Raw genomic sequence first — 40,859 nt, 5'->3', positions numbered from 1 at the left:
TGGTGATCCATCCCGTCGCCTCTCGACGCCGGTAGCACCGTGGCAGACCACCAGACCTCCCAGGGTAAGACGCGCGACCTTCCCGCTTATGCCTGTCGGATTTACGTCATGGCGTTCCGTGCAAGTATTGGGCTTTGGTGAGTGTAGCCACCTCACCCCGCCATGCCGCCTCGTATCCGCTTCCTGTTCGTCAGGCCAGCGTTTTGCCTCGGGCTGCCTTCAGATTCCCCCTCGCGAGGGACACCCTTGCCGTCGGCTAGCACTTCCCCTTGCCGGGCGTGCAGGGGACTTTCACCCCCAAGTCATCCTGAGGCACCACCCCCAGGAACAGCGCCTGTCAAGGCGCTGCGCGCCATGCCTGGCGCACGACACAAAAAAACCGGCCGCAGCCGGTTTTTTTATGGCGCCTGCCGGCTTACGCCGCCAGTGCCTTAATACGCTTGTTCAAACGGCTCTTCAGGCGAGCTGCTTTCTTCTTAGACAGCACATCTTTGTCTGCAATACGGTCAACGACCGGCTGCATTGCCTTGAACTCTTCCATTGCCTTGGCGTGGTCGCCGGTGCCGATCGCTTTCACTACACGCTTGATGTAGGTGCGAACCATGCTGCGCTGGCTGGATTTCAGGACGCGACGGTTCTCGGCCTGGCGGGCGCGCTTGCGAGCTTGCTTGCTGTTCGCCACAGGGTATCTCCTTGGAGAATAAAGGTTGCCGATAAAACGGCAACGAAATTAAATATGTATTCGTCGGCTGCGCTGTCACAGCACAACGTTTCCGCAACAATCCGTTTCCAAAGCAACTTGTTTCCAAAACAATCCATTTTCGAAACAACTAATTGTTTTGGCTGGATTATCACCCTACCAAAATGTGGAAGAGGCAGTCTAAATAAGCTGCCCATTCACGGGACTTGTCTGAGAGGATGGCATAGTCTATCACGCGTTAGGTGTGCTTGCTAGCAGCACATTGACATGCACAACGTATAACACAGAATGAAATACCCGCAATTTCATGTTGAGAGCGTTTCTACTTCAAACCCAACAATCTGGCGCTGTTCGCGGGAGAACTCAACGCCCACCAAGTGAATTGGCTTGCCCGAGGCACGGTACTTGTCGGCGTAGCCTTTGGCTTTAATCTGCTCAAGTGCACTACCTTCTGGCAACTGCTCCACCACCTTAAACTCGAACAGGTAAAGATGCCCGGCGAAATCCACCGTCATATCCACTTTGCCGAAATGGCTGGCGTCTTCCACCGTAACGCTTAATCCAAGAGCGGCAAAATGGCTATAAAACACACTGGCATAATGCCCTTCATACTGGGCGATGGGATTGTTGCGATACCAGTCGTGGGGTAGCCCGGCGTAAAGAGCTTTAAGATGAGCCTCCAGACCTGCCAAGTCATGCGCACGCAGATGCGTAAACAATGTTTTGCGTTCACGCGGTGCATTTTCAACGCCTAATATCGGCAATAACGCTTGGTTTAGGCTGGTTTCTACCTCTTGATTCGGAAAACCTAGGGTATATAACCGATACCCAAGCATGGGCTCTTCGACCTGCTTAACGGTCAAATATCCCGTTTGAAACAGCAGCGCCTCAGTGGCGATGTGATCAACATCAAAACGACCCAGCAATTCAGACTCGGTTTCCAACTGATCTAATGACGGCGTAAAGACGCCTCGCTGTCTTAAAATTTCGACTAAAAATGTCGGCGTGGCGCTCTCAAACCAATAAGGACCAAACTGACGCTTTTGAAACAGCAGCAATACATCAAAGGGATTATAAACGGCGGTGACTTCCTGGCTGCCCCAACGGTAGCCGTTATACCAATGCTTAATTTGAGCACGATCCAACCCCGGCAGCTCAGGCGCAAATACACTATCAACATCCTCATCGGTATAGCCACAAATCGACGCGTAAGGCGCATCTAAAGTAATGTCGTTGAGATTATTCAGCCCTGAGAAAAGACTAACCTTGCTGAACTTTGAAACACCGGTAAGCAATACAAAGCTCAAGTATGGATCCGCATCTTTAAGAACGCTGTAAAGGTTTTTAAGCCCTTCACGCAGTTCGCGGGCTCTTTCCGGCACCAGAATATTATCGAGAATCGGCTTATCGTATTCATCAATCAGCACTACCGTACGCTGACCAAACGTCTGATGAGCGCGGCGAATCAGATCCGAAAAGTCATTAGCAATGAGCTCGGGCCGCTCGCTGATAATGCCTAAGCGCTCTCGGTACTGAGCAAGCTGATAGCGGATATGAGTATCCAGATCTTCACGACTAGCCAAATGCCCATCGGCAAAGCTAATACGAATCACCGGATGCTTGGTTTGCCAATCCCATTTATCGTGAATATACAGCCCTTCAAACAGCGCTTTGCGGCCTTCAAACAGGCAGCGCAGGGTATCCAGCAGCAGGCTTTTACCAAAACGGCGTGGACGGGAAAGGAAAAAGTACTTCCCTTCTTTCGTTAAGCGATGAACATCAGCTGTTTTATCAACGTAGTAGTAACCCCCTTCACGGATATCTGAGAAGGTCTGAACGCCAATAGGAAGTTTGAGCCGATTTTCAGTGGGCATAGTAACCTCGGGAAGCCGATGAGCTTAACGCAAGCCTAACACGAACAGTACACTTCCCATCTCTAGTGGGCCTTAGTTCATGCATAGCTTGTCTATCTGAAAACAAGCTACGGCATCTAAGGCACTGCCTGCCCGGTTGGAGCTAAAATTTTGCGTAAGAAGTGCCGCGTTCGCTCATCTTTGGGCGCTGTGAACAGCTCTTCGGGCGGGGCTTGCTCGACAATACCGCCGTCATCCATAAATACCACTTGATCAGCTACGTCTCGGGCGAACTGCATTTCGTGGGTAACAACGATCATCGTCTGGCGCTCTTCCGCCAATTGCTTCATCAGACTCAGCACTTCCTCTACCCACTGAGGATCTAACGAAGAAGTCGGCTCATCAAATAGAATCACATCAGCATTCGCGGCCATCGCGCGGCCGATTCCCACCCGCTGCTGCTGGCCGCCTGACAGTGAGGCCGGGTAAGCATCGGCTTTATCCGCCAGGCCAATGCGCTCCAGAATTTCCCTCGCCCTCGCATGGGCCTTAGCTTTGGGCAGCTTATCCACCACGATCATGCCCTCACTGATATTCTCCAGCGCAGTTTTGTTGGCGAATAGGCCGTAATTCTGAAACACAAAGGCAGTGCGGCGGCGCAGCGCCAGAATATCCGCCCGGCTGGCATGCTGGGTATCGACACTTAAATCACCTACCGTTAAGCGCCCCGCATCTGGGCGCTCTAAAAAGTTAATGCAGCGTAGCAGCGTCGATTTACCGGTGCCTGAAGGGCCAATGATAACGATGATTTCACCTTGAGAAAGGCACAAATCGATATCTTTAAACACCGTATGACCACTGAAACGCTTGGTAATGCCTTGCAGCGAAATCATCGTTGGTAGGCCTTGTTCAGGTAAATTTCCAGCCGACGCTGCCCCCAGGAGAGGACTTCCACTATCGCCCAGTAAATCAGCGCGACTAGCAGGAATGCCTCTAAATAAAGGAAGCTGCCCGCGGCCTCTTTTTGGGTAGCCCCCATAAGCTCAGTCACCCCTAGCGTAAAGGCCAGCGAGGTCGCCTTGATCATATCGATGAAGTAGTTCATCAGCGTCGGCGTTGCCACACGGGTAGCCTGGGGCAGAATAATACGGCGCATTAATTGCGACTGAGTCATACCGATGGAGAGCGCGGCCTCGGTCTGGCTGCGGTCAATCCCCACAATGGCTGCACGAATGGACTCGGCCATGTAGGCAGAAAAGTGCAACGTTAATCCCAGCACCGCAGCGGTAACGCCGGTAATAGAGATCAATGCGCTGATCAGTTGCGGCAAGCCGTAGTAGAAAAGAAACAGCTGAACCAGCAGCGGCGTGCCTCGGAAAAACGAGATAAACAGCAGCGAAAAGCCGTTTAAAAATGGCACCCGTGAGACGCGAATCACTGCCAGCAGGCACGCCAATATCAGCGCAAAGACCATGGCAATCGTCGCCATTTCCAGCGTAAGCGGCAAATAGCTCAGCAGAACCGGCAACAGCCCCCACATATATTCAAGGTTAAGCATGGTTATTCAACATGGTCATTCAGATTAGTCATCCAACATAGCCATTTGACACAGCCATTCAAACTAGCCATTAACAAACGCCACATCGCGTATAAGCAAACGGCCGTGGCAATGCCACGGCCGCGTGAAACAGGCGAACTCAGCGGTTACGGTTGAGTGATATCGGTATTAAACCACTTTTCGGATATCTCGCGCAGCTCTCCACTATCACGAAGTTCAGCAAGGGCTGCATCAATGCGATCCCGCTGCTCGCGCCCTGCCTCATCATCACGAAACGGCAGCGCATTCGCAATGGTCGAGAACGGCTGACCAGCCAGTTCCAAGGGTAGGCCTTTCTCTTTAATAACCTGGGTAGCACTCACACGATCCATGACAAACGCCTCGACACGACCTAGCGCCACATCTTGCTCAATGTTGGACTCATAGGTGCGAATATCGATTTCATCGGCGTTCGGCTGTTCACGTAGCAACTGCTCGTAGTTCGAGCCCAGGTTAACTGCGACACTCTTGCCGGTTAAATCTTCCACGCCTTGAATAGAATCATTGCCCGCCCGCACCACGACCTGAGCGCCGTCATAAACGTAAGGCGAAGTGAACACATACTTCGCTTCACGCTCTGGGGTGATCGTAATCTGGTTAGCAATGGTGTCAATACGCCCAGACTCCAGCATACCCGCTAAGCCCGAGAAGCTCGCCGTAACGAATTCAATGTCATCACCGGTGATCTCACCCACGGCGTTCATGACATCAACTTCAAAGCCTTTAAGCTCGTCTTGCTCAACGAAGGTAAATGGAAAATAACCACCGGACATACCGACTCGAAGTGTGTCGGCGTGCGCTGTGGCGGCAAACAACCCGCTGGCAACGCTCAACGAAACCACGGCCAGGGTGAGATTAAGCTTACGGGGTAGTTGCATGAATCTGTTTCCTCGTTGGTCGGTAGTACGCCACTATGAATAGCCACACAAATAATCATGAGGCATTGATGGCAGCTATTTTACTCCTACGAAAAAAGCATACAAAAGAATATTAAAATTATTTTTTATACTTTTATTGAATATACCGTCACAAAGGGCTGTATGGCTACTTTTGCCGGATTGCCAGGAACGTTTTAGGGGTAGCCATTTGGCGCTCGGCATCCAGTACGCTGCCGCCTAACGCCGCCAGCTCCTGTGTAAACGCCACCAGCTTCTCCAACTGCACCTTATCAAACCCGCGCCTGCGCTTGGGCTTTTTGAGGATCACGCTAACGCCCCCAATTAAGTACTCATCTTGCAGGAAGGCCTCTGGGGATGGCATTACTCCAGGCGGGTAGGCATTGGCAATCCGCAATGGATTTTGTGGGGTAACACCTGGTGCGCTGTAAACCTGGAACGCAGCATCGTAGTGAGCTTCCCACTTTTGTAGGCTAGAGAGCAGTTTTTTGTTGAGTGCAATATCCGGCTGGTCAAACATCACAAACAGTACATGAGAGCCCTCTTCTTCTACCGCTACAGGTGCCACCTCCTCTACGCTATCTTCACCCTCGGGTAACGTAGAGGAGGTATTCACCTGTTTGGCAACAGCAGCAGAAGGCTCAGCGGCGATCTCATTGCCCCCATCGGCTGGCACTGCCTGGCCAAGCCTTAGCCACTCTCCCCCTCGCCACATTCCTCCTTCCAGCACGCCTCTGCCGCTCAGCAGGAAATACATACAAACAACCAGGCTGTTGAAACTCAACCAACCTGCAGCAATCGCTAAGGTTACCGCTAGTTTATGCGGATCCATGGGGTGTCTTCCCGCCCAATGACGAACGTAAAATTTGGGCACCCGCAAGCCGATGAGTGCCAAGATAACGATTCATTATCGAGCAAACGCCGGGAAGATCAATTTTAGCGGGCTAAGTAATTAGTGGCAGAGGCCGTAGAAGCAGCAATGACCCCATCGACAAACCAATTAATCCAGCAGCGAAAGAACGCTTTGGGGATTCTGATTGGCCTGAGCGAGCATTGAAGTACCAGCTTGCTGTAAAATCTGTGTGCGCATCATATTAGATGTCTCTACGGCATAATCCGCATCCTCGATTCGCGACTTAGCAGCCCCCAAACTCACTTGCTCCTGGCTCAAGGTGCCAATGGCAGATTCAAAGCGGTTGTTGAGTGCCCCGTACTGACTGCGATAGCCATCAACTTGCCCCATTGCCTGCTCAAGCTTCTGCATTGCTTCCAAGGCCTTCTCTATAGGATCCAGTGCTACCCCTTCAAGCCCCAATGATTGAGTATCAGACGGCGTTGGAGCGATCGTGATGGAATCCATTTCCTGACCAACCCCAGCACTGACCACTATGTTGGTAGGAGTGCTAACGGGAGTTGATACTGGCTCGGGGTCGTCATACTCAATTGGCATGTCATCCCAGGTAGCTCTGGCATTAAATGAACCTTGACCTACCACGAAAACAATCAGGTTTTCGGTGACTTTATCGAAAGTTACGCGCTCCAGCATATTTTCCGACAGGTTGCCGTTGTTAAACTCGGTACCGTCATCATCAGCCGATGCCTCATCAAGCCGATCACCGTCGCCGCTATAAGTAATTTTCATGTCATTATAATCAAGTTCAACAGGCGGCGAGTTTAGGTCATAGCTTCCCGCCGCATCTTGTAGCAGGCTAGCATCGTAACTGGCCCCAGATTCAAACCCATTTTGAGACGTGAGTAGTGAAGCATTAAGATCAGTAGCGTCCCGGGACTGCCAAACATGGTCAGGATGAGCCCCATCAATAGGCGTCCCTATTAGATGCTTCCCATCTTGCGTGAAGATCTGAATGTCATCATCTAAACCAAAAGAGTCGATCTCCAACGTGACATTAGTGGCCCCCTCAGGTATGTAAGCCAATGACACTGTACCGGAGGTAAAACCCTTAAAACCAGGTTCAAGAAGCTCAGTAATATGAGATGCATCACCTAGCTTAACCGGCAAGGGGCGCGGTTCAGCGGGAGCGAGTGGTGTCTTCCCAAACGCCTCTGTACTGAAGGCCAGTCGGTCGATTTCCTCTGCGAGCTGCTGATACTCGGCATTGACCGAGGAGCGATCAGCATCAGAAAGGGTGCCATTGGCGGATTGAATGGCCAGCTCACGAGCTCGTTGCAAAATATGATTGATACTATCAAGACCACCTTCAGCAGTTTGCATCAGCGAAATGCCATCATTGATGCCTCGGGTTAGGGTTTTACCCGCCTGAAGGTTGGTTTCCATACGATTAGCTATAGCCTGCCCAGCAGCGTCGTCCTTCGCCCCATTGATACGCAACCCTGACGACAGGCGCTCAATAGCGGTCTCCATGGAAGACTGCGAGCGCTTAAGCTGGTTCTGCCCACTCAAAGAGAGTTGATTCGTATTAATAACTGCCATTCAGGGCATCCTTGTACACAATTCGTTGCAATATGTAACGGCAGGAGCGATAGGAACTTTAGGATTCTCTGGAGTAGATACCCAAAGTCAGCGAACCTCCGTCATTTTACTCAGCTAACCTAGGGTTATGAAGAACTTAACACAAAAAAACTTGCTACCGAAAAACAGACCACTTCATATGAAGGCACATTAGCACAGCACGCAGAACAGCTTGCACCGCACGCTCAGCCGATGAAGTGCAGACCTTATGCCCTCATGGCTTGGCTGAACAGCATCTAATAATAGATGCTCACCCTCGTCCAGCCTGTTAATGCTCAGCATAGGCCTAAACATAAGGTCTTTTCATCTATTTGCCATCAAAGGGCTTATGGCAATATGTTCGCAAATATCACTATGCTTGATGAAGCCAAATGACCAGCAATGATGACAATGTGGTCGATTTGCAAAGTGTGCAGACATTCATTTAGCTAACGGCGCATTCCTCTCGAACAGGCTAAAAAATAGATGCCCTCTGCAAAAGGTTGCTACGGATAGCATTTGCCAGAGTTTAAGAGACCTAAAAAGTTGCCGATATATTTATACAACGGCATTGAGCAGGGAGCGACCGCGCATGAAAGGCATCATTTTGGCAGGAGGAAGCGGCTCTCGCCTTTACCCCATTACGATGGGTGTTTCAAAGCAATTGCTGCCTATATACGATAAGCCGATGATCTATTATCCGCTCTCAGCTCTTATGCTAGGGGGCATACGTGATATATTAATTATCACCACACCTAGTGATCAAGCGAGCTTTCAGAGCCTACTCGGAGATGGCAGCCGCTTTGGTATTAACCTCAGTTATGCAGTACAGCCCACCCCAGACGGATTAGCACAGGCATTTATCATCGGAGCAGCGTTTATCGGTGGCGACAATGTCTGCCTCGTGCTCGGCGACAACATCTTCTATGGACAAGGTTTTACGCCCAAGCTTCGTCAAGCGGCGGATCGTAGTAGTGGCGCAACTGTGTTTGGCTACCAAGTAAAAGACCCTGAACGTTTCGGAGTCGTGGAATTTGATTCCAGAAAACGTGCCATCAGTATCGAAGAAAAGCCTATAAAACCTCGCTCTAACTACGCTGTTACGGGCCTCTATTTCTATGATAATGATGTCATCGACATTGCTAGGAAGGTGAAGCCTTCTAAGCGTGGCGAGCTTGAAATTACCAGTATTAACCAAGCATATCTGGAACGGGGCGACCTACATGTCGAGATCCTTGGCCGGGGCTTTGCTTGGCTGGATACAGGCACCCATGAAAGCTTACTTGAGGCAGCCCAGTTCGTAGAAACCATCGAGAAACGCCAAGGCTATAAGATCGCCTGCCTTGAAGAGATTGCTTTTAACCAGGGTTGGCTAAGCGCTTCACATATGGAGATGCAAGGCAGATATCTTAGCAAAAGTAGCTATGGTCAATATTTGCTCTCCCTAACCAAGGAGGTTGCTACATGAGCCTAATACAATGGGTTGACTTTCAAAGCCTTGGAGACCATAGAGGCCAGTTGGTTGCGCTAGAGATAGGGTATGAACAAGCGGTACCTTTTGATATCAAGCGTGTCTACTACATATACCATACGGCCCCTGGTGTAAGCCGAGGGTTTCATGCACATAAAAAACTAAAACAAGTGGCAATCTGTATTTCAGGAAGCTGTCGCATGGTATTAGACGATGGCAAAGTACGGGAATCAGTTGAAATGAACGTGCCAACCCGTGGGCTGCTGATTGATAGTTTAATGTGGCGGGAAATGCATGATTTTAGCGATGACTGTGTGCTTATAGTTCTGGCCAGCGAACACTATGATGAGAGTGACTATATAAGAGAATACAATGCATTCAGAGAGTTGATTAAAAATGAAACTTAGCTCTTTTTTTCCAGAAAAAATGGTTAGAAATGATACAGAAATTTCTTATACTAACTACGTAACAACTAGTATTGAAAACTCTGTTGTATTTGCACTTGATAGAAAAAACTTTGACAAGGCCATCAACAACAGTGCTGTCTCTGCAATTATAACTAATGAAGAACACGCCAATTTGGAAAAAAATCAAAAGGGACTTGTTATTTCCAAGTCCCCCAAAAAAGATTTTTTTAAAATACACAACTATATTTTTAACACTAAAATAAAAAACCAATGGAAACATTCAGTATCAAAAAAAACAAAAATCAGCAATAAAGCCATTATAGAGAATGGAGTGATAATAGAGTCTGGAGTAGAAATAGAAGATTTTGCATTAATTAAAGAAGGCTCTATATTAAGAAAAGGCGTTTTCGTCGGCTCGCACGCAGTAGTAGGTGCTCGCGGTTTACATGATACATTTATTGATGACGAAAGGGTTTGGGTCTGTGATTCTGGAGGAGTGCTTTTGGAAGAGGGAGTTCAGATATTGTCTCACGCAACCATACAAAAACCATATTTTCACGAGATGACTATAATTGGTAAAAACACAATTATAAGCTTACATGCCAACATTGGTCATGGCTGTCAATTAGGAAAAAACTCAATGGTTGCAGGGCATGCTCAGCTTGCTGGCTATGTTAAAACTGGAAATAATGTTTGGATAGGGCCTTCCTCTAGCATTGCGCACAATGTTGAAATTGGAGATAGCGCAGAAATTTTAATTGGTAGCAATGTAATATCTAATGTCAAGTATGGACAAAAAATCTCAGGAAGCTTTGCTATAAATCATAGCGAAAACATGAAAAGCCACTCAAAAAGCTTAAGAAAAACAAGGGTGAAAACAAAATGAACACTATAGAACTTAACTTAAGCTTCAAAGAAAAAAGAAACTATTTAAACGGGGCTGATTTTTACTTCGCAATTGAAAAAACCATTAACATCATAGATAAAGGTTGGCTAAAAAAACTGACATTTAAAAATTTTGCTTACAACAAATGCATAATAAATTTCGAAAAACCCGATATTAATAAAAAAATTGTAGCAATAGGTATTTGGCAGTCACCTAATGAAACATCCTACAAAATATGGGTAACAGAAACGTCCCTTGCTGTTCTTGATAGAATTTCTTTCAAAGAAGAGGAAATTATTAAAAATTCAGAAACAACTCAGAACAGGATAAGACTGAATAAAAAAAATAAATATTCGACTATTGAAAATATCGTATCTTTAACAAAAGAATTAAACTATCAAATTTCTCCAAAAATTGCTGGCAAATGGGTTTTTGGACAGATAGACTTATTAAAAAAGCTACCAAGCAACTACAAAGAAATTACAATAATCCATACTGGAGGAAGGAATAGTAGTTTCAGCAGAAATCAAATAATTATTGAAGATTTAACTTATGGCGAAATTAGATTCATAGTGGGGAAACCATGATCGGAATAAAAGCAATATCAAGTTACATACCTGAAAATAAAGTCGACAATATTGAGCAAGCTTTAGCATTTAGCGAGTCGTCAGAATTTATAATAAACAAGATTGGCGCACTATACCTTCCTCGTATGGGGGAAAGCGAAGATACATCAGATATAGCTACTAAAGCTGTACTAAATCTTATTAGAGATAGCGAACTTTCTCTCGATAAGATAGATGTTATTGCCGTAGTAACTCAAAATGGAGATGGGGCTGGGTTACCGCATACATCAGCAATTGTACAGTCTAAACTTGGTTTAAAAGAAAACATTGCAGCATTTGATATCTCTCTAGGCTGCTCAGGTTATGTTTATGGTCTTAGCATTGTAAAAGGGCTAATGGAGCAAGCAGATTTAAAGAATGGTATTCTCATAACAGCAGATCCATATTCAAAAATAATAGACCGATCAGACCGCACCACATCTTTATTGTTTGGCGATGCAGCAACCGCAACGTGGATGGGAGAAGATGCCATTTGGAATCTACAAAAACCTTTGTTTTCAACAGATGGTATTGGAGCTAGCAACTTAACAATTGTAAATAACAGCTTAAGCATGAATGGAAGGCAGGTTTTTAACTTTGCATCGAAACAAGTTCCCAAACAAATAAAGGAATGCTTAATTAAAAACAAATTAGATGAAATCGAAATAGATCTTTATTGTATACATCAAGGTAGCAAAGCGATCGTAGAAGCTATAGCAAAGCGTTTTCCAAATTCTAAAGAAAAATTCATATCAGACATTAACGAGACTGGAAACACAGTATCTTCCTCAATCCCGCTTTTACTAGAAAAAAAAATAAAAGATGATTCTTTAAAACATATTCTTGTATCAGGGTTTGGAGTTGGCTTATCATGGTCAAGTAACATCATTTCACGTGAGGTTTAACATGATTACTAGCGAAAAATTAATTGACATCCTAATCAACTCTGGCGCTGAAGTTGATAGGAGTGATATAAGTACTGATAAAAGTTTTGAAGAACTGGGCCTTGATAGCCTTGATATCTTTAATTTTTTTACAGAAATTGATGCTGAGCTTGGCATCGACGTACCTGATAAAGATTTTGAATCACTTCAATCAATCGAGGATGTAAGCAAGTATCTCACAAGCAAGGGCTTATAAAATAAATGTTGCTTTTAGCTTAAAACCTAAAAGCAACAACATCTTTATTTATAATAAAATCTAGCTGACAAAATATTCAGCAACTTTTCTGATAACATTAAAATACAATCAAATTAAAATTGGCTAAAGTTATGATACCTTTTTTAGATCTAAAAAAAATTAACTCCAAGTACCAAACTGAGTTATCTGATGCTGCAAATAGGGTTATAAAATCAGGCCTATACATTGGCGGCCCAGAGATTGAAGCATTCGAGAGTGAATTTTCTACCTATTGTGGTACTAAATATTGCATTAGTGTGGGAAATGGTTTGGATGCTTTAAGCTTAACATTAAGAGCATGGATTGAATTAGGATATATTAAGCATGGCGACGAAGTTATTGTTCCTGCAAATACGTATATAGCCAGTATTCTCGCTGTAACGGAGAACAACTTAAAGCCTATTTTAGTAGAGCCCGACGAAAAGACATTCAACTTATGTCCTATAAATATAGCAGCTGCATTAACAGAAAAAACAAAGTTAATTCTAGCTGTACATCTATATGGATTAATGGCTCCGATGCCAGCTATTATGGATATCGCAAAAAAAAATAATTTATTAGTACTTGAAGATGCGGCACAAGCGCATGGCGCGAGTATTGGTGGCCGCAAATCTGGTAACTGGGGAGATGCAGCAGGATTCAGTTTTTATCCTGGTAAAAATTTAGGTGCATTGGGAGATGCTGGGGCTATCACGACAAATGATGAAAACCTTGCACACGTTGTACGAGCTTTAAGTAACTATGGCAGTTTTAAAAAATATGAGCACTTTTATCAAGGAGTAAATAGTAGACTTGATGAAATACAAGCTGCATTTTTACGCATAAAATTAGCTCATTTAGATATTGAAACTAACATTAGACGCCAAATAGCCAAAGTATATCTAAATGAAATTAATAATGATAAGATCATTCTCCCTGCCTCATTTTATTTAACCAACGATAAAGATTCAGAAGAACATGTTTTTCACCTATTCACCGTTCTTTCTGAAAAACGAGAAAAACTACAAGAACATTTAAAGCAACATGGAATTAATACATTGATACACTACCCTATTCCCCCGCATAAACAGAAGGCTTTAAGCAGTTACTATCATCAAAAAAAACCTATCACAGAGAAAATACATGAGCAGATAATTAGTTTACCCCTTAACTCCTCACTCTCGGAAGATTCGGTTAAAAAAATAGCAAGCACATGCAATAGCTACAAGTAAAATCAACCACCTTCAGAAGAAGGTTCACGTAAAAATAAAAAAATAGCAAGCCATTTTAACGACTTGCTATTCAAAAAAAGAAAGATAACGGATTACAAATAAATCATTAGCTAGATATAAATAATTGTGCTTTCGTAATACACTCAGCCCATTGAGAAGCAATTAGATTTTCATTACAAAACTGTAAAATGTATTCTTTTTGCTTTTTTGCCAATAGCGCTACATTCGATTCATCAAAAGTACCTGATTCAAAAAAACTATAATCATAATAAAATTCTTTTTTATCTAGCCTATCGTAAAAAGGAGTAAAGTCAGTGATACAAAGGCTATTAGAGCACATTGCATCAAGTGCTCTTTTAGGCAAAGAGTCTGGGTAACTCGGTGTTAAGTTAATTATATATTTTGATTTGTGCATAAACTGAACAGCATCAGTGTAATTCATTTTTTCATAAAAAAAACACTTGTCTTTTCCTTTAAAACTCCATTCGTCCTTGCTTCCACCAATTATAAAGAAAGGTATTTCATTTCTGATGCATTCTGATGAAATTTTACTAATTTCTTTTTCTCTATAATAATTTCTAAAAACCTTATCTACTAGATCACAATAGAGCAAAGCCAAATCTGAAACTTTCAATCTTTCAGACCTTGGACTGTAAAATGCATTAACCTTACGACCTTCGATCATTTCGTGTATCAAGGCTAGCTCATTAACATTTAGCCTTTTCTCTTTTCCAACTCTTTCAGTTAATTCTTTTATACTTTTATCAACATTAGGGTATAATTTTCCTACAAAAACTGCTCTTTTCTCTTTATTTTCGAACTTAATGTTATCAACTGCAGGTATTTTTAGCGGCAATTTTATTTTATACAGCTTTTCAGCGCTTGAAACAGTTTCAAACTCCTCCAAAAGCAATTCAGAAGACGATCCTACCACCAATTTTTTTGGCGCTTTTCTACATCTCTGCAACATGAAGTCAGCATAAGCATGATCATCAACTGTACAGAAAGGTATTTTTTCATAAAGATCAAAAATATTAATTTCTTTTTTAAGATAAGGAGGACTAGCTATAGTCATATTATAATAAGAATGTCCTGTAAATATGACATCATTTTTACTAGCAGACACTATCTCACTAACAATATCCTTTGAATTATCGACCACTTTCATATTTAGTTTTGTTTTTCCTTGACCTAACTTTACTCCTTTCTTAAAAAGTTCCACACCATAAATAAGTGGATACTGGAAATACACAAAATTGCCATTAACAACTTCTTCTTCGGCATTTGAAAAATTAGTGTCAGTGCTCTCTTTTTCTTCATGCATCAAAAAGCCTGAGACCATAGGGTTAATATTGGAATCTTTAGCTGACAAAATATAAGCTGACTCAGCTTGTTTTTTCCATTTGTTTTTAGCATGCTGTACACCACGATAGTAGTCGTGACGTAAAATACATCCAGGAATATAAATATGTCTAGACTGATCACTTCCACTTGACATCATTCGAACGTAGAACTCTGCACCTCCATGCCCAAATAAAATATAATCACCCCATCCACTCATTTTGTAAAACAAATTAGTTCTATACGAGCAATTACCCTCAAGACAATTTATTACTACCAAGGGTTTATCGCCTAAGTGGTAATGACTCGGAGGCGGCTCATTAGGGTTTTTGGGTAAATAACTTCCTCTGACTGCATCCAAAACATACTTACTGTGCACATCTGCATGAGCAGAGAGCATCCCCTCTTCAGGTAAGCCGTCATCATCGACAAAAATTAAAATATCGCCATTTGCAAAAACAGAACCTATGTTGCGAGCTAAGTATGCGCCTGAATTACCTTTAAGCTCAATATACACGTCAACGAGAGCTGCCATGCCGCGAGCATCACTGCTCTTATCGCCGTTATTAACAAAAACGATCTCTCCATCGACACCACACTGACGTCTTAACTCGACGACATTTTCGTAAGTTTCCTTTTTATATTTATTGCATATAACCACCACTGTAAATTTTTTACCTTGCGAAGGTTGCCTGTGATCTTGGATTCTTACTAACCAAAATGAATACAGCGCCCCCTTATCCATCCAGCCAATAGCCTCTAGCCTTTCTTCTAATAAAACTAAATTTTCACTACCAGAAATTACAGCATTACTATTAAGCAAAACATTAGTTAGTAAATAAAAAATCGGTATACTATCTTTCTTTTTCGAAAACTCTCCATGTATCTTACCTACCGCCTTTTGCACAAAAGGCTTATCATTAACCCGGCGTAACTGTTCTGCAAGCTCTACCACTTTAATGGCATAACTTTGAGTTAGTTCAAAAATAGCCAAGTGATTTAACACTTCCGAAAGCTGCTTTTTCAAAAGTTCTAAATCAACCTGATATGAAGACTCACTCGGGGTTGTGGTCTCGGCTGCAGGGATATAGGTAGGCGTTGGGGTTGCATTGGTTGGCTTGCGCTGAGGCGCTAGAAAATCTTTATCACTCGTATCTTGTGTTACCAGTGATGTAGGAGCTTTCGGCAAAATCTCCTGCGCTTCCAAAAACTCCAGCGCCTTCTCCTGACTAACTTCAGCAATCAACTCAAAAGCAACATCATGCGCTGCAAAGACGGCACTCAGCACAAAAGCGAGTTTCGTTTTATTTTCATCACTCAGAGCCGCCATGCGGTCGTGGGATGGAAGAAATAGCACGTCAGCGCTTTCCTGCTCCGTAGCGCAAGGAGAGCGAGCGTTAAGCTCATCGGGCAAATGACTGTAGTGACGAGTATTATGGAAACGATAGAAGCGAAAGTCGTTTCGGCTGGCCCAGTGTTGTAGTTCAGCAAAGCTAGGCTGTTTCTCATGAGTGAGCTGGAAAGGCACTCGCACCTGAATCAGCATTGTGCTCGCCAGTGCCTTTTTACCACTCTCCAGCACGGCCATTGCATCACTTAACTCATCAAGAATCAGCCAATCGAGGTTGCCCAAGCCCTCAATGCTGTCTAAAGCAATGGAACTAATAGGTAGTTCAGCCAAAGGTTTTGCGCCCAATTGGTGCCGTTTAGGTAACTTTTCAGCCGGTAGCGGTGTCAGCGTACTCGTCATTTCTGGTGCTACGCAGGCGTGCAGCGTTGCAGCGTGGCCATCACCTAGTAGGGCATGCTGGAATATCTGAATAGTGTCGCTGCCTTCGTACTGCTTAGCATCTTCAACTTCACTAGCAGGGTCAAAAGCAACAATGCCAAATGCGTTCGTCGCTGCCATTTGCTCAGCAAGGCCACTTTTGATCAAGCTGGCACGATTATCTAACACAATGACTTTACCTTTGAACTGCCAAGTAAACTCATCTTTTAAGTGCAGACTTGGAGCTGGCTGCGATTCGCTGTTCAGAGCAGCCGGTTTAACGCCAACTAACTGCTGTAGAGAGTTATCGACCTTGAATTCAGGCTTAGTTGCCTGGCTGGCCAAACGCTGACGGTGGCGTTTTTTCTGAGTAATGGTGAAATCTTTGTTACCAGCGCGTAAATTTACCAACGGCGTTAGCGCAGCTAGCAGCCGCTCGGTGGCTCGCTCAAGGCTGTGCTTTTCTTTTCCTACTTGCCAAGCGCGGTCAACATACTCTTGGTAAAGCACCTCGTCATCAAAGAAGCTGATGACAGCATCCGCTAAAGGTTGGAGCTCAGCGTCGCTTAGCAAGTGCTGGTAAGGTTCTTTATAGCAGGCCTCTGGGAAGTCGAAGGTGATACCAGCATTGCCTATCATTTCAGGCATGCCACCTCGATTGGTGATTAGTGCCGGAATACCGTTAAGCATCGCCTCGGCCAACATGCGTCCAGAACTTTCCCACCATAGGCTAGGAGCGACCACCATACGAGCTCTGCTATAGGGGGCGCGCATATCACTGGTGTTTGGGGTGACTACAACATTGCTTAACGAGCTGCGCTGCGCTCCCATCCGACGGGTCACTTCCTGTAGTACCGCTGGCCAGTCAGCCCGAGCTTCTACCACTTCAAGCTCAATATCGGGTCTTTCTCGCTCTAGCTTTTCCGCCAGTTGCACAAATATGCTGGCTCCTTTTTGCCAACTAGGGTTAACAAATAGCATACGCTTGCGGTCATGATGATCGGCGACAAATTTTTCCGGGGCGATGAATTTGCCCACAGGCTTTGCCATATAGCCAACCTCTTTACGGTACATATCCGCTGTGGCTTGGCTATCAGACAGGATTAAATCCACATCACGGCACCAATTAGGTGCTTTATAATGACCATTCGCCAGATAGAAAGCAACGGGGATTCCACGGTCCCGGGCCTCATTAGCAATAAGCATTTCGAGGGTCTGGCCGCCAAAGTACCACACTAAATCTGGCTTAAAAGAATCCAGCATATAGAGGTACTGGCTGTACCAGAGTCCCTCTTCATGGGATGTAAAATGGCTTCGGTTATGGCTGAAGCTAACCACTAACTGGTGCGTCAGCAGGCCATCATCAGCTTTAATTAGTTGATGAAGGTGGTGACTTAGATCTGGAAACTGTTCTTTGAGCCTTCCCATTCCTTTAGGGTTATCGAACACAGTCGCACCCAACACCTGGACGTCATAGCCACGAGCTGCCAATTGCAGCAACATTTGGCGCACTGTCATGCTGGCACCGCTAGACGTATCCATCAGGCAGAAAGGGTTGGCCCAAAGGATGCGGGGCTTGCGTTTTTGGGTCTGAGTAACGGATGAGGTGGTGCTTTTAACCATGAAGCGGCTCGCATAGAAAAGGGGCAATTTAGCTAGCTTACCGTGCGGCTGCAGTGAGCAAAGGCGCGAATGCACCTGTATTTAAGCAGGTGTTCACTCAATCAGTGAGCACAAAGAATGAAGCAAACAAAAAACGGGGCCAAATGGCCCCGTTATTAATGTCTTTAACACTGCTACCGGCTAAGGTATTAGCCCAACAGAGACAGTACAGACTGTGGCGTCTGGTTTGCCTGTGCCAGCATGGAAGTACCGGCCTGCTGGAGAATGTTTGCACGTGTCATGTTAGACACTTCCACCGCGTAGTCAGCGTCTTCGATACGTGAACGAGCTTCAGAAAGGTTGGTAGACGTTGTCGCTAGGTTATCAATTACAGAGTCGAAACGGTTAAGCGTAGCACCCAGTGTGGCGCGGTTAGTATCCAGTGTTTCAGTTGCCGCATCAACAGAATCTACCAGGCTTTGGAATTCACCGTGAACAACACCACCGCTCGCTCCCGCAGTAATAGCAAATGTGGAACCAGTGATACCGCCACCAGAGAAGCCAAGACCAGCAACGGTAGCGTCAAGCCTTTCTACAGTAATAACGTCTTCAAGTTCAGTATTTGAGCCAACTTGAATATTAAGAGTAGCACTAGCGCCACTTGCAACGTTCAGCAGGTTAGTACCGTTGAAGTTGTTGCTGCCAGCTACACGATCAATTTCAGCTAGACGCTCGTTAATCTCAGTAACGATGGCATCGCGATCTGCCTCGGCATTGGTGTCGTTGGCACCCTGAACCGCTAGCTCACGAATACGCTGCAGGTTGTCGTTGATTTGGTCAAGGCCGCCTTCCATGGTCTGTACCAAGGAGATACCGTCGCTCGCGTTACGGCTAGCCTGATCCATGCCTTTGATCTGGGCAGTCATTTTGTTGGCGATGGCTTGACCGGCCGCATCGTCAGAAGCGCTGTTGATACGCAGGCCAGAGGACAGACGCTCTTGCGCTTTGGCCAGCATTGACTGTGAATTGGACAGGTTGTTCTGGCCGATCAGGGCAGTAATGTTAGTGTTGATTACAGACATGTGAGTGCTCCTCAAAGATTAACTGGCCTTGTGGCCCGCTTAGCGGCGCTTGCGTCGCCGTTATTATAATTAACGGCAGCCCCACCAACTTCTTTAGAAAAAATTGCTCTTTTTTATGTAATTTACTGTAACTTTCCAGATATTTTCTCAACCACCTTTACAACTACTTTCTTAATTACTTTTTCTGCATGCTACCCAGCATATCAAACTGCTGAGAGAGGTAGCTGCTCATTGAGTTCATTTGGGCAATCAAGCCATCCAACTGCCCAAACTGCTTGCGGTAACGCTCTGTGCTGCGCTCGATACTGGCCTCCATACGCAGCTTGCGCACATCCAGGCTATCAACCCGCTGCTCAGCGCTAGTCACCGAGCTTTGAATAATGCCATCTTCTGCAGTGATGGCTTCAAGCGTTGCATTTAACCGCCCTGCAAAGCCGCCCTCTTTGGTGTCACCTGCAAAAAAGGCAGATAGACCCTCAGGGTTGCTAGCGACGGCATCGTCCAGCTTATCTTCATCAACCTTAAGCCGTCCCTTCTCATCGATGGAAATCCCAATTTGAGAAAGGCGTGAAATATCGCCTGTTCCGAGGTTGTCTGTGATATCCCGACGCAGGCGGTCTTCAATGGTACGCACAGTGCGATCACCCACCAGTTCGCCTGATGTTTCGCCTTCTCCGTTGTAGGCGGTCATTCTGCCAACGGTGGATTTCATTTCGTTGTAGTTTTTAACAAACTCGTCAATGGCCCCTCTCAGCGATTTTTCATCACGCTCAATGACTAGCGTAACGGGGTCACCAGACACCGCCGTGAGATCAAGCGTTACGCCTTGAATTGCCTCTTCAACCCGGTTGGTTTTACTGGTGATAGCAATGCCATTAACATTTAGCTCAGCGTTCTGACCTGAACGCTGGGTGGCTGCATCCATGGTCAGCGATGCCAAGCCTGAGAAGCCCTCCAGTGAAGCATCTTGGCCCGTCTCCTTTGAACTCAGCGCTAAACGGTATCCAGTGCCGTCATTAACGATAGAAGCTGTAACGCCAGCCTCTTTGTCCGCGTTAATTTGGTCACGGACATCCGCCAGCGTACTGCCTGCTGAAATAGTCACGTCGTAGCTTGTTTGGGTACCGCCAGCACCAAATTCAAGCGTCAGCGTCGCCTCAGCGGCTGTTAGCTCTTGATCTAGCGCTACGCTATTGGAAGCAGCGCTGCCTGCGCGGGCCAGTTGGGTAACGGTGACTTCATAGCGGCCCGCATTGGCGGTTTCACCTGCGGTCGCCAATACGCCGTCGCCCGTCACGGTGCTTTTTTGCTGCTTAAACGTAGAGGCTTCATTCAATGCAGCAATAGAGGTTTGCACTCGATCCATCGCTGACTCAAGGCGCCCATAAGCAGAAATCTTGGTTTGCTGAGCACTTTTCTGTTGTAAAATGGGTACAAGCTTTTGTTTTTCGGCCGCTTTAAGCTGTTCAACCAAACCATTCAGATCCAGTCCAGAACCTACACCGAGTGCTGTAATCGATGCCATGTGTCTCATTCCTTATAAGAAGTAGAGAGAAGTATCTGAATATTTTATCGGCTGCGGAGAAACAAACTTTAGAGGTAGCGCCTTTTTTTAGCTTTTTTTAAGGCATTGCAAAGAAAAATGCCCAGCACATAGTGCTGGGCATTTGGTAAGCCATTAATTTAGATAGCTTATCTACTTAACTCTGGTTTTGCTGCCCCAATGCTGCAAACTGCTGGGTCAGATAGGCGCTGGTTTGGTTCATTTGCGCCACCATACTGTCCATTGCTTGAAACTGCGTGCGATAGCGCTCAACGGTTTGCTCAATTCGGCTTTCCGTTGTTGCATAACGCTCTTTTAACGAATCAACACGCCCTTCAGATGAACTAACAGCGCTTTCAAGACGACCACCTGTACCAACCAAGCTTTCAAGCGATGAAGCAATTTGCCCTGCCATACCGCCCTCCTTGCTATCGCCTGCAAAAAAGCTGGCGAGCTGGTCAGGTTGGTTGGCCACAATGCTATCTAATCGATCCTCATCAACCTCCAGCTTGCCGTCTACTTGAAGCGAAATACCGACATCCGATAACACGCTAAAGCCATCGCCGCCGACAACACTGCTAATTGTTTGACGAAGCTCTCTTTCAACCGCCCGAGTTGCGGCATCAGCATTCAGCCCCGCCGCTTGGCCCGTCTCTTCGTCAAAGGCTGTCAAGCTGGTAATGGTATCTTTGAGCGTATTGAAGTCGTCAACAAAAGCGGTGACTTGCTCGCGAATAGCTTCGCTATCCTGCTCCACGCTTACTGTGCTCGTCGCGCCAGCCTCTGCAAGATTCAAGGTAACACCTTGGATTGCACCTTCCACTTGATTGGTGGGGCTAACGATATCGATTCCATTGACGTTAAACGCCGCGTCCTGGCCTGCCTGAACTACCTGTGCATCAGAAGTGGTGACGTCACCAGCAAGAATGTTTGAAAAATTGGTGCTTTCAATACTAGCGTCCGCACCGGTATCCGTGGCATTAACAGAAAGCCGATAACCTTCGCCATCATTGATAATTGAGGCGCTTAAGCGACCATCGCTCTGTTGATTAATGGCATCGCGCATGTCTTCCAGCGTACTGCCATCTGCAATGGTAATGGGATCCATAGCCCCGTCAGCAAGAGTAAAGGTTAATGACTGCTCCCCAGTCACTATGCTTTCATCTGCTGTTTCCAGGCGCTCGGTCACCAGACTGCTGGCCGTTGCTAAACGGTCAACCTGCACTTCGTACTGGCCAGGCTGGGCCTCATTGCTGCTGACAGCGCCAACGGCACTGCCTTCGACACTGGTTGTCAGGCTCTCGAATGTCGACCCATCATTGAGGGCTTTGGCAGAGCTTTGAAACTGCTCAAGCGCGCTTTGCAACTTACCATAAGCAGATATTTTCGTATCTTCAGACTGAATCTGCTGCGCAATGGGCTCAAGCTTTGCTTGTTCTGCCGTTTTTAATTGTTCCAGCAAGCCGTTCAGATCCAAGCCGGAACCAATGCCTAGTGATGTAATAGCAGCCATAAAACCAATGCCTTTTTTGAATACATGTTGCTACGCTTGCTACTCCCAATGATCATTTATCTGCGGAGTCCTACGTAACACTGTTTTTAATACACTTACCTTAAAACCTCGACCAGGTGAAGAATAACTTAAATATTTCCCTTATCTTTTCGCATTAATACGTTAACTAAAGTAACACAACGTAATAGACACACTCATTAATCAGAAAAATGACGTTAATAAGTCCATCTTTTAGCTGGTATTCCTAACTGCTCTTTCGCCCTACCCCGATGTAACGCAAACCAGCTTCTTCAACGGCGCTTGGTGTGTACAAATTACGCCCGTCAATGATGACTTTCTCAGCCAGCTGGTCGGCTAACCAGACGAAATCGACGCTGCGGAACTCTTTCCACTCGGTGCAAATAACCAGGGCATCAGCGCCTTTGACCGCCTGAATGCGGTCGCCCGCCAACATTAGATCATCACGCTCGCCATAGATACGCCGACACTCCGCTATCGCTTCCGGGTCAAACGCCTGCACCGTGGCGCCTGCTTGCCAAAGCGCTTCCATCAACGCGCGACTTGGGGCTTCACGCATATCGTCGGTATTGGGCTTAAAGGCCAGGCCCCACACGGCGATGGTCTTACCGCTTAGATTGCCTAGGCTATCTTGCAGTTTTGTGAACAGGGTTTGCTTTTGGCGTAAATTAACCGCCTCAACGGCGCTAAGCAGCTCTGGGGTATAACCTAACTGGCGCGCAGCGCGCTCTAGTGCCTGAACGTCTTTGGGAAAACAGGAGCCACCGTAGCCACAGCCAGGGTAGATAAAGTGGTAGCCGATGCGTGGGTCGCTGCCAATCCCCCGCCGTACGTCCTCCACGTCCACTTCGAGCCGTTCGGCAAGATTGGCGATCTCGTTCATAAAGCTGATTTTGGTGGCGAGCATGGCATTGGCAGCGTATTTGGTCAGCTCGGCAGCCCGCACGCTCATAAACATCAGTTTTTCGTGGTTGCGATTGTAGGGGGCGTAGCACTCTTGCATATGCGCTTTCACGCGTTCGCTTTCTGTGCCGACGATAATCCGCGCGCCGCGGGTAAAGTCTTCAATCGCGGCCCCTTCTTTCATAAACTCTGGGTTCGAACAGACATCAAACTCGAGTGAGGCGCCGCGCTGTTTGAGTGCATCACTGATAATGGCGTGGACTTTCTCGGCGGTGCCCACAGGCACGGTGGATTTATCAATCACCAGCTTGTAGCTATCCATATGCTGACCGATAGTACGCGCCACTTCTAGCACATAGCGTAGGTCGGCACTGCCATCTTCATCGGGGGGCGTTCCCACGGCGATAAACAATAATTCGCCATCCGCTACCGCTTGAGCTGCATCGGTGGTAAAGCGTAACCGGCCCGCCGAGACGTTGTGGGCAACGATGGTGCTTAGCCCAGGCTCAAAAATCGGCACTTCTCCGCCATTAAGCTGTTCAATCCGCTCAGCGTTAACATCCATACAGGTGACTTGATGGCCGACATCGGCTAAACAAGCGCCTGCAACAAGACCGACATAACCGGTTCCGAATACACTGATATGCATGACTTATTAACTCGCTAAAATACGTGATTAACTCACAAAAATACATAATTGCGAGCGTATCACATCGGCTTAGCGTTGATGAGCTCGATAGTGGGAGATTCGTTCTGAATTATAGACCTTGGTCTAACATCCACCTTGGTTTATAATGCACTGCAACACGCCCGATTTGGTGCTGACCGCTGGAGAACATGCAATGACTCCCGAGCCTACGAAAGAACACTCTGCCCCATCGTCACAGGGGCTGTCGACTACCGCGAACGTCCAGCGCAGCCTTCGTCAGTGCTTATCTATTGCCGCTGAGCTGCTCTACGATAACGGCCATGTACTTGAAACCATTACCCTGCCCCAGCGCGGTTTAGCCCGCCGTGAATTGCTCACCCTGAGTGCTGCAGCGCCCACCTGGGCAACCTGCCAGAAAGTAATGGAAGCCAGTGAAGCCGCCACCTTCAATGAGTATGGCCGCTTTGTGTTGACTCGCCTTGGTCGCGATATAATGTTTGATATGTTCGGCCAAGGGGCAGCTGACTGCGCCTAACGTCTCCAGTTGCCAAGCATTGCTATTCAAAAGAGCCAGTCAAAACAGTTGATCAAAGCAAGCTCATAAAAAAACCGCCCGCAAGCAAGCGCTTCGGGCGGTTTTTCTTGGCGTTTTTTTGAAGCCAGTGCCTAGATGTTAGCGCAGGCCGAGCATCGAAAGAATGAACAGCACAACCACGATAAGGCCGATAATGTAGATAATATTACGCATAGGGCGCTCCTTGCTTATTGCGTTTTAGGGAAATCAAAGGCTTGCTTGCCTTATGAGTCAACACTCCCATCCTAGCAGGCTTTTTCAGTTTTTGCGTAATGTCGTGGCAATTCTCTGTTAGAACGTGGCGGTCTTTGTGCTGTGGAACCTCTTCTACTTCTAAACCTCGAACCTTTGCCACTTATATCGAAGGTGTTGCGATGCGCGCTACTGCTTTGTTTGTTTCGTTTGCTGCTATTTCGATGTTACCCACCGCCTATGCCGCAGCGAATGAGCCTTCTGCAAATGCACTCCAGACGCTTGACCAACAAACTCGCCAACTAAACCGCGTACACAGCGTGGTAGTGGCCTACGATGGTGAGATTATCCACGAGCTGCAGCAGGGCGGGCCGGGAGTGGCATCACCTGCGAACATTAAATCGCTGTCTAAAACCGTGCTGGCTGCCGTTACCGGCGCGGCGATTGAAGCGGGGATTGTCGAGTCTGCTGAGCAGCCCATGGTGGAGCTATTTGGCGATCACCTGCCGAGCGGCACCGGCCCGCGCGTTAATGACATTACCGTGGCGCATCTACTTGCCTTACAGGCTGGGCTAGAGCGCACATCTGGCGGCAATTACGGCGCCTGGGTGGCCAGCGCCAACTGGGTGAACGATGCTATTACGCGTCCTTTTGTGGATGAACCCGGCGGTCGAATGCTCTACTCCACCGGCACCAGCCATTTGCTTTCCGCTGCGCTCACCTACGCCAGCGGCGAGACGACACACGCCCTTGCCCAGCGCTTATTGGGGAAACCGCTCAATATCACTATTCAACCTTGGTTGCGCGACCCGCAAGGCATCTATTTTGGCGGCAATGATATGCAGCTTTCACCTCGAGCGCTGATTGAAGTGGGCGAGCTGTATCGTAATGACGGCATCGTATTTGATGAAGCAGGAAATGGCGAGCGGGTTCTGCCGGAAGGCTGGGTGGAGGAGTCATGGCAGCCGCGCGGCACATCGCGCTGGACAGGCGACGGGTACGGCTACGGATGGTTTATTACTCAACTGGCAGGGGAAGATGCTTTCTACGGGCGGGGCTACGGCGGCCAGGCGCTGTTCGTTATTCCCGAGCGAGATCTAACCGTGGTGATCACCTCAGACCCGAACCCACCCTCGCCCGGCGGGCAGTTCCAGCAGCAGTTGAACAGCTTGGTAGAAGGTTTGTTAACCGCAAATGATGAGTAGCGCAGCCGGAGCGCGGCTGCGCTAACGCTTACTCGCCTTTGTGGCCAAGGCTCATCAAATAGAGCGCAGCCGCCAGCGCCAACACTGAAATGGCTAAATAGATCGCCTCCAACGGTGTGGCAAAGCGGATATCCACCACTGCGCGGAAGAACTCAATAATCACCGCCAAAATCACTACTCGGGCGATTTTGTCTTTTAGCTGGTCAAGCGAAGCAACGTTAAAGGGGTGATGCGGGAAACGCGCTTCGGCTTGATCAATCCTCGAGACAAACAGCCGGTAGATGCCCAGGCCGAAAATCAGCAGTACGATCGCAATCAGATAGATATCCACCGCGATAATAATGTCGGGCACTAAACTCTCGTGGATATTCGGGGTGCCTCCAATCAAGTAGTAGCGCAACACGTCGGCCACGACGGTTAAAATATCCACGGTGCCAACAATAAACAGTATCAATGAACCCAGCAGGCTTGGCACCACCGCAAGCATGACCAAAAAACGCGAGTTCCACAGCGCTGTTTCGATTCGCCGCTCCCAAGCCCCTTGCTGTTGCGGTGATTTAGGTGGCGTGGGCGGTGAGGCATCTGGCATGGCAAGGTTCCTTTTTAGATCAGGTTCATCACGATTAAAACGCACGTGGCGGCAAACAGCGCAAAGCCTAGCAGCAGCGCAACCCCATCGCGAGCGACCAAGCCAAGGCCAAGCAGGGAAAGTGCTACCCCGGCGCCGTTGGCCGAAAAGGGAATAAACTCCATCGGTGGCATGGCGAGGGCGATTAACAGGCAAACAACCGCAGTGACACGAATACCGATATAGCCGGTTAGCCACGGTAAGCGTACCCGCAGCAAACCATCTATCCAGCGGGCGGGCTTTTTCATCCACTTGATGCCCTTGTCGAACTTCTGCCGGGAAAGAGAGCGCTTGAGTAACCATCCAGGCAACCAGAACGACTCACATCCCGCCAGTAGCTGTACCGAAACAAGCAGCACCAGCACGGCCATCAGCGTCGGCATGCCAGGTATATCGCCGATGATCGGTGCCAGCGTAATTAACCCAGCGACCAGTAGCAGTGGCCCAAACGAGCGTCGCCCCACGGCCTGCACAACATTATCAACGCTAACCCGTGAAGCATCCTGCTCCATCTGCTCTATCGAGCTAATTAAATCCATTAAACTCGCGTCTTCGTTGCGGTTATGCATCGTGGTTATTGCGCTCCTCTACTTGCAGTTTGGTGCGGATAAAGTCGCTATGGCTAACATATAGCAAGTCCGCCAGGCGGCGAATACGATGCTCCTCCAGAGGGTCGACATTGCCGTCGGCCCAGGCCAACTGCCACATCTGCGCAACCAGCTCACAGCGCTGGTCGTAATCATAGTGCTCTTTAATCAGGCTTACGAACTGGTAGTGGTCGACCGCCTCGTCCACCTCCGCCTGGGCCAGTGTCATCAACTCTTCCACATCGCTTGCACTTAGCCGGTAGCGCTCGGTGAGCATAATACGCAGGGCGGCAAGCTCTTCGTCGGTGGTGTCGTAGTCGGCGCGAACGATTTCACACAGCAACGCCGCGGTGGCCAGCTCCAGGGTCAACGTTTGATTTTCACGCTGCTCGGGTTGCGCCAGCGCGCGCTGAAAAAAATCACTAATGGCGTTCAGCATAGAATTCTCCTGGCTAGAGAGAGCCTTGTCGTAAACTCAATCCTTCTTGGTGAGCTGCTCTCTTAACTGCTTGGGTACCTGCTTGATAATCAGACGATCCTGGGCGGCATCGTACTCGATGCTGGAGCCCAGCAGGTGGGAGTCAAAACTGATGGAAACGCCACCGGCGCGCCCGGTAAAACGGCGGAACTGGCTTAAGGTGCGTTTATCCGGAGGAATCTCCGGCGAGAGCCCGTAATCAGCGTTACGAATATGCTCGTAAAAGGCTTTCGGCTGCTGTTCGTCCACCAATCCGGATAGCTCTTCCAGGGTCATGGGCTCGCCACGTCGCAGCTGTTCGTTAGCGTAATCCACAAGGGTGTCGGTTTTTTCACGACTCACCTCGTCGTCATAATCCTCTTTTTCGACGTAGTCGCTAAATGCCTTGAGCAGCGTGCGGGTTTCCGCCGGAGCGTCAACGCCCTCCTCCATTCCCAACAGCGCGACCAAGCCCTCGGCGAGTTTTTTACCGCCGCGATCTTTGAGAAATGAAACGTACTGCGCATTCGGCGCATCGCTTTGCCACTGGGTGAGGTTAATCCGCGCCGCCAGAGTAAGCTGGCTGGTATTAAGCTGGGCAGCAGGCACGGCGTGGTGCTCATCGTTAATGCCGATCCCTTCACGCTGGTGCACCAATGCCATCAGCAGCGTTTCGGTATCGCCCTGGCGCTGGTGGCTGATCACTAAGTAACCACTCACTGACAGCTGCTCTTGAAGCTGTTTGGCGAGCCGTTCGGCCAGCGCAACCGAAAGCTCGGCAAAGCTCTGCTCACCGGCAAGATAGTCACGCAGCCACATGGCCAGCGGCCCTGCCTGCTCGCCCTCTTCGGCAAAGCGCCCCCAGCCTTTGGGCTTGGTGTTGTAGGTGTCGTTGAGCGCCCCCACTAGGCTCGCCATTACCGAGTCGTCGCTGGCATTAGCCTGTTCTGCCTGGGGGGCAGCGGTTAGGGTTAAGCGCTCACCGTCAAGCGTCGGATCGAGGCGGTGCACAATACTTTGCAGTAGCGGCATAAGGGTTTACTAGCGCTCCATGGTGAAGAGTGAGGAGTGAGGAGTGAGGGGTGAATAGCAAGCTGGATGGCAATCAGGGTTTTAGGCGATAACCGGTACGGAAAATCCAGCCGATAGTACCCAGGCAAGCAACGAGAAATAGTGCAATCATGCACACGCTAGCAGCAAGGCTAACATCGCTGATGCCGTAAAAGCTCCAGCGAAAGCCACTCACCAGATACACCACGGGGTTTGCCAGGGTAATGGTTTGCCAAAACGGCGGCAGCATATCAATGGAGTAGAAGCTGCCGCCTAAAAAGGTCAGCGGGGTAATCACTAACAGTGGCACCAGCTGTAGTCGGTCAAAGCCATCGGCCCAAATACCGATGATAAAACCCAGCAGGCTGAAGGTGACGGCCGTCAGCACCAGAAAGAACAGCATCCAAAACGGGTGGGCGATTTCCAGCGGAACAAACAAGCCCGAGGTCGCCAAAATAATCACCCCCAGCAGAATCGATTTCGAGGCCGCTGCGCCTACATAGCCAATGACAATCTCTAAATGCGAGATGGGCGCCGAAAGCAGCTCGTAAATACTGCCGGAGAACTTGGGAAAAAAGATGCCGAAGGAAGCGTTCGAGACGCTTTGGGTCAACAGCATCAACATAATCAGCCCAGGCACGATAAAGGCCCCATAGCTGACCCCGTTGACCTCACTGATGCGTGAGCCGATGGCGGCACCAAACACCACAAAGTAGAGCGATGTGGAGATCACCGGCGAAACTATGCTTTGCAGCAACGTGCGGCGCGTGCGGGCCATTTCCGCCATGTAGATAGCGCGAACAGGGTGAAGGTTCATGCACGCTCCTTAGGGTTAACCAGGTCGACGAAAATATCTTCAAGCGAACTCTGCCGGGTATTCAGGTCTTTAAAGGTGATGTCTTCTCGCTCTAGGGCGGTTAACAGTTCTGAAATCGCGTGGCCGTCTTCCTCCTGGCTGCCGTCGTAGGTATAAATCAGTTCATACCCTTCCGCTGCCAGGCTAAGCTCAAAGCGTTTCAGGCTGGCGGGCATCTCGGTTAACGGACTGTGTAGGTTAAGCGTCAGCTGTTTGCTGCCCAGCTTACTCATCAGGGCGGCTTTCTCTTCCACCAGCACCAGCTCACCACCATTGATCACGCCGATGCGATCAGCCATCTCTTCGGCTTCTTCGATGTAGTGGGTGGTCAAGATAATGGTGACGCCGTTATCGCGCAGCTGACGCACTACCTCCCACATCTCGCGGCGCAGTTCTACATCAACCCCAGCGGTGGGCTCATCAAGAAACAGAATGCGCGGTTCGTGAGAGAGCGCTTTGGCGATCAGCACGCGACGCTTCATGCCGCCCGAAAGTGTCATCAAGCGGTTGTTGCGCTTATCCCAAAGAGTTAGCGACTTGAGCACTTTTTCGATATGCGCGGGGTTAGGGGCTTTGCCAAACAGGCCACGGCTGAAACTAACGGTGTTCCAGACGGTTTCAAATGCTTCGTTGGTTAGTTCTTGGGGGACTAACCCAATAAGCTCCCGGGCCTGGCGGTAGTGGGAGATATTGTCGAAACCATCGACCAGCACATGCCCCGCAGTGGGATTGACCAAGCCGCAAACCACGCTGATGAGGGTCGTTTTGCCCGCCCCATTGGGGCCAAGCAGGGCAAATATTTCGCCGCGTTGAATGGTTAAATCAATATGGGTCAACGCCTGAAAGCCACCCTCGTAGGTTTTATTCAGGCCGTTAATGGTAATAATCGGGTCGTTCAAGGCGTACTCCTCACGCCGCGACGGGATAGTTTCAATACTATTGTCGCAATACTATTGACAGTACTATGCTCGCGGCGCTTGACGGCCTTTTAGGCAGAATTAAGAGCGGTCGGTTAGAACACGGTTGGTGGAAACGTTAAGTGCGTTCGGTAATTTCCAGCAGGTGATAGCCAAACTGGGTTTTTACCGGGCCGTGTACCTGGCCTACTTCACCGCTGAAAACGACTTTATCGAACTCGGGCACCATTTGGCCGGGGCCAAAGCTACCCAGGTCACCGCCTTGACGGCTGGAGGGGCAGCTGGAGTGCTCTTTGGCGACTTCCGCAAAGTCACGGCCGTTTTGGATCTCTTCTTTCAGTGCTAGGCACTGCTCTTCACTGCTGACTAAAATATGGCGGGCGCTGGCGCGTGTCATAGGTTACTCCTAACTAATTATGTTCTGAGGGGACATTCGGAGCGTTAGTTTACCACGGCTTACCCAGGGCTCCGCTATAACGCAACGCTTCACCTACGCTGGACAAGGCACGCTCGTGGGCACTAACGGCCAGCGGCCCACGGGCACAGGTCGCAATCACCCACGGCCCCTCGGTTGGGGCCTCCATATTAGTGCGCTCCGCAATACCGGCATCGCAACTACGCCGCTGCTGAGTGCCTGTTTTGTGGGCGAAACTTATTCCCTCGCCCATGCCCGCCTTAAGACGCTGTTTGCCGGAACTGGTTCGCCGCATTACGTCCAGCAGTATTTGCCGCTGCTCGGCATTTACATCATCCATACCGGGTCGCTGTTGAACAGTATGCAAGCTAGCCAATAGGTCGCCAAAAGCGCTTAAGGTGCCAACGTTCTCACCAGTGGCTTGGTAAGCATCAAAAGCGTGGTCGTAATCCGGCTGCGTGAAAGACCCCGTGCTGACACCTAGCACCCGGGCTAACGCCTGCCCGCGTTGGCTCACCGGGTGCTGGCGCAGGGCGATAAAATCCATTCCGCCAAGCCCGCGCGCATCCGGGTGCAGCTCGCCGTAAACCCCCTGGCGTACACCGACCAGTTTAGAGATAGGGCCAATCTCATCAGGATTACCGCCGCTTGCCGCTATCATGGTACGGGCACGTTGGTTTACCGCTTTAAGCCCCAGGCGATCAATCAGCATATCGGTGGCGGTGTTATCGCTGACGGTAAGCATCTGCTCCATTAAATAGCGAATAGAGATAGGCGTGCCGGGGTCGTGCCAGTTGGTAGGCCCTGCACCATCGACAAAGTCACTCCGCGCAAGCGTTAACCGCTCATCCAGAGAGAGCGTGCCGGCCTGACGCTCGGCAAGCAGTTGTGCCGCCACCGGTATTTTAATCAGCGAGGCTAAGTACCAAGGGTCGTCGGCACGCCAGGAGTAGGCTTCGCCACTGGCGAGGTTTTGCACATAAACACCCAGTTGACCCGCAAACACTTCTTCGATGGCCTGCAAGCGCGCGGTTAAATCGCCCTGCCAAGCACTCTGTTTATCTACCTCATAGTACCAATTGGTTTCGTACTCATCTGCATGTGCAGGTAGCGCCATGAGAAGTGCTACGGCTACCAGTCCGCAATGTATCCAGTGTCGCAAATCGTAAACTCCCTAAATGATGGATCGTGTTTAACGGTGCTGGGCTATCCAACGTGTTAACCAAATCCACGCCGCGGCACCTAGTATCAACAGCCCGCCCACGCCAAGTGCCTGTGGATAGGTGTACATTCCCTCGCCTTCCCATAGAAAGCGCAGCACTAAGAAGATCATCACAATATGGAAGATAAACGCCATGAGGGCGTTAGAGCCGACAAGCGTCAGCGGCATTAAAGCCTTTGCCGCTTTGGCGCCGCCAGCAAGCGCGGCGGCTAATAGCACCAGCGCGCCACCCAGACTAAACAGCATAAATTCTAGCCCTGGCGGGTGTTTGCCAACATTTTTCGCCACCGCCAGCATCGCCGCATGCACATCACCACTGGCAAACGCCAAGCCATAAAATCCGGCGACCATTAGTGCACCCAGCCCTAGTAGGGTCAACACCAGCCGCCGCCGCATAGCGGGCTCAAAGTAGCAGCGTAGCAAGGCTTCACCGATCAAAAGGCCCACTAGAATCATGGGTGCGCGGCTTATCTGCCCCCAGGTATAGTGGTCTTCGTGATCCACCAGTAGTGCCTTCAGAATATCGTTGTCGCCGAAGGTGAGGCTTTGCAGCCAGACGGTCAGCGCGATTAACACGCCAATCGTGGTTAGCCGACTCCATAGCGGTGCCCGCGCCCACAGCGGCAAAATCAGCGGCACCCATAACAGCGCAATGGCGTAGAAGCCTAAGATCTCTACCCAAATTGCGAAACGGCCATAGAGCAAGGCATCGACAATTTCGCTGGGCGAATAGAACGGCAACATTTCAATAACAAGCAGCGCTTTGTACCAGAACCACACTTCTACGGCGCGCAGCCAGAGCTTTAAACGGCGTTTCGGCCAGTCATCGCTTTGGGTATGGGAAAGAAACGCCACCGCTAGCGCAATGCCAAACACCAGGATAAACAGCGAAGAGGAGAATTTGGTCAAAAAATGGATCGGCACCATGCCCCAGTCAGGGACGTTGCGAATACCCACCAACCCACTGACCGCATGGCTTATGATCATCAAGCCAATGGCTAGGCCACGGGCTAAGTCAATCGCCTCTATGCGGCCTTCGGCCTTGGGCAGTTGGGGCTTTTCTGTCCATTTTAAGGGCATCCAGTTCAGGGGCATCAAGACATCCTTGTGGGCACCGTAGTCAATGGTTAAGCATAAAGGTGCTTAACACTTTAGCGTGAAATGATATCGCCCGCTTGGGTTGACAGTGTTAACGGCCACACACAAAGATGCCCCGCAGTTCAGTTGGCGGGGCATCCATTGGCTCATCCTTGAGCCCGAGAAAAGTCATTCCTTAAAGGTTGCAATTACCACCCGGAGTCATCCTCCTCTTCGTCAGTGGCGGGGACTTCTTGCTCCTCTTCCTCTTCTTCGTAAGTGAATTCTTCCTCTTCCTCTTCGTACTCAGTACCTGCGTCCTGGCCTTTGTCTTGCTCAGTATCGTAGCTATTGTACGTGCCTTCACCTTCCTGCATCGGCTCTTCTTGCGGGGTAGGCTCTTTCTCTTCGTCACTACCTTCCATTTCAGCGAAGGCTAGCGGGCTGGCCATCAGACCAAACGATACGCCTAGGATGCCAAGCTTCTTGAGATAATCCATCTTCATCATGATACTGCTCCTGTATGGCTTTACTGCTTAAACTTCGGCACTTGCTTACGAGCATCGCACCTTAGTTTTAGTGTTGAGAGGGTAAGGTCTTCCTACCATCCGCTCTCACCACTAATACTGCAGCGAGCGTGCCACTTTTCGACCAACGTAAATAAAAATCACTATTAAACAATCGTTTATATGTTTAAAACCGATGCCAACCTTTTGTTTTTATTAATAAAAACTAGCCTTATGCTGTTTAAAATAGGCACATGATCCCCGTTTGATCAGGCAATCGGGGCAATCTAGAAGGATTACTCGTAGGCCATCTCTTCCAGCTCTTTACCGCGCGTCTCTTTGACGAAGTAAATAACGAAGAAGACCGAGGCAACGGCACTGATCGCATAGAAGCCATAGGCACCGAACAACCCGATAGAAGCCAGCATGATAGGAAACGTCATGGTAATACCGAAGTTGGCCAGCCACTGGAAAAGCCCTGCTATCGCCAGCCCCGAACCACGCATCTGATTGGGGAACATCTCGCCCAGCATGACCCACATCACCGGCCCCCAAGAGGCGTTGAAGAACAGCACATAGAGGTTGGCGCACAGCAGCGCAAATACGCCCATGTCACTGGATAGCTGTAGGCTGCCATCCACCATCGAGGCCGTAGAGAACGCATAGGAGAGACACGCCAGTGTCGCCGCCATGCCCACAGAACCACCCCAAAGCAGCGGTTTGCGGCCAATTTTGTCGATCAGCGCAATGGCCAGCAGGCAGGCGCCGATACTCACGGCACCAGAGATCACATTGATCAGCAGCGCATCGCCTTCGGAGAAACCGACTGACTGCCATAGCACCGCGCCGTAGTAGAAGACGACATTAATGCCCACCAACTGCTGGAAAACCGCCAAACCAATCCCCACCCAGACGATAGCGTGCATCTTGCCGGTGGTGCGGTTAATCACATCGCTCAACCGTGGCTTGTGGTCTTGATCCAGGGTGGTGTTAATTTCATCAATTTTAGTGCTGACATCCCGTTCAGGCATCACTAACCCCAGCACCCGGCGGGCTTCGCCCTGCTTACCGGTACTGATCAGGTAACGCGGGCTTTCCGGAATAAACAGCAATGCCACCAGAAAAACGGCAGCCGGTATCAGCTCAATCCAGAACATCCAGCGCCAGGTTGCGAAACCAAACCATAGCTCGGTGGTTGCCGAACCCGCGACATAAGCCAAGACATAGTTGCTAAGAAAGGCAAAAAACAAACCAGAGATAATCGCTACCTGCTGGATAGTGGCCAAACGCCCACGATAGGCCGATGGCGCGACTTCACTGATATAAGCCGGTGTCATCACGCTGGCGGCGCCGACGGCAAGGCCACCGAGAATGCGGTACACCACAAACTCCATCGAACTACCGGCAACGCCTGACCCCCAGGCACTAATCAGAAAAAACACCGCGGCCACGATCAGCAGCGTGCGGCGGCCAAAGCGATCCGCCAGGCGACCGGCAAAGAAGGCCCCAATCGCGCAGCCCAGCAGCATGGAGGCGACATTGAACCCCGTGCCCGCGCTATCCGAGTTAAAAGTGGTCTGCAGGCCATCGACGGTACCGTTGATCACGCCACTGTCGAAGCCGAACAGGAAACCGCCGATGGCGGCAATACAGCAGATCACCAGAATATACGATGAGCGGCTTAGCGTTCTTTGTTGTGTCATTGTCGAGCTCCTTGGATTTGTTATTGAGCGTTTTTGTGTCTATTAAGCGTTTTTGTGTCTATTGAAGAGTGGGAAATTGACGATCGTTAGTGGTGTAACGTGCTCTCGCGACGACTTGAAGCCTGGTGGACAGCGCCGTCAGGCAGCCGTTGCCCTTCGGCATCGAACGCGTGTAGCTGGGCCTGTTGAGGCGTCATAAACAGCGTGTCGCCATGACTCAATTCGACATCGCCAGAGAGACGCACGGTGAGCGGGCCGGCCTGCTCGCTATCCACATAGGCAAAGGCGTCAGCACCAAGCTTCTCAATGAACCGCACACGCCCTTTCCACTCGCCCTGCTCGCGGCTTACCTCTAGATGCTCGGGCCGAATACCAAGAGTGGTGGCGCCATAGGCCGCCGCTAGTGGCCCTTCGATCAAGTTCATTTTCGGCGAACCAATAAAGCCCGCGACAAACAGCGTTTCAGGGCGTTGGTAAAGCGCCATGGGTTTGCCCATCTGCTCTATCTGCCCGGCATTCATCACCACTATGCAGTCGGCCAGGGTCATCGCTTCAACCTGGTCGTGGGTGACATACACCATGGTGGTTTCGAGCCGTTGATGCAGTTCGGCCAGCTCGACCCGCATGCGGTTACGTAACGAGGCATCCAGATTAGACAGCGGCTCGTCGAACAGAAATACGCCGGGGCTGCGTACAATCGCCCGGCCGATGGCCACCCGCTGGCGCTGCCCACCGGATAACTCTGCGGGTTTACGCTCAAGCAGTTCTTCTAAATTGAGCAGACGTGCCGCCTCGGCGACTTTAGCCTCGCGCTCTTTGACGGGCACCTTTGCCAGGCGCATACCGAAGTCGATATTGCGGGCGACCGTCATGTGCGGATAGAGCGCATAGGACTGAAAGACCATGGCAATATCCCGGTCACTCGGCTCGGCGGTGGTGACGTCCTCCCCGCCGATAGTGATGGTTCCCTGGGTCACGGTCTCAAGGCCCGCAATCATGCGCAGCAAAGTGGACTTGCCGCAGCCAGAAGGCCCGACCAGCACGGTAAAGGAGCCATCGTCGATATGCAGATTTAGATGAGGGATGACCGTTTCTTTGCCATGAAACGTCTTTTCGATGTCGCGTAGGGTTACTTCAGCCATGAGCTTATCTCGTCTCTGAAAGAGGGGCGCGGCGATAGCAAAACGCCTGGAAGTCGGCGGGAGTGCCGCGTCCGCTAATGTCGTGGGCGGCCATGCCCAGGAAAGTGCCGGTAAAGTAGCCGTGGGCGCGGCCACTGCCTTCGTCGGAGAGCAGGCCAGCGTCTAACGTGGGCCCAATCGACTGCCACTCCTCACCACCCTGGGCATAGCGAAAGCGCAGCTCCCGGGCGTGGATATCCAGCCCGAGCCGAATCGTGGTGCCAGGGACAAGGCGCACGCTCGCATCCGCGATGTCCAGATTCCCGTTAGGCCAATCATCCAGGCAACTGATAACGCTCAACACCTTGTCGCCGGTGTCATTCAGGGTCACCGCCAGGTAATGAAACTTGAAGCGGTTGTAGTAGGCGATAAGCCCGGCAAACTGCTGAATATCTTCAGGTTCAAACTCAAGCGTCGTTTCGGCGCTACAGTAGATGCTGTCCTGGCGCCGGGCCACTAACGCCTGCTCAAACCAGGAACCGACCGACTCACGGCCAAACAGGCGCAGGTAGCCGGGCCGCTCGGTAAGCGAAAAAAGCCGTTCAGGATAGGGGGTACGCAGCCATTGAAACGCGGCGGGCAGGGTGTCTGTTTCGAATTCGTAGTGCTCCTCCCGCGCAGGAGGCCTTTGCGTTACCCCGCTCACGGCGACCGTTAACGCCGGGGTATTGCCTCCATCGGCGAGTCGTGGCCAGCCATCTGCGCCCCACTCCATCCGCTGAATAGCGGTCTCGCGCCCCAGCGGTGACAGTCGGGTTCCCGGTAAGGGGCGGCCACATAAATGCACCAAGTAGCTATGGTCTTCAGAGCTATGACCTTCAGAGCTATGACCTTCAGGACTATCGACCAAATCCGCATGGCCCGCCCGCTGGAGTGGGTTATCGGGGTCATGGCTAGCCGTCAAAAGTGGGGTTTGAGGATGTAGCTGGTAAGGGCCCGTTAGCGTTTTTGAACGCGCCATGGTCACCGCATGCTGGTAGCCCGTGCCGCCCTCGGCGACGATTAGGTAGTACCAGCCATCGCGACGATAGAGATGCGGCCCTTCCGTCAGCTTCAGTTCGGTACCCGTGAAGATAGTGGTAATAGCCCCCACTAAGCGGCGCTGCTCAGGATCATACTCTTGCAGCACAATGCCGCCGAAACGATCCCGCCCTTCCCGCTGGCGATAATCCCACTGCAGGTTAATCAGCCACTTGCGGCCATCGCTATCATGAAACAGCGAAGGGTCAAAGCCGCTCGAATTGAGATAGACCGGATCGCTCCAGGGCCCCTCGATATGCGGGGCAGTGACCAGGTAGTTATGGCCATCCTTAAAGTTGCCCTCATAACGCTTCATATCGGTGTAGACCAGCCAAAACAGGCCGTCAGCGTAGCTTAAACAGGGCGCCCAGATGCCGCAGGAGTCCGGGTTGCCGCGCATATCCAGCTGGCTGGCCCGGCTCAATGGCCGTGTCACCAATTCCCAGTTAGCCAGGTCGCGGGAGTGGTGGATCTGAACGCCGGGGTACCACTCAAAGGTTGACGTCGCCAGATAGTAGTCGTCGCCTACCCGGCAAATCGAGGGGTCGGGGTTGAACCCGGCCAGAATCGGGTTGTGAATAACATCGTTCATTGGGGATCCTCCTTTATCCTTTAACGGAGCCACCGGTCAGGCCAGCCACGATGTATTTCTGGGCGGCGAGAAAGAAGATAACCGCCGGAATGATGGTCAAGGTCACGAAGGCCAGAATCATGTTCCACTGGGTCAGGTATTCGCCTTGGAACTGCATCATGCCCAGCGGCCAGGTGTAGATAGAGCGGTCGTTGAGCACCACTAACGGCAGCAGGAAGTTATTCCAGCTCTGCACAAACACAAACACGCCCACGGTGGCCAGAATGGGAGTCGAGAGGGGCAGCGTGAACGACCAGAAAAAGCGCAGATAGCTGCACCCATCCACGTAGGCCGCTTCAAACAGCTCTTTGGGCAGTTGGTCGAAGAAGGCCTTAAACAGCAGGATCGCCAGCGACAAACCAAACGCCGTCTGGGGCAGAATCACCGCCCAGTAGGTATCCAGCAGGCCCAAATCGCGCACCTTGATAAACAGCGGCAGAATGGCCGCCGCGAAGGGAAACATCAGCCCCAGCAGTAGGTAGGAGAGGATCATCTTGGCGCCGAAAAAGCGTATCTGCGAAAACACGTAAGCCGCAGCGGCCCCCACCACCAGGGTTAAGAACACCGTCATTAGCGAGATGAAAAACGAGTTCCCCAAGTAGCGCCAGAAATTGCCATCCAGCAGGATGCCGATGTAATTGTCGGCAGCCCAACTGTCGGGCAGCCACAGCGGATTGGTACGCAGCTCGGCATTGCCCTTAAAGCCACCGAAGAACGCCGCCAGTAGCGGGCCAATCACAATACTGGCCACCACAATCAGGACGATCACCCGCAGCGTGTTTCGGGTAGTGATACTTTTCATGCCTTACTCCCCTTGGACGTGGTGCGTTGGTAGAAGAAGGCGATCCCGATAGCGAGCACGAACAGCACCACCGCAGCGGCGCTACCGAAGCCAATATTGAGCCGTGAGAGGCCGAAGCTGTAGAGGTAAGTGACGATGGTATGGGTCGAGTTGGACGGGCCACCGTTGGTCATGGGAATAATAATGTCGAAGATCTGTAGCGAGCCGATAATGGCAAAGAAACCACTGACGACGAGGGCGTGCTTAATCAGTGGGATTTGCACAAAGAGAGCGACTTGCCTGGGTTTTGCCCCTTCCAGCTTGGCAGCCTCGACAAGATCCTTGGGCACGCCCTGCAGGGCGGCAATATAGATCATCATATGGAAGCCAAAGTACTTCCAAACGATCACCGTCATAATCGCGGGGAACGCCCACTGGTGATCGGCCAGCACATACACCGACTCCTGCCCCATGGCATGCAGCAGCGAGCTGGTAATGCCGTAGTCACCGTCAAAAACAAAGCTCCAGATAAGCCCGGCGGCCACTTCGGCCAGGATATAGGGCAGGAAAAACACCAGCCTAAACAGGGTATTGGTGGGCGTTTTACGGTACACCAACAGCGCCAGCCCCAGCGCCAGGGGCATCTGGATCAGTAGCGAGACCAGAATAAGCTTGGCGGTATTCCACAGCGCGGTATGAAACACCGAGTGATCCAGCAGGCGTTGATAATTTTGCGCGCCGACAAAGTCACTGGGCGCGCCATAGCCATTCCAGGAAAAGCCACTGTAATAAACAGCATCCGCGAGCGGCAGAATGACAAACAGCGAAAACAGAATTAACGCCGGCGGCAGCAGGATCAGCAGCGCGGTGAATTTTCCGCTCACCAAGCCTTTCTTCACCCGGTCGGCATTTCCTCTTCGCGGCACGGTCGTTCGGTCAAGCGTGGTCATAGCAAACTCCGAGGCAGAGCAGAAAGAGCACGAACGCCTCGTTCGTGCTCGCCTAAGTACGGATCATCTAAATTGCCAGGTTTCTTCGACCCGCTCGGCGGCCTCTTCTGGAGTAATAACGCCTTGCGCCAAGTCACCGCTGATATCGTTAATCGTCGCGCCAACGGAAGTGCCCAGCGCTTGATCCAGAAACACCTGATGGAACTCAGACTCATCAAGAATTTCTGCAACCCGGCGGGCATAAGGGGTTTCAAGCGCTTCGGCGGAGCCCTCGGCGACTGGCACAAAGATTCCCGTCGCCGCCGCTTTACGCTGATTCTCCGCATTGAGTAGAAAGCGCAGGAACTCTACCGCTTCATCGGGCGCGTCACGGGTGACTGCAAAACCGTTCATGCCGCCAAAACTTTGCGCGTTGCCCTCACCACCAGCGACTTCGGGAAAAGGAATAAACCGCAAGTCGTCATCCGGAACACCGTCACCGCTCACCGAGCGCTGTTTGGAAGGGAGGTAGTCCCAGTCACCCATCACGTGAAAGGCAGCTTCCCCATCGCCAAACATGCCGCTGGCGCGCTCGTAGGAAGTAGCCATAAAGCCTGGCTGGAAAGGGTCAAGCTCAACCAGCGACTGCAGCATCTCGCCAGCGCGTACAAAGGGCTCGCCGTTAAAGCCACCGTTGTCACCGCTTTTGGCCGCTTCGATGCCCTCACCACCGGCTAGGCGGGTGACTAAAGAGCCCCAATAAAAGTGCAGCGGCCAGCCATCCTGACCACCGACTACCAGCGGGGTTATGCCCTCTTCCCGCAGCGCCACCACGGCGCTTTCAAAATCCTCCCAGGTCTTGATCGCTTCTGCATCGACCCCCGCTTGCTCAGTCAGCGCGGTGTTCGCCCAGATACCCACAACTGTGGCGTAGAGCGGCGCGCCATAGACCCGATCATCCAGGGTGAAGGCGCGCACCGCTGACGCGGGGTAGATATCCTGCCAGCCATCGCGCATCGGCTCGGTCAAGTCGCGCACAAAGCCCGCATCCACCTGATCGCGCAGCCCTTCGCCGCCCCAGGTGTAATAGATATCCGGGCGCTGGCTGGACTGCAGCATGGTGGGCAGGCGCGTTTTGTAAGCCTCGTTGGCAAGGTATTCAAACTCGACATTAATCTCGGGGTTTTGCGCCTCAAATGCGGCGACTACTTCATCGTAGTAGCGCTTTTCAGCG

The 40,859-nt window shown here is 50.1% G+C and carries 37 protein-coding genes (1 of these 37 cut by a window edge); 9 read left to right on the top strand and 28 right to left on the bottom strand.

Annotation, left to right across the window (positions count from 1 at the left end; translation table 11 throughout):
• Window positions 1-415: 415 nt before the first annotated feature.
• From rpsT to QT231_RS05210, 7 genes are all read right to left on the bottom strand, one after another.
• Window positions 416-682 carry a 30S ribosomal protein S20 gene (gene rpsT / locus QT231_RS05240; protein WP_022521977.1) on the bottom strand — a complete coding sequence of 89 codons (267 nt, stop codon included), beginning with the start codon at window positions 680-682 and terminating at the stop codon, window positions 416-418.
• 323 nt (window positions 683-1,005) lie between these two features.
• Window positions 1,006-2,574, bottom strand: a complete 1,569-nt coding sequence (locus tag QT231_RS05235; RefSeq protein WP_308335861.1) for an ATP-binding protein — start codon at window positions 2,572-2,574, stop codon at window positions 1,006-1,008.
• 116 nt (window positions 2,575-2,690) lie between these two features.
• Window positions 2,691-3,446 (bottom strand): amino acid ABC transporter ATP-binding protein, encoded by a 756-nt coding sequence (locus QT231_RS05230; RefSeq protein WP_308335860.1) that lies wholly within the window; start codon window positions 3,444-3,446, stop codon window positions 2,691-2,693.
• On the bottom strand, window positions 3,443-4,111 hold the full coding sequence (locus QT231_RS05225) for an amino acid ABC transporter permease (RefSeq protein ID WP_064235153.1): 669 nt from the start codon (window positions 4,109-4,111) through the stop codon (window positions 3,443-3,445). Before QT231_RS05225 ends, QT231_RS05230 begins: the two co-directional genes overlap by 4 nt.
• Before the next feature lie 146 nt (window positions 4,112-4,257).
• Window positions 4,258-5,028, bottom strand: coding sequence for an amino acid ABC transporter substrate-binding protein (locus QT231_RS05220; protein WP_308335859.1), 771 nt, complete (start codon window positions 5,026-5,028; stop codon window positions 4,258-4,260).
• Window positions 5,029-5,194: 166 nt separating this feature from the next.
• Window positions 5,195-5,878: a hypothetical protein gene (locus tag QT231_RS05215; RefSeq protein ID WP_308335858.1), complete on the bottom strand. Its 684-nt coding sequence runs from the start codon at window positions 5,876-5,878 to the stop codon at window positions 5,195-5,197.
• Between the two features lie 168 nt (window positions 5,879-6,046).
• Window positions 6,047-7,498 (bottom strand): flagellin, encoded by a 1,452-nt coding sequence (locus tag QT231_RS05210; RefSeq protein WP_308335857.1) that lies wholly within the window; start codon window positions 7,496-7,498, stop codon window positions 6,047-6,049.
• A 610-nt stretch (window positions 7,499-8,108) separates the two neighbouring features.
• On the opposite strand from QT231_RS05210, the gene rfbA reads away from it, so the two are divergent.
• The 7 genes from rfbA (at window position 8,109) to QT231_RS05175 (ending at window position 13,275) form a co-directional block, all read left to right on the top strand.
• A complete protein-coding gene (gene rfbA / locus QT231_RS05205) occupies window positions 8,109-8,984 on the top strand; it encodes a glucose-1-phosphate thymidylyltransferase RfbA (protein ID WP_308335856.1) in 876 nt (291 codons plus the stop codon).
• Entirely contained in the window at window positions 8,981-9,394 is a 414-nt protein-coding gene (locus QT231_RS05200) for an FdtA/QdtA family cupin domain-containing protein (RefSeq protein ID WP_308335855.1), read from the top strand. The genes rfbA and QT231_RS05200 overlap by 4 nt, the downstream gene beginning before the upstream one ends.
• A complete protein-coding gene (locus tag QT231_RS05195; protein WP_308335854.1) occupies window positions 9,384-10,280 on the top strand; it encodes a hypothetical protein in 897 nt (298 codons plus the stop codon). Before QT231_RS05200 ends, QT231_RS05195 begins: the two co-directional genes overlap by 11 nt.
• Window positions 10,277-10,867, top strand: a complete 591-nt coding sequence (locus QT231_RS05190; RefSeq protein WP_308335853.1) for a hypothetical protein — start codon at window positions 10,277-10,279, stop codon at window positions 10,865-10,867. The genes QT231_RS05195 and QT231_RS05190 overlap by 4 nt, the downstream gene beginning before the upstream one ends.
• On the top strand, window positions 10,864-11,790 hold the full coding sequence (locus QT231_RS05185; protein WP_308335852.1) for a ketoacyl-ACP synthase III: 927 nt from the start codon (window positions 10,864-10,866) through the stop codon (window positions 11,788-11,790). Before QT231_RS05190 ends, QT231_RS05185 begins: the two co-directional genes overlap by 4 nt.
• A gap of 1 nt (window position 11,791) precedes the next feature.
• A complete protein-coding gene (locus QT231_RS05180) occupies window positions 11,792-12,025 on the top strand; it encodes a phosphopantetheine-binding protein (RefSeq protein WP_308335851.1) in 234 nt (77 codons plus the stop codon).
• Between the two features lie 131 nt (window positions 12,026-12,156).
• A complete protein-coding gene (locus QT231_RS05175) occupies window positions 12,157-13,275 on the top strand; it encodes a DegT/DnrJ/EryC1/StrS family aminotransferase (RefSeq protein WP_308335850.1) in 1,119 nt (372 codons plus the stop codon).
• 106 nt (window positions 13,276-13,381) lie between these two features.
• Here the strand turns inward: QT231_RS05175 and QT231_RS05170 are convergent, their stop codons facing one another.
• The 5 genes from QT231_RS05170 to QT231_RS05150 form a co-directional block, all read right to left on the bottom strand.
• Entirely contained in the window at window positions 13,382-18,007 is a 4,626-nt protein-coding gene (locus QT231_RS05170; RefSeq protein WP_308335849.1) for a glycosyltransferase, read from the bottom strand.
• 188 nt (window positions 18,008-18,195) lie between these two features.
• Window positions 18,196-19,068, bottom strand: a complete 873-nt coding sequence (locus tag QT231_RS05165; RefSeq protein ID WP_308335848.1) for a flagellin — start codon at window positions 19,066-19,068, stop codon at window positions 18,196-18,198.
• Window positions 19,069-19,243: 175 nt separating this feature from the next.
• The gene (gene fliD, locus QT231_RS05160) at window positions 19,244-20,593 is read right to left on the bottom strand and encodes a flagellar filament capping protein FliD (protein WP_308335847.1); all 1,350 of its coding nucleotides are present in this window, start codon (window positions 20,591-20,593) and stop codon (window positions 19,244-19,246) included.
• Between the two features lie 175 nt (window positions 20,594-20,768).
• Entirely contained in the window at window positions 20,769-22,124 is a 1,356-nt protein-coding gene (fliD, locus tag QT231_RS05155; protein ID WP_308335846.1) for a flagellar filament capping protein FliD, read from the bottom strand.
• A gap of 244 nt (window positions 22,125-22,368) precedes the next feature.
• Complete coding sequence (locus QT231_RS05150) at window positions 22,369-23,694, bottom strand: UDP-glucose/GDP-mannose dehydrogenase family protein (protein ID WP_308335845.1); 1,326 nt, start codon at window positions 23,692-23,694, stop codon at window positions 22,369-22,371.
• A 193-nt stretch (window positions 23,695-23,887) separates the two neighbouring features.
• On the opposite strand from QT231_RS05150, the gene QT231_RS05145 reads away from it, so the two are divergent.
• Both QT231_RS05145 and QT231_RS05140 read left to right on the top strand, forming a co-directional pair.
• Entirely contained in the window at window positions 23,888-24,229 is a 342-nt protein-coding gene (locus tag QT231_RS05145) for a hypothetical protein (RefSeq protein WP_308335844.1), read from the top strand.
• 413 nt (window positions 24,230-24,642) lie between these two features.
• Window positions 24,643-25,665 (top strand): serine hydrolase, encoded by a 1,023-nt coding sequence (locus QT231_RS05140; protein WP_308335843.1) that lies wholly within the window; start codon window positions 24,643-24,645, stop codon window positions 25,663-25,665.
• 28 nt (window positions 25,666-25,693) lie between these two features.
• Here the strand turns inward: QT231_RS05140 and QT231_RS05135 are convergent, their stop codons facing one another.
• The 16 genes from QT231_RS05135 to QT231_RS05060 all read right to left on the bottom strand — a co-directional run.
• Entirely contained in the window at window positions 25,694-26,254 is a 561-nt protein-coding gene (locus QT231_RS05135) for a YqhA family protein (RefSeq protein WP_308335842.1), read from the bottom strand.
• A gap of 14 nt (window positions 26,255-26,268) precedes the next feature.
• On the bottom strand, window positions 26,269-26,862 hold the full coding sequence (locus QT231_RS05130; RefSeq protein WP_308335841.1) for an exopolysaccharide biosynthesis protein: 594 nt from the start codon (window positions 26,860-26,862) through the stop codon (window positions 26,269-26,271).
• Entirely contained in the window at window positions 26,855-27,319 is a 465-nt protein-coding gene (locus QT231_RS05125; protein ID WP_308335840.1) for a TerB family tellurite resistance protein, read from the bottom strand. The genes QT231_RS05130 and QT231_RS05125 overlap by 8 nt, the downstream gene beginning before the upstream one ends.
• A 36-nt stretch (window positions 27,320-27,355) precedes the next feature.
• The gene (locus QT231_RS05120; protein WP_308335839.1) at window positions 27,356-28,369 is read right to left on the bottom strand and encodes a nucleoid-associated protein; all 1,014 of its coding nucleotides are present in this window, start codon (window positions 28,367-28,369) and stop codon (window positions 27,356-27,358) included.
• A 73-nt stretch (window positions 28,370-28,442) separates the two neighbouring features.
• Entirely contained in the window at window positions 28,443-29,204 is a 762-nt protein-coding gene (locus QT231_RS05115; protein WP_308335838.1) for an ABC transporter permease, read from the bottom strand.
• A complete protein-coding gene (locus tag QT231_RS05110) occupies window positions 29,201-30,142 on the bottom strand; it encodes an ABC transporter ATP-binding protein (protein WP_308335837.1) in 942 nt (313 codons plus the stop codon). Before QT231_RS05110 ends, QT231_RS05115 begins: the two co-directional genes overlap by 4 nt.
• Window positions 30,143-30,278: 136 nt before the next feature.
• Window positions 30,279-30,557 carry a peptidylprolyl isomerase gene (locus QT231_RS05105; protein WP_308335836.1) on the bottom strand — a complete coding sequence of 93 codons (279 nt, stop codon included), beginning with the start codon at window positions 30,555-30,557 and terminating at the stop codon, window positions 30,279-30,281.
• Between the two features lie 49 nt (window positions 30,558-30,606).
• A complete protein-coding gene (locus tag QT231_RS05100; protein WP_308335865.1) occupies window positions 30,607-31,692 on the bottom strand; it encodes a serine hydrolase in 1,086 nt (361 codons plus the stop codon).
• A gap of 75 nt (window positions 31,693-31,767) precedes the next feature.
• Window positions 31,768-32,892: an acyltransferase family protein gene (locus QT231_RS05095; RefSeq protein ID WP_308335835.1), complete on the bottom strand. Its 1,125-nt coding sequence runs from the start codon at window positions 32,890-32,892 to the stop codon at window positions 31,768-31,770.
• A 191-nt stretch (window positions 32,893-33,083) separates the two neighbouring features.
• Entirely contained in the window at window positions 33,084-33,383 is a 300-nt protein-coding gene (locus tag QT231_RS05090; RefSeq protein ID WP_308335834.1) for a hypothetical protein, read from the bottom strand.
• 293 nt (window positions 33,384-33,676) lie between these two features.
• A complete protein-coding gene (locus QT231_RS05085) occupies window positions 33,677-35,083 on the bottom strand; it encodes a sugar porter family MFS transporter (protein ID WP_374694377.1) in 1,407 nt (468 codons plus the stop codon).
• 86 nt (window positions 35,084-35,169) lie between these two features.
• Complete coding sequence (locus QT231_RS05080) at window positions 35,170-36,225, bottom strand: sn-glycerol-3-phosphate ABC transporter ATP-binding protein UgpC (RefSeq protein WP_308335833.1); 1,056 nt, start codon at window positions 36,223-36,225, stop codon at window positions 35,170-35,172.
• A 4-nt stretch (window positions 36,226-36,229) separates the two neighbouring features.
• Window positions 36,230-37,876: a glycoside hydrolase family 43 protein gene (locus QT231_RS05075; RefSeq protein ID WP_308335832.1), complete on the bottom strand. Its 1,647-nt coding sequence runs from the start codon at window positions 37,874-37,876 to the stop codon at window positions 36,230-36,232.
• A gap of 13 nt (window positions 37,877-37,889) precedes the next feature.
• Entirely contained in the window at window positions 37,890-38,717 is an 828-nt protein-coding gene (locus tag QT231_RS05070; protein ID WP_064235193.1) for a carbohydrate ABC transporter permease, read from the bottom strand.
• The gene (locus QT231_RS05065) at window positions 38,714-39,646 is read right to left on the bottom strand and encodes a sugar ABC transporter permease (protein ID WP_308335831.1); all 933 of its coding nucleotides are present in this window, start codon (window positions 39,644-39,646) and stop codon (window positions 38,714-38,716) included. The genes QT231_RS05070 and QT231_RS05065 overlap by 4 nt, the downstream gene beginning before the upstream one ends.
• A gap of 63 nt (window positions 39,647-39,709) precedes the next feature.
• Window positions 39,710-40,859, bottom strand: the 3' portion of a protein-coding gene (locus tag QT231_RS05060; RefSeq protein ID WP_308335830.1) for an extracellular solute-binding protein. Its footprint extends 140 nt past the window's final position; the window shows 1,150 of its 1,290 coding nt (coding positions 141-1,290); the start codon falls outside the window, past its right edge; its stop codon occupies window positions 39,710-39,712.

The organism is Halomonas sp. SpR1, from assembly GCF_031010175.1.
In the GTDB taxonomy this organism is placed as follows: Bacteria; Pseudomonadota; Gammaproteobacteria; order Pseudomonadales; family Halomonadaceae; genus Vreelandella.
The sequence above is the reverse complement of the archived record's forward strand: the minus strand, read 5'-3'. Positions and strand labels throughout refer to the sequence as shown.

Bases quoted from the DNA above. Each gene is read 5' to 3' on its own strand.
- QT231_RS05235 (WP_308335861.1), bottom strand. From the start codon at position 2,574: ATGCCCACTGAAAATCGGCTCAAACTTCCTATTGGCGTTCAGACCTTC.
- QT231_RS05230 (WP_308335860.1), bottom strand. From the start codon at position 3,446: ATGATTTCGCTGCAAGGCATTACCAAGCGTTTCAGTGGTCATACGGTG.
- QT231_RS05225 (WP_064235153.1), bottom strand. From the start codon at position 4,111: ATGCTTAACCTTGAATATATGTGGGGGCTGTTGCCGGTTCTGCTGAGC.
- QT231_RS05220 (WP_308335859.1), bottom strand. From the start codon at position 5,028: ATGCAACTACCCCGTAAGCTTAATCTCACCCTGGCCGTGGTTTCGTTG.
- QT231_RS05215 (WP_308335858.1), bottom strand. From the start codon at position 5,878: ATGGATCCGCATAAACTAGCGGTAACCTTAGCGATTGCTGCAGGTTGG.
- QT231_RS05210 (WP_308335857.1), bottom strand. From the start codon at position 7,498: ATGGCAGTTATTAATACGAATCAACTCTCTTTGAGTGGGCAGAACCAG.
- rfbA (WP_308335856.1), top strand. From the start codon at position 8,109: ATGAAAGGCATCATTTTGGCAGGAGGAAGCGGCTCTCGCCTTTACCCC.
- QT231_RS05200 (WP_308335855.1), top strand. From the start codon at position 8,981: ATGAGCCTAATACAATGGGTTGACTTTCAAAGCCTTGGAGACCATAGA.
- QT231_RS05195 (WP_308335854.1), top strand. From the start codon at position 9,384: ATGAAACTTAGCTCTTTTTTTCCAGAAAAAATGGTTAGAAATGATACA.
- QT231_RS05190 (WP_308335853.1), top strand. From the start codon at position 10,277: ATGAACACTATAGAACTTAACTTAAGCTTCAAAGAAAAAAGAAACTAT.
- QT231_RS05185 (WP_308335852.1), top strand. From the start codon at position 10,864: ATGATCGGAATAAAAGCAATATCAAGTTACATACCTGAAAATAAAGTC.
- QT231_RS05180 (WP_308335851.1), top strand. From the start codon at position 11,792: ATGATTACTAGCGAAAAATTAATTGACATCCTAATCAACTCTGGCGCT.
- QT231_RS05175 (WP_308335850.1), top strand. From the start codon at position 12,157: ATGATACCTTTTTTAGATCTAAAAAAAATTAACTCCAAGTACCAAACT.
- QT231_RS05170 (WP_308335849.1), bottom strand. From the start codon at position 18,007: ATGGTTAAAAGCACCACCTCATCCGTTACTCAGACCCAAAAACGCAAG.
- QT231_RS05165 (WP_308335848.1), bottom strand. From the start codon at position 19,068: ATGTCTGTAATCAACACTAACATTACTGCCCTGATCGGCCAGAACAAC.
- fliD (WP_308335847.1), bottom strand. From the start codon at position 20,593: ATGGCATCGATTACAGCACTCGGTGTAGGTTCTGGACTGGATCTGAAT.
- fliD (WP_308335846.1), bottom strand. From the start codon at position 22,124: ATGGCTGCTATTACATCACTAGGCATTGGTTCCGGCTTGGATCTGAAC.
- QT231_RS05150 (WP_308335845.1), bottom strand. From the start codon at position 23,694: ATGCATATCAGTGTATTCGGAACCGGTTATGTCGGTCTTGTTGCAGGC.
- QT231_RS05145 (WP_308335844.1), top strand. From the start codon at position 23,888: ATGACTCCCGAGCCTACGAAAGAACACTCTGCCCCATCGTCACAGGGG.
- QT231_RS05140 (WP_308335843.1), top strand. From the start codon at position 24,643: ATGCGCGCTACTGCTTTGTTTGTTTCGTTTGCTGCTATTTCGATGTTA.
- QT231_RS05135 (WP_308335842.1), bottom strand. From the start codon at position 26,254: ATGCCAGATGCCTCACCGCCCACGCCACCTAAATCACCGCAACAGCAA.
- QT231_RS05130 (WP_308335841.1), bottom strand. From the start codon at position 26,862: ATGCATAACCGCAACGAAGACGCGAGTTTAATGGATTTAATTAGCTCG.
- QT231_RS05125 (WP_308335840.1), bottom strand. From the start codon at position 27,319: ATGCTGAACGCCATTAGTGATTTTTTTCAGCGCGCGCTGGCGCAACCC.
- QT231_RS05120 (WP_308335839.1), bottom strand. From the start codon at position 28,369: ATGCCGCTACTGCAAAGTATTGTGCACCGCCTCGATCCGACGCTTGAC.
- QT231_RS05115 (WP_308335838.1), bottom strand. From the start codon at position 29,204: ATGAACCTTCACCCTGTTCGCGCTATCTACATGGCGGAAATGGCCCGC.
- QT231_RS05105 (WP_308335836.1), bottom strand. From the start codon at position 30,557: ATGACACGCGCCAGCGCCCGCCATATTTTAGTCAGCAGTGAAGAGCAG.
- QT231_RS05100 (WP_308335865.1), bottom strand. From the start codon at position 31,692: ATGGCGCTACCTGCACATGCAGATGAGTACGAAACCAATTGGTACTAT.
- QT231_RS05095 (WP_308335835.1), bottom strand. From the start codon at position 32,892: ATGCCCCTGAACTGGATGCCCTTAAAATGGACAGAAAAGCCCCAACTG.
- QT231_RS05090 (WP_308335834.1), bottom strand. From the start codon at position 33,383: ATGATGAAGATGGATTATCTCAAGAAGCTTGGCATCCTAGGCGTATCG.
- QT231_RS05085 (WP_374694377.1), bottom strand. From the start codon at position 35,083: ATGACACAACAAAGAACGCTAAGCCGCTCATCGTATATTCTGGTGATC.
- QT231_RS05080 (WP_308335833.1), bottom strand. From the start codon at position 36,225: ATGGCTGAAGTAACCCTACGCGACATCGAAAAGACGTTTCATGGCAAA.
- QT231_RS05075 (WP_308335832.1), bottom strand. From the start codon at position 37,876: ATGAACGATGTTATTCACAACCCGATTCTGGCCGGGTTCAACCCCGAC.
- QT231_RS05070 (WP_064235193.1), bottom strand. From the start codon at position 38,717: ATGAAAAGTATCACTACCCGAAACACGCTGCGGGTGATCGTCCTGATT.
- QT231_RS05065 (WP_308335831.1), bottom strand. From the start codon at position 39,646: ATGACCACGCTTGACCGAACGACCGTGCCGCGAAGAGGAAATGCCGAC.